51 protein-coding genes and 3 pseudogenes (1 of these 54 only partly in view) are annotated in these 57,354 nt (G+C 65.1%); 34 read left to right on the forward strand and 20 right to left on the reverse strand.

Features of this window, described 5'->3' with window-relative positions; genetic code table 11:
• Positions 1-246 precede the first annotated feature (246 nt).
• Complete coding sequence (locus tag ACK5M9_RS01165; RefSeq protein WP_416891377.1) at positions 247-1,086, forward strand: hypothetical protein; 840 nt, start codon at positions 247-249, stop codon at positions 1,084-1,086.
• 220 nt (positions 1,087-1,306) lie between these two features.
• On the opposite strand, the gene ACK5M9_RS01170 is transcribed toward ACK5M9_RS01165, so the two are convergent.
• Together ACK5M9_RS01170 and kstD are read right to left on the reverse strand one after the other, a co-directional pair.
• Entirely contained in the window at positions 1,307-2,167 is an 861-nt protein-coding gene (locus ACK5M9_RS01170; RefSeq protein ID WP_416891378.1) for a MaoC/PaaZ C-terminal domain-containing protein, read from the reverse strand.
• 1 nt (position 2,168) lies between these two features.
• Entirely contained in the window at positions 2,169-3,863 is a 1,695-nt protein-coding gene (gene kstD / locus ACK5M9_RS01175) for a 3-oxosteroid 1-dehydrogenase (RefSeq protein WP_416891379.1), read from the reverse strand.
• Between the two features lie 72 nt (positions 3,864-3,935).
• Here kstD and ACK5M9_RS01180 point away from each other — a divergent pair, with 72 nt between their 5' ends.
• The 6 genes from ACK5M9_RS01180 to ACK5M9_RS01205 all read left to right on the forward strand — a co-directional run bounded on the left by ACK5M9_RS01180 (position 3,936) and on the right by ACK5M9_RS01205 (position 10,024).
• Entirely contained in the window at positions 3,936-4,721 is a 786-nt protein-coding gene (locus ACK5M9_RS01180) for a 2-keto-4-pentenoate hydratase (protein ID WP_416891380.1), read from the forward strand.
• A 57-nt stretch (positions 4,722-4,778) separates the two neighbouring features.
• A complete protein-coding gene (locus ACK5M9_RS01185; protein ID WP_416891381.1) occupies positions 4,779-5,705 on the forward strand; it encodes an acetaldehyde dehydrogenase (acetylating) in 927 nt (308 codons plus the stop codon).
• The gene (dmpG, locus tag ACK5M9_RS01190; RefSeq protein WP_416891382.1) at positions 5,702-6,745 is read left to right on the forward strand and encodes a 4-hydroxy-2-oxovalerate aldolase; all 1,044 of its coding nucleotides are present in this window, start codon (positions 5,702-5,704) and stop codon (positions 6,743-6,745) included. Before ACK5M9_RS01185 ends, dmpG begins: the two co-directional genes overlap by 4 nt.
• A gap of 141 nt (positions 6,746-6,886) precedes the next feature.
• On the forward strand, positions 6,887-8,026 hold the full coding sequence (locus ACK5M9_RS01195) for a hypothetical protein (protein WP_416891383.1): 1,140 nt from the start codon (positions 6,887-6,889) through the stop codon (positions 8,024-8,026).
• Positions 8,023-8,805, forward strand: coding sequence for an SDR family oxidoreductase (locus tag ACK5M9_RS01200; RefSeq protein WP_416891384.1), 783 nt, complete (start codon positions 8,023-8,025; stop codon positions 8,803-8,805). The genes ACK5M9_RS01195 and ACK5M9_RS01200 overlap by 4 nt, the downstream gene beginning before the upstream one ends.
• 70 nt (positions 8,806-8,875) lie before the next feature.
• A complete protein-coding gene (locus tag ACK5M9_RS01205) occupies positions 8,876-10,024 on the forward strand; it encodes a sulfotransferase family protein (RefSeq protein ID WP_416891385.1) in 1,149 nt (382 codons plus the stop codon).
• A gap of 31 nt (positions 10,025-10,055) precedes the next feature.
• On the opposite strand, the gene ACK5M9_RS01210 is transcribed toward ACK5M9_RS01205, so the two are convergent.
• Together ACK5M9_RS01210 and ACK5M9_RS01215 are read right to left on the reverse strand one after the other, a co-directional pair.
• The gene (locus ACK5M9_RS01210) at positions 10,056-10,502 is read right to left on the reverse strand and encodes a hypothetical protein (RefSeq protein ID WP_416891386.1); all 447 of its coding nucleotides are present in this window, start codon (positions 10,500-10,502) and stop codon (positions 10,056-10,058) included.
• A 5-nt stretch (positions 10,503-10,507) separates the two neighbouring features.
• Positions 10,508-11,677 carry a Rieske 2Fe-2S domain-containing protein gene (locus ACK5M9_RS01215; RefSeq protein ID WP_416891387.1) on the reverse strand — a complete coding sequence of 390 codons (1,170 nt, stop codon included), beginning with the start codon at positions 11,675-11,677 and terminating at the stop codon, positions 10,508-10,510.
• A gap of 109 nt (positions 11,678-11,786) precedes the next feature.
• Between ACK5M9_RS01215 and ACK5M9_RS01220 the strand changes: the two genes are divergently transcribed.
• Complete coding sequence (locus ACK5M9_RS01220; protein ID WP_416891388.1) at positions 11,787-12,314, forward strand: gamma carbonic anhydrase family protein; 528 nt, start codon at positions 11,787-11,789, stop codon at positions 12,312-12,314.
• 25 nt (positions 12,315-12,339) lie between these two features.
• Here ACK5M9_RS01220 and ACK5M9_RS01225 read toward each other — a convergent pair whose 3' ends face one another.
• Genes ACK5M9_RS01225 through ACK5M9_RS01240 form a run of 4 tightly spaced genes read right to left on the reverse strand, consistent with a single transcriptional unit; the run spans position 12,340 to position 16,481 of the window.
• Entirely contained in the window at positions 12,340-13,221 is an 882-nt protein-coding gene (locus tag ACK5M9_RS01225; RefSeq protein WP_416891389.1) for a TIGR03619 family F420-dependent LLM class oxidoreductase, read from the reverse strand.
• A complete protein-coding gene (locus ACK5M9_RS01230) occupies positions 13,218-14,411 on the reverse strand; it encodes a thiolase domain-containing protein (protein ID WP_416891390.1) in 1,194 nt (397 codons plus the stop codon). The genes ACK5M9_RS01225 and ACK5M9_RS01230 overlap by 4 nt, the downstream gene beginning before the upstream one ends.
• The gene (locus ACK5M9_RS01235) at positions 14,411-15,475 is read right to left on the reverse strand and encodes a thiolase domain-containing protein (protein WP_416891391.1); all 1,065 of its coding nucleotides are present in this window, start codon (positions 15,473-15,475) and stop codon (positions 14,411-14,413) included. Before ACK5M9_RS01235 ends, ACK5M9_RS01230 begins: the two co-directional genes overlap by 1 nt.
• 13 nt (positions 15,476-15,488) lie before the next feature.
• Entirely contained in the window at positions 15,489-16,481 is a 993-nt protein-coding gene (locus ACK5M9_RS01240) for a Zn-ribbon domain-containing OB-fold protein (protein WP_416891392.1), read from the reverse strand.
• A 46-nt stretch (positions 16,482-16,527) separates the two neighbouring features.
• Between ACK5M9_RS01240 and ACK5M9_RS01245 the strand changes: the two genes are divergently transcribed.
• Positions 16,528-17,559 (forward strand): LLM class F420-dependent oxidoreductase, encoded by a 1,032-nt coding sequence (locus ACK5M9_RS01245; protein WP_416891393.1) that lies wholly within the window; start codon positions 16,528-16,530, stop codon positions 17,557-17,559.
• A gap of 66 nt (positions 17,560-17,625) precedes the next feature.
• Here ACK5M9_RS01245 and ACK5M9_RS01250 read toward each other — a convergent pair whose 3' ends face one another.
• Positions 17,626-18,345 (reverse strand): acetoacetate decarboxylase family protein, encoded by a 720-nt coding sequence (locus tag ACK5M9_RS01250; RefSeq protein ID WP_416891394.1) that lies wholly within the window; start codon positions 18,343-18,345, stop codon positions 17,626-17,628.
• A 45-nt stretch (positions 18,346-18,390) separates the two neighbouring features.
• On the opposite strand from ACK5M9_RS01250, the gene ACK5M9_RS01255 reads away from it, so the two are divergent.
• A complete protein-coding gene (locus tag ACK5M9_RS01255) occupies positions 18,391-19,611 on the forward strand; it encodes a cytochrome P450 (RefSeq protein WP_416891395.1) in 1,221 nt (406 codons plus the stop codon).
• Between the two features lie 23 nt (positions 19,612-19,634).
• On the opposite strand, the pseudogene ACK5M9_RS01260 reads toward ACK5M9_RS01255, so the two are convergent.
• Both ACK5M9_RS01260 and ACK5M9_RS01265 read right to left on the reverse strand, forming a co-directional pair.
• A pseudogene (locus tag ACK5M9_RS01260) lies at positions 19,635-20,471 on the reverse strand (hypothetical protein); the annotation flags it as partial.
• Between the two features lie 49 nt (positions 20,472-20,520).
• Positions 20,521-21,360, reverse strand: coding sequence for a crotonase/enoyl-CoA hydratase family protein (locus tag ACK5M9_RS01265; RefSeq protein ID WP_416891396.1), 840 nt, complete (start codon positions 21,358-21,360; stop codon positions 20,521-20,523).
• A gap of 34 nt (positions 21,361-21,394) precedes the next feature.
• On the opposite strand from ACK5M9_RS01265, the gene ACK5M9_RS01270 reads away from it, so the two are divergent.
• From ACK5M9_RS01270 to ACK5M9_RS01280, 3 genes are all read left to right on the forward strand, one after another.
• Positions 21,395-23,059, forward strand: coding sequence for an acyl-CoA synthetase (locus ACK5M9_RS01270; protein WP_416891397.1), 1,665 nt, complete (start codon positions 21,395-21,397; stop codon positions 23,057-23,059).
• Between the two features lie 15 nt (positions 23,060-23,074).
• On the forward strand, positions 23,075-23,842 hold the full coding sequence (locus ACK5M9_RS01275) for a fructosamine kinase family protein (protein WP_416891398.1): 768 nt from the start codon (positions 23,075-23,077) through the stop codon (positions 23,840-23,842).
• A gap of 81 nt (positions 23,843-23,923) precedes the next feature.
• Positions 23,924-25,471, forward strand: coding sequence for an acetolactate synthase large subunit (locus tag ACK5M9_RS01280; RefSeq protein ID WP_416891399.1), 1,548 nt, complete (start codon positions 23,924-23,926; stop codon positions 25,469-25,471).
• Here the strand turns inward: ACK5M9_RS01280 and ACK5M9_RS01285 are convergent.
• The 4 genes from ACK5M9_RS01285 to ACK5M9_RS01300 are packed head-to-tail and all read right to left on the reverse strand — an operon-like array spanning position 25,468 to position 30,020.
• Positions 25,468-26,184 carry a hypothetical protein gene (locus ACK5M9_RS01285; RefSeq protein ID WP_416891400.1) on the reverse strand — a complete coding sequence of 239 codons (717 nt, stop codon included), beginning with the start codon at positions 26,182-26,184 and terminating at the stop codon, positions 25,468-25,470. The two genes, ACK5M9_RS01280 and ACK5M9_RS01285, sit on opposite strands and share 4 nt — an antisense overlap.
• Positions 26,181-27,683, reverse strand: a complete 1,503-nt coding sequence (fadD17, locus tag ACK5M9_RS01290) for a long-chain-fatty-acid--CoA ligase FadD17 (protein WP_416891401.1) — start codon at positions 27,681-27,683, stop codon at positions 26,181-26,183. The genes ACK5M9_RS01285 and fadD17 overlap by 4 nt, the downstream gene beginning before the upstream one ends.
• Positions 27,684-27,709: 26 nt before the next feature.
• Positions 27,710-28,816: an acyl-CoA dehydrogenase family protein gene (locus tag ACK5M9_RS01295; RefSeq protein WP_416891402.1), complete on the reverse strand. Its 1,107-nt coding sequence runs from the start codon at positions 28,814-28,816 to the stop codon at positions 27,710-27,712.
• Between the two features lie 22 nt (positions 28,817-28,838).
• Positions 28,839-30,020, reverse strand: coding sequence for an acyl-CoA dehydrogenase (locus ACK5M9_RS01300; RefSeq protein ID WP_416891403.1), 1,182 nt, complete (start codon positions 30,018-30,020; stop codon positions 28,839-28,841).
• A gap of 230 nt (positions 30,021-30,250) precedes the next feature.
• Here ACK5M9_RS01300 and ACK5M9_RS01305 point away from each other — a divergent pair, with 230 nt between their 5' ends.
• The 12 genes from ACK5M9_RS01305 to ACK5M9_RS01360 all read left to right on the forward strand — a co-directional run bounded on the left by ACK5M9_RS01305 (position 30,251) and on the right by ACK5M9_RS01360 (position 42,096).
• Positions 30,251-30,442: a ferredoxin gene (locus ACK5M9_RS01305; RefSeq protein WP_416891404.1), complete on the forward strand. Its 192-nt coding sequence runs from the start codon at positions 30,251-30,253 to the stop codon at positions 30,440-30,442.
• A gap of 35 nt (positions 30,443-30,477) precedes the next feature.
• Entirely contained in the window at positions 30,478-31,398 is a 921-nt protein-coding gene (locus ACK5M9_RS01310) for a 3-oxoacyl-ACP reductase (RefSeq protein WP_416891405.1), read from the forward strand.
• Between the two features lie 200 nt (positions 31,399-31,598).
• Complete coding sequence (locus ACK5M9_RS01315) at positions 31,599-32,363, forward strand: MlaE family ABC transporter permease (protein WP_416891406.1); 765 nt, start codon at positions 31,599-31,601, stop codon at positions 32,361-32,363.
• Positions 32,364-32,397: 34 nt separating this feature from the next.
• Positions 32,398-33,240: an MlaE family ABC transporter permease gene (locus tag ACK5M9_RS01320; protein ID WP_416891407.1), complete on the forward strand. Its 843-nt coding sequence runs from the start codon at positions 32,398-32,400 to the stop codon at positions 33,238-33,240.
• Between the two features lie 5 nt (positions 33,241-33,245).
• Positions 33,246-34,448: an MCE family protein gene (locus ACK5M9_RS01325; protein WP_416891408.1), complete on the forward strand. Its 1,203-nt coding sequence runs from the start codon at positions 33,246-33,248 to the stop codon at positions 34,446-34,448.
• Entirely contained in the window at positions 34,448-35,503 is a 1,056-nt protein-coding gene (locus tag ACK5M9_RS01330; RefSeq protein WP_416891409.1) for an MCE family protein, read from the forward strand. Before ACK5M9_RS01325 ends, ACK5M9_RS01330 begins: the two co-directional genes overlap by 1 nt.
• Positions 35,490-36,563: a virulence factor Mce family protein gene (locus tag ACK5M9_RS01335; protein WP_416891410.1), complete on the forward strand. Its 1,074-nt coding sequence runs from the start codon at positions 35,490-35,492 to the stop codon at positions 36,561-36,563. Before ACK5M9_RS01330 ends, ACK5M9_RS01335 begins: the two co-directional genes overlap by 14 nt.
• 10 nt (positions 36,564-36,573) lie before the next feature.
• Complete coding sequence (locus tag ACK5M9_RS01340) at positions 36,574-37,983, forward strand: virulence factor Mce family protein (protein ID WP_416891411.1); 1,410 nt, start codon at positions 36,574-36,576, stop codon at positions 37,981-37,983.
• Positions 37,980-39,131 carry an MCE family protein gene (locus tag ACK5M9_RS01345; RefSeq protein WP_416891412.1) on the forward strand — a complete coding sequence of 384 codons (1,152 nt, stop codon included), beginning with the start codon at positions 37,980-37,982 and terminating at the stop codon, positions 39,129-39,131. The genes ACK5M9_RS01340 and ACK5M9_RS01345 overlap by 4 nt, the downstream gene beginning before the upstream one ends.
• 10 nt (positions 39,132-39,141) lie before the next feature.
• Positions 39,142-40,824: a virulence factor Mce family protein gene (locus tag ACK5M9_RS01350; protein WP_416891413.1), complete on the forward strand. Its 1,683-nt coding sequence runs from the start codon at positions 39,142-39,144 to the stop codon at positions 40,822-40,824.
• Positions 40,825-40,915: 91 nt separating this feature from the next.
• Positions 40,916-41,605: a mammalian cell entry protein gene (locus tag ACK5M9_RS01355; RefSeq protein ID WP_416891456.1), complete on the forward strand. Its 690-nt coding sequence runs from the start codon at positions 40,916-40,918 to the stop codon at positions 41,603-41,605.
• Positions 41,605-42,096 carry a mammalian cell entry protein gene (locus tag ACK5M9_RS01360; RefSeq protein WP_416891414.1) on the forward strand — a complete coding sequence of 164 codons (492 nt, stop codon included), beginning with the start codon at positions 41,605-41,607 and terminating at the stop codon, positions 42,094-42,096. Before ACK5M9_RS01355 ends, ACK5M9_RS01360 begins: the two co-directional genes overlap by 1 nt.
• Positions 42,097-42,098: 2 nt before the next feature.
• Here the strand turns inward: ACK5M9_RS01360 and ACK5M9_RS01365 are convergent, their stop codons facing one another.
• The 3 genes from ACK5M9_RS01365 to ACK5M9_RS01375 all read right to left on the reverse strand — a co-directional run bounded on the left by ACK5M9_RS01365 (position 42,099) and on the right by ACK5M9_RS01375 (position 44,483).
• Positions 42,099-42,677: a hypothetical protein gene (locus ACK5M9_RS01365; RefSeq protein WP_416891415.1), complete on the reverse strand. Its 579-nt coding sequence runs from the start codon at positions 42,675-42,677 to the stop codon at positions 42,099-42,101.
• A gap of 160 nt (positions 42,678-42,837) precedes the next feature.
• Positions 42,838-44,319, reverse strand: coding sequence for an alpha,alpha-trehalose-phosphate synthase (UDP-forming) (locus ACK5M9_RS01370; protein WP_416891416.1), 1,482 nt, complete (start codon positions 44,317-44,319; stop codon positions 42,838-42,840).
• Complete coding sequence (locus tag ACK5M9_RS01375; RefSeq protein WP_416891417.1) at positions 44,319-44,483, reverse strand: hypothetical protein; 165 nt, start codon at positions 44,481-44,483, stop codon at positions 44,319-44,321. Before ACK5M9_RS01375 ends, ACK5M9_RS01370 begins: the two co-directional genes overlap by 1 nt.
• A gap of 249 nt (positions 44,484-44,732) precedes the next feature.
• Here ACK5M9_RS01375 and ACK5M9_RS01380 point away from each other — a divergent pair, with 249 nt between their 5' ends.
• The 4 genes and pseudogenes from ACK5M9_RS01380 to ACK5M9_RS01395 form a co-directional block, all read left to right on the forward strand.
• Positions 44,733-45,614, forward strand: a complete 882-nt coding sequence (locus ACK5M9_RS01380; RefSeq protein ID WP_416891457.1) for an enoyl-CoA hydratase — start codon at positions 44,733-44,735, stop codon at positions 45,612-45,614.
• Between the two features lie 46 nt (positions 45,615-45,660).
• On the forward strand, positions 45,661-46,494 hold the full coding sequence (locus ACK5M9_RS01385; RefSeq protein ID WP_416891418.1) for an SDR family oxidoreductase: 834 nt from the start codon (positions 45,661-45,663) through the stop codon (positions 46,492-46,494).
• A gap of 497 nt (positions 46,495-46,991) precedes the next feature.
• Positions 46,992-47,936: pseudogene (locus ACK5M9_RS01390) on the forward strand (PE domain-containing protein); the annotation flags it as partial.
• A 177-nt stretch (positions 47,937-48,113) separates the two neighbouring features.
• Positions 48,114-48,674, forward strand: a pseudogene (locus tag ACK5M9_RS01395) (GH12 family glycosyl hydrolase domain-containing protein); the annotation flags it as partial.
• A gap of 371 nt (positions 48,675-49,045) precedes the next feature.
• Here ACK5M9_RS01395 and ACK5M9_RS01400 read toward each other — a convergent pair.
• Positions 49,046-50,692 (reverse strand): LCP family protein, encoded by a 1,647-nt coding sequence (locus ACK5M9_RS01400; RefSeq protein ID WP_416891458.1) that lies wholly within the window; start codon positions 50,690-50,692, stop codon positions 49,046-49,048.
• A 267-nt stretch (positions 50,693-50,959) separates the two neighbouring features.
• On the opposite strand from ACK5M9_RS01400, the gene ACK5M9_RS01405 reads away from it, so the two are divergent.
• The 4 genes from ACK5M9_RS01405 to ACK5M9_RS01420 all read left to right on the forward strand — a co-directional run bounded on the left by ACK5M9_RS01405 (position 50,960) and on the right by ACK5M9_RS01420 (position 55,977).
• A complete protein-coding gene (locus tag ACK5M9_RS01405) occupies positions 50,960-51,649 on the forward strand; it encodes a GAP family protein (RefSeq protein ID WP_416891459.1) in 690 nt (229 codons plus the stop codon).
• Between the two features lie 82 nt (positions 51,650-51,731).
• Positions 51,732-52,604: an alpha/beta fold hydrolase gene (locus tag ACK5M9_RS01410; RefSeq protein WP_416891419.1), complete on the forward strand. Its 873-nt coding sequence runs from the start codon at positions 51,732-51,734 to the stop codon at positions 52,602-52,604.
• Positions 52,605-52,720: 116 nt separating this feature from the next.
• Entirely contained in the window at positions 52,721-54,178 is a 1,458-nt protein-coding gene (locus ACK5M9_RS01415) for a WS/DGAT/MGAT family O-acyltransferase (protein ID WP_416891420.1), read from the forward strand.
• Between the two features lie 104 nt (positions 54,179-54,282).
• A complete protein-coding gene (locus tag ACK5M9_RS01420; RefSeq protein WP_416891421.1) occupies positions 54,283-55,977 on the forward strand; it encodes a PE domain-containing protein in 1,695 nt (564 codons plus the stop codon).
• On the opposite strand, the gene ACK5M9_RS01425 is transcribed toward ACK5M9_RS01420, so the two are convergent.
• The gene (locus tag ACK5M9_RS01425) at positions 55,950-56,186 is read right to left on the reverse strand and encodes an alpha/beta fold hydrolase (protein WP_416891422.1); all 237 of its coding nucleotides are present in this window, start codon (positions 56,184-56,186) and stop codon (positions 55,950-55,952) included. The two genes, ACK5M9_RS01420 and ACK5M9_RS01425, sit on opposite strands and share 28 nt — an antisense overlap.
• 287 nt (positions 56,187-56,473) lie before the next feature.
• Here ACK5M9_RS01425 and ACK5M9_RS01430 point away from each other — a divergent pair, with 287 nt between their 5' ends.
• Positions 56,474-57,354 carry the 5' portion of a Fic family protein gene (locus tag ACK5M9_RS01430; protein ID WP_416891423.1) on the forward strand. 250 nt of this gene lie beyond the right edge of the window, so only the first 881 of its 1,131 coding nucleotides appear in the window; the start codon lies at positions 56,474-56,476; its stop codon lies beyond the right edge, outside the window.

Here is a 57,354-nt window from a genome sequence, read left to right on the forward strand (position 1 = left end):
CCCTGCCCCCTGCCCCACCCCCCCGGCCTCGGCCCCGGCCGCCGCCCGCCGCCCGCCGCCCGCCGCCGAGCGTGAATGTGCAGTCACGCTGCCTGCCGAGGGTACCTGTGGAGTCACGCTCGGCGGGGATGCGGCGGGGTACCGCTCGGCGGGGATGCGGCGGGGTACCGCACGGCGGTGGCCGCGAGCACGAAGGTGCAGTCGTGGTGAAGTGACGTTGCGCGGAAGGCATGGCACCCTGCCGCCATGGAAGAGCCGTTCATAGGTAGTGAGGCAGTTGCGGTGGGAGCGGCATCACATAGCCAATTGCGTCGCCGGTACCGCCGACTGTTCCCTGACGTATACGTCGGCAAGGTTCCCGATGCGACCCCGGAAGACTTGGCGAAAGCGGCCTGGTTGTGGTCGCGCCGCCGCGGTATAGTCGCCGGCTTTTCCGCGTGCGCGCTCCTCGGCAGCAAGTGGGTGGACAGCACGCAGCCCGTTGAACTGCTCTATGGCAACCGTAATCATCCTGCGGGCCTGCATGTTCACGGCGACAGGCTGGAAGACGACGAGGTCCAGATCATCGCCGGAATATTGGTCACCACGCCGGCGAGAACGGCACTTGACCTCGCGTGCTGGTATCCGACGTTGACGGCGGTTCCGGCGATAGACGCCGTGGCAGGAGCTTGCGAGGTGAAAATGCATGAGGTCGAGACGCTCGCGCAACGATGTCGCGGACGCCGCGGCATCAGGCGTGCGCGGACGTCGTTGGATCTTGTCGATCCAGGGGCGCAGTCGCCAAAGGAGAGTTGGCTTCGGGTGATCCTGGTGCGGGCTGGTTTTCCGCGCCCGCAGACACAGATTCCTGTCTGCGATGAATTCGGTGAAGTGTTCGCCTATCTCGACATGGGCTGGGACGACGTGAAACTGGCGGTCGAGTATGACGGTGAACAACATCGTACTGATCGGCGGCAATACAGGTGGGACGTTCGCCGGAAGGAAATGGTCGAGCGTCAGGGCTGGGTGCTAGTCCGAGTGGTTGCCGGCGATGAGCCTGCAGAGATCGTTCGGCGTGTCAGATCGGCCTGGTCCCGCCGAACCTGACTGCCGCGGCCCCTGCCGAGCGTGACTGCACAGTCACGTTCGGCGTCGAGTGTGACTGTGGTGTCACGCTCGGCGGGGTGGGGGGGCTGTGGGGTGGGGGGGCTGTGGGGTGGGGGGCTGGCGAGTGTGACTGTGGTGTCACGTTCGGTGGCGAGTGTGACTGTGGTGTCACGCTCGGCGTGCCGGGCCGGGGTGGGGGGCGACAGCCAACAGCCAACCGTCAGGCCGGGACGAGTTCGACGCCGGCTAGTACCACCGCGTTGCCGCGCGCGGGCGCGACGACCCCCGCCACGAACCGGCCGTCTTCTCGCCACACGTTGACCGTGAGCATTTCCCCGGGGAATGCCACCCCGGCGAAGCGGGCACCGTAGCCGCGCACCGCGCCGGCATCCCCGTCCAGCACCGCGTCGGTGATGGCCTTGCAGGTCATGCCGTAGGTGCATAGCCCGTGCAGGATCGGTCGGGGAAATCCTGCGGCAGCAGCGAATTCCGGGTCGGAGTGCAACGGGTTGCGGTCCCCGCACAAACGGTACAGCAGTGCCTGCTGGGGCAGCAGCGGCATCGAGAGCTCCAGGTTCGGGGCGCGGTCAGGCGCGGAGTCCGAACCCGACGGGCCGCGATCACCCCCGAAGCCGCCCTCGCCGCGGGCGAAAATCGACCGGCGTTGGGTCCACAGCAGGGTCCCGTCGGGCGCGGTCGCGGTGGTCTCGCTCCAGATCACCGCCGCCTTGCCTTTGTCCCAGATGTCGGTGAACCGGGTGACCGCGGTCGCCGAACCCGAAGCAGCCAGTGGCGCAGGCACTTCCACCCGCTCGCTGGCGTGCAGCACCTTGGCCAGCTCGATGTCGATGCCGGGGAACTGCACGGTGGGCGCGTCGGTCATGTGAAATGAGGCCGCGACGTTGCCGAAGGTCGGCAATACCTGAGGGGTGCCGTCGGCAAGATAGCGCAGCTCGCGAGGATTCATGGGATCTGATCCCGCCCCCAGGCCCAAATGGTAGAGCTGGACGTCGGTACTGGTCCAGGAGAATTCGACCGGTTGCAACTCCGCAGCCAGTGCGACGTCGACGTCGATCGGCATGTCAGGCCTCCCCGGCAATATGCAGTGCGGCCAAATACCCGAACGTCATGGCGGGCCCGATGGTGCCGCCGGGTCCCGGATAGGTGTGGCCCATCACCGGGGCGCTGACATTTCCCGCTGCGTACAGGCCCTCGATAATGCTGCCGTCGTCGCGCAGGGCGCGCCCATGGATATCGGTGCGGATGCCGCCCTTGGTGCCCAGATCGCCGGGCACCATCTTGGCGGCGTAGTACGGGGCATGGGTGATCTCGCCCAGATTTGGATTGGGTGTATTGGTCGGGTCGCCATAGTATTTGTCGTAGGCGCTCTCGCCGCGGTGGAAGTCTTCGTCAACACCCGACCGGGCAAATCCGTTGAAACGCGCTACGGTCCTGGCGAATTCCGCGGCCGGTAGGCCGGCTTTGCCGGCCAGCTCGTCAATGGTGTCGGCTTGGATTATTACGCCGGATTCCATCCATTTTCGTGGGATGCGCTGTCCAGCTTGTAATCCCGCGAATATGTATCGGTTGCGGTACTGCTGGTCGAACACCAGCCATGCGGGAATATTCTCCCCGGGACCCGGCCCTTGCCCGAATTGTCCGCCATACATGTGGTGTACCGCCTCCACATACGGCATCGATTCGTTCATGAACCGTTTGCCCGACATATTGACTATGATCGAGCCGGGTGAGTTGCGTTCCGACAGAGCGAACCAGGGTGCACCCTCCAGGGGCACCGTCGGACCCCACCAGGAATCTTCCATCAGATCCAGTGCGGCACCGACGTTTTCACCAGCAGTGATGCCGTCCCCGGTGTTGGCCTTGGCACCCACTGTCCATTCGGTGGTGATGGGGGCCCGCTGATATTTGACGCGCATCTGCTCATTGTGTTCGAACCCGCCCGAGGCCAGGATCACGCCGCGGCGGGCCAGGATCAGGTGTTGTTCGCCGAGGTGTGGGCCATCGACGTCGCGTACGTGGATACCGCGGACCACGCCCTCTTCGACGAACAGGTCGGTCAGCGCGGTGTTGAGGACGACGGGAACTCCCGCTCGCTGCAAGCCGATTCGCAACGGCCCGATCAGTGCACGTCCCATGCCGACCAGATTTTTGCCGGTCGTCTTGGCCCACATGGTGCGGGCGCCGACCTTCAGGCTCCGCAGTACTCCGCGCGGGTGTCTCTTCAACATGTTGAGGCGAACGTAATCCTGTTGCATGACGACTACATTCATGGGGACTTTGCCGTATGCCGGCTCCAGCCCGGCTTCGTGGATACCGAGCTTGCGGGCGTTGAACGGTTTGGGTTCGATGGAACGCCCCCCTGCCCGACCGCCGGGAGCTTCGGGGTAGTAGTCGGAGTAGTCCGGCACCCAGCACATCTTCAGCGGTGTGTGCTCCAGGACGAAGGACAACATCTCGGGTCCGCGCTGCAGGTAGGTGTCAATCCGCTCGGGTTCGACACCGCTGACCGACGAGTCGCCGACGATGCCGTGCAGGTAGGTGCGGGCGGCTTCGGGGGTGTCCTCGACGCCGGCGCGTTCGAGGACCTCGTTGTTGGGGATCCAGACGCCGCCACCGGAGCGCGCGGTCGAACCGCCGTAGTGTGGCGCTTTTTCGATGACTACTGTCGAGAGACCGCGATGTGCGGCGGCCAGGGCTGCGACCATGCCGGCGCCGCCGCTTCCGACGACGACGACGTCGTACTCCTGTGCTGGCATGTAGAACACGTTATAGAATTGCTTGGGTCGGGCGCTACCGGCCCGGTCACAAGCGCGAAGGGAATTCGGTAAATGCTCGCTGGTGCGACCCGTGACGAGCTGGCCGCGAACCTGGCGCACGCCGAACGAAACGGTGTGGCCATGGCACCGCTGACGGCTGCGCATCCCGAGATCGACGTCGTCGACGCCTACCAGATCCAGCTGACCAACATCGGTCGGCGGGTGGCCGGCGGCGCCCGGGTGGTCGGCCACAAGGTGGGCCTGTCGTCGAAGGTGATGCAGCAGATGATGGGGGTCGACGAACCGGACTACGGGCATTTGCTCGACGAGATGGAACTCTTCGAGCAGACACCGGTCAAGACGGCCAGGTACCTGCTGCCGCGGGTCGAGGTCGAGGTGGGTTTCATCCTGGGCGCGGACCTGCCAGGCGCCGGTTGCACCGAAGCCGATGTGCTGGCCGCCACCGAAGCCGTCGCCCCGGCCATCGAGTTGATCGACACCAGGATCGAGGACTGGAAGATCGCGCTGTGCGACACCATCGCCGACAACGCGTCCTCGGCGGGTTACGTGCTGGGCGCTGCACGAGTGGCGCCGGCCGACATCGATATCACGGCAATCGACGCGAAGCTGACCCGCAACGGGGAGGTGATCGCGCAGGGCCGCAGCGATGCGGTGCTGGGCAATCCGGCCACCGCGGTGGCCTGGCTGGCCCGGAAGGTGGATAGCTTCGGAGTGCGGTTGAACAAGGGCGACATCGTGCTGCCGGGTTCGTGCACGGTTGCCGTCGACGCACGTGCGGGCGACGAGTTCGTTGCGGATTTCGCCGGGCTGGGCACGGTCCGCTTGTCTTTTGAATAGCCGAACCCGTGACCGCGAGCGAAGCGGGTCGCGACGAAGGAAGCAGGGAGCGTTCATATGCCGGCCAAGGCGAGTGTTGCCATCGTCGGATCGGGCAATATCAGCACCGATCTGCTCTACAAACTGCTGCGGTCGGACTGGCTCGAACCGCGTTGGATGGTGGGTATCGACCCCGAAAGCGAAGGCCTGGCGCGGGCCCGCAAGCTGGGCTTGGAAACCACTCACGAGGGTGTCGACTGGCTGCTGGCGCAGCCGGAGAAACCGGATCTGGTGTTCGAGGCGACCAGCGCCTACGTGCACCGGGCGGCCGCGCCCAAGTACGAGTCCGCGGGCATCCGCGCGATCGACCTCACCCCGGCCGCGGTGGGGCCGGCGGTGATCCCGCCGGCGAACCTGCATGCCCATCTCGACGCCCCGAACGTCAATATGATCACCTGCGGGGGGCAGGCGACGATCCCGATCGTGTACGCCGTCAGCCGTGCATTGGCCGATCACGGCGGATTGCCCTACGCGGAGATCGTCGCCTCTGTCGCGTCGGTTTCCGCCGGGCCGGGCACCCGGGCGAATATCGACGAGTTCACCAAGACCACCTCGCGCGGCGTGGAGACCATCGGAGGCGCCGAGAGGGGCAAGGCGATCATCATCCTGAATCCGGCCGACCCGCCGATGATCATGCGCGACACCATCTTCTGCGCTATTCCCGAGGATGCAGACCGCGACGCGATCGCCACGTCGATTCGTGATGTGGTGGCGCAGGTCCAGACCTACGTGCCGGGCTACCGGTTGCTCAACGATCCGCAGTTCGACGAACCGTCGGTGGTCAATGGCGGCAACCACGTCGTCACCACCTTCGTCGAGGTCGAGGGGGCCGGCGACTATCTGCCCCCGTACGCCGGCAATCTGGACATCATGACCGCGGCGGCCACCAAAGTGGGCGAGGAGATTGCCAAAGAGGTGCTCGCGGTGACGGGAGGCGCGCGATGACAGGACACATCTTCGAAGGGGTGTGGGACGTCCGGATCACCGACACCTCGCTGCGCGACGGGTCGCACCACAAACGCCACCAGTTCACCAAGGACGAAGTCCGCGCCATCGTGACCGCGTTGGACGCCGCCGGGGTTCCGGTCATCGAGGTGACACACGGCGACGGACTAGGCGGATCGTCGTTCAACTACGGCTTCTCCAAGACTCCGGAGCAGGAACTGATCACCCTTGCCGCCCAGACGGTGACCGACGCCAAGATCGCCTTCCTGATGCTGCCCGGCGTCGGCACCAAGGAGGACATCAAGCAGGCGCAGGACAACGGCGGATCTATTTGCCGCATTGCCACTCACTGCACCGAGGCCGACGTCTCCATCCAGCATTTCGGACTTGCCCGCGACCTCGGCCTGGAGACCGTCGGGTTCCTGATGATGGCCCACACGATTGCGCCGGAGAAGCTGGCGGCCCAGGCTCGGATCATGGCCGACGCCGGATGCCAGTGTGTCTACGTGGTCGACTCCGCTGGTGCGCTGGTGCTCGACGGCGTCGCCGACCGGGTGTCCGCGCTGGTCGCCGAACTCGGTGAGGACGCCCAGGTCGGCTTCCACGGGCATGAGAACCTTGGGCTCGGGGTGGCGAACTCGGTGGAGGCGGTGCGTGCGGGCGCCAAGCAGATCGACGGCAGCGTGCGCCGGTTCGGCGCTGGAGCCGGAAATGCGCCGGTCGAAGCGTTGATCGGAGTCTTCGACAAGATCGGGGTCAAGACCGGCATCGACTTCTTCGACATCGCCGACGCCGCCGAGGACGTGGTGCGCCCCGCCATGCCGGCCGAATGCCTGCTGGACCGCAACGCGCTGATCATGGGGTACTCCGGGGTCTACTCCAGCTTCCTCAAGCACGCTGTCCGCCAGGGCGAGCGCTATGGCGTTCCGGCACACGAGCTGTTGCACCGTGCCGGGCAGCGCAAACTCATCGGCGGGCAGGAAGATCAGTTGATCGACATCGCCCTGGAGATCAAGCGCGAGCAGGAGATGTCATCCTAGGATTTCTCCGTGCATCCACGGGGCGCCCGACTGATTCATGTGGATGGCGGGGTGAGTGGGCTTCGTGCGCCGGCCCAAGACTCCACGGGTGGAATTGTTTGCGTTTGACGGAAAACAGGAACACGTTCTACCGTCGAAGCCGTGGCTGATCCCCCTTGTTCGGAACCCCTGATCGAGGCGATCGCGGAGGCCGAGCGGCTGGTCGCTGCGGCCCCGCACATCGAAACCGAAGCCGATTTGCTCGAAGGCCTGCAGTACCTGGCCGGCTGTGTCGCCGGCTGCATGCACCTGGCGTTCGACTACGAACGTGACCATCCGTTCCTGCAGTCGGGCACCGGGCCGTTCACCAAGATGGGCCTGGACAACCCCGACACCCTCTATTTCGGCACCCGTGTGCAGGCCGACCGGGACTACGTCGTCTCGGGCGTGCGGGGTACCACCACCGACCTGAGTTTCCAGCTCCTCGGCGGCGAGTACACCGACGACAACGTGCCGGTCAGCCAGGTGGCGTTCGACGACCGGGAACTGGACATTGCCGCGGACGGCAGTTTCGCGTGGAGGGCGCGCCCGGCAAGTCCGGGGCAGCTGGTCATTCGCGAGGTGTACGGGGACTGGGCAGCGCGGCGCGGGACGGTGACTATTGCCCGTCTGGACACAGCCGGTACCGCACCGCCGCCATTGACCCGCCCGATGATCGAAAAACGTTATGCCACCGCGGGTAAGCAACTGGTGAATCGTGTCAAGACGTGGCTGCAATTCCCGCAGTGGTTCTATCTGAACATCCCGGTCAACAGCATGGTGGCGCCTCGGCTCACACCCGGAGGGCTGGCCACCCAGTATTCTTCGGCGGGTCACTTCGAGTTGTCGCCGGACCAGGCCCTGGTGATCACGGTACCGGTCAGCGATGCGCCCTACCTCGGATTTCAGCTGGGCAGTATGTGGTACATCTCGCTGGACTACATCAACCATCAAACCTCGTTGAACAACGCTCAGGCACAGCAGGATCCAGATGGAAAGGTTCGCATCGTCGTCAGCGACCAGAACCCGGGCGTGACGAACTGGGTTGAAACCCTGGGGCACCGACGTGGCTTCCTGCAATTCCGCTGGCAGCGGGTGTCCGGGCCGCTGTCGGCCGAAAATCGACCGATTGTCGAACGCGTGGACGTGGAATCGGTACGGGCCGCACTGCCGTATTTCGAACACAACAGGATTTCCGACGACGGCTGGCGAGAGCGGATCGCACTGCGCCAGAACCAAATTGCGGCAAGGATGTTGGGATGACCCGATTGCTGGACGGGAAAGTCGTGGTGATCAGCGGTGTGGGGCCCGGCCTGGGTTCGACCCTGGCGCGGCGCTGCGCCACCGAAGGCGCCAGCCTGGTGCTTGCGGCCCGCAGTGCCGACCGGCTGGAAGCGGTCGCCGAGCAGGTTCGAGATCTGGGGAGCAAGGCGGTGGCAGTGCCCACCGACATCACCGACGACGATCAAGTGGCCAACTTGGTCGACACCGCGCTGCGGGAATATCGCGCGGTCGATGTACTGATCAACAACGCATTTCGGGTGCCATCGATGAAGCCACTGGCTGGCACCACCTTTCAGCACATCCGCGATGCCATCGAACTCAGCGCCCTGGGTGCACTACGTCTCATCCAGGGCTTCACTCCCGCTCTGGCGGAATCGAACGGATCCGTCGTCAACGTCAATTCGATGGTGATTCGGCATTCCCAGGCCAAGTACGGGGCCTACAAAATGGCGAAGTCAGCACTGCTGGCGATGTCGCAGTCGTTGGCGACCGAACTGGGGGAAAAGGGCATCAGAGTCAATTCCGTCGCACCTGGCTATATCTGGGGTGACACGCTGCAGGGCTACTTCGAGCATCAAGCGGGCAAATACGGCACTACGGCCGAACAGATCTATCGGGCGACCGCGGCCACCTCCGACTTGAAGCGACTGCCGACCGAAGACGAAGTGGCATCGGCGATTCTGTTCCTGGCCGGCGATTTGTCCAGCGGTATCACTGGCCAGACGCTGGATGTCAATTGCGGGGAGTACCACGCGTGAGCCGCCCTACGGGTCTTCGCGAAAATGACTATGAGCAAATGAATTTGCTGTGCGATGGGGAGAGGGAACTGTGACCGCTGAACGGACTGATGTCGGAACAGTCGACGACCTGCACGCCTCGGCGACCAAGTTGACCGGGCTCGATGATTTCGGCTCCGACGACGACGATTACCGCGAGGCGCTGGGGGTGCTGCTGGACTCCTACCGGAGCGAGGCTGACCTGACAGTGTTGGGCAGCAAGATGAATCGGTTTTTTCTTCGCGGCGCGCTGGTGGGCAGGCTGCTGTCCGAATCGTCCTGGAAGCGATTCCCGGCTCATTCGGACGTCGCCATCGAACGGCCCATCTTCGTGACCGGACTGGTGCGCACCGGGACGACTGCGCTGCACCGGTTGCTGGGTGCCGACCCGGCGCACCAGGGCCTGCACATGTGGCTGGCCGAGTTTCCGCAACCACGCCCGCCGCGCGACGCCTGGGAATCCAACCCGCTCTACCGGCAACTCGATGCCCAGTTCACCCAGCATCACGCGGACAATCCGGGCTATACCGGGTTGCATTTCATGGCGGCCTACGAACTCGAGGAATGCTGGCAACTGCTGCGGCAGTCGCTGCATTCGGTTTCCTATGAGACGCTGGCCCACCTTCCGGGCTATGCGAAGTGGTTGTCACGGCAGGACTGGACGCCGACCTATCAGCGGCACCGACGGAACCTGCAGTTGATCGGTCTCAACGACACCGACAAGAGGTGGGTGCTGAAGAACCCGAGTCACCTCTTCGCGCTGGATGCGTTGATGGCGACCTATCCCGACGCACTGGTGATTCAGACCCATCGTCCGGTGGAGACGATCATGGCTTCGATGTGCTCCCTGGCACAGCACACCGCACAGGGATGGTCGACCACGTTCGACGGAAAGCGGATCGGCGCCGACTCGAGGGAAACCTGGTCGCGTGGCCTGGAGAGGTTCAACACCGCGCGCGCCCGCTACGATCCGGCGCAGTTCTTCGACGTCGACTACCGGGATCTGATAGCCGACCCGATGGGGACGGTGACCGGCATCTACCGGCACTTCGGATTGACGTTGACCGACCAGGCGCGCCAAGCGATGCAAGCCGGCCACGCCGAGAGCCAGAGCGGTGCGCGGGCTCCGAAACACCGGTATTCACTGGAGGACTACGGGCTGACCGTCGAGGAAGTCAAAGAGCGGTTCGCAGGACTGTGACCACGCGGTGGCCGGCCGGTTCGCCTCGGCTTCAGCCGGCGACGTCTCGCTGGAGGATACCTTCTGCCACCGCGTGCTCGATGCTGTCGGACAGCCGCGGGCAGGTCCTGGTTCGGGCGGTATCGCCGCCGGCCGAGCGGATTTCGGTGAAGTGTGCGCAACCCCGGGATGCAGCGCCGTTCCATTGCACCGCGGTGTAGCCCGGTCCTCCCAGCCTGACCGCGACGGTGACGTGGCAGAACCGGCAGTCGACCGGGTTCAGGCCCGCGGTCAAATAGTGTTCGCGGTCGGCTCGGCTGGCCGCGGCCACGGCTGCGGCCCGTTGCGGGTCATTGGTGAAATCCCGCGACTTGGCCCAGGTTCCGGTGTGCTCTGCGTCTGCCGGCGCCTCGTCGTGATCATGATGTGCACCGTGCAGCATCAACATCGACCGGGCCAGCCGATCCACGTCGGGAACAGCCGGTTGATCGTCGGGCATTGTTCTCAGTGCTGCTCGACGGGGACTTCGCCGGAAACCGCGGTGATTTCGCGGGATTTGAGGTTTTCGGCCACCTCGGCGTTCCAGAACTCGTTCGCCCGGGTGGTGTCCACCTCCATCTCGAAGCGTTCGACCATCTCCGGTTGGACGTCGGCGACGTCGACGTAGAACTGCTGGTACCAGCGGCGCATCTGATACACGGCGCCGTCCTCCTCGACCAGTAGCGGATTGTCGATTCGAGTCTTGTGACGCCAGATTTCGACGTCCTGCAGAAAGCCCTTGCTCACGCCTTCGGTGAACACTCTGGAAAGCTTGTCGCCCATCTTCGGATCCAGGCCCTTGGGCTTTTCGACGATGACGCCCCACTGCAGCATGAATGAGTCCTGGGTGACCGGATAGTGGCAGTTGATCAGGATCGACTCGGACTTGAAGCTGCCGTAGGTGTTGTGCAGCCAGTTGATCATGAACGACGGCCCGAAGTAGGAGGCCTCCGAATCTAGTTGGGCCTCACCGTAGGACGTGCCGAGGTCATCGATGTCGGGCCGCCCCACATTGTGCAGGTACTGGGATGCGATGTGCCCTTCGAAGACGTTCTTGAAGTACGTCGGCAATCCGAAATGGATGTAGAAGAAGTGCGCCATGTCGGTGACGTTGTCGACGATGTCGCGGCAGTTGGAGCCCTCGATGAGCAGGCTGTTCCACCGCCACTCGGTCCATTCGCCGGTATGGACCTCGGGGATGTCGGGGATCCGGACGGCGGGGTCCGGGGGGTTGCCCTCGTGGTCGTGCCAGACGAACAGCAGGCCGCCCCGCACGTCGGTGGTCCAAGCCTTGGTGCGGGCCGTTTTGGGGGTGCGCTTTGCGTAGGGCACCAGTTTGCAGCGGCCGTCCCCGCCCCAGCGCCAGTCGTGGAACGGGCAGGCCACTTCGTCGCCCTTGATCGTGCCCTCCGAGAGGTCACCGCCCATGTGCCGGCAGTAGCCGTCGAGAACCTTGAGGTCGCCGTGGGAGTCGGCGAAGACCACCAGCTTGGTGCCGAAGGCGTGGACCGAATGGGGCTTTCCGTCCCGGAAATCCTTGGCGACGCCCAGACAGTGCCAGCCGCGGGCGTAGCGGGTCGGCAGTGCGCCGGTGTCGATTTCCCGGACGCCGGCCTCGCGTGCTTGAGTGCTCACCCTTTCACCTCCAGATAACGGGTCTCTAACTAGAACACGTTACAGTTTTGGGCCGGGAGAGCGCAACGCTGCCGGTTCCACCCGCATTCTGCTGCGGTATATGTAGACGATGCCGATCTTCTCTTTCGAGGGCCGCTCGCCCAAGGTCGATCCCACCGCATTCGTGGCCCCGACGGCCACCCTGATCGGTGACGTCACCGTCGAGGCGGGGGCCTCCGTCTGGTACAACACCGTGCTACGTGGCGATTATGCGCCGATCGTGGTGCGAGAGGGGGCCAACGTACAGGACGGATCGGTGCTGCACGCCCCGCCGGGCATTCCCGTCGACATCGGTCCGGGGGCCACGGTGGCGCACCTGTGTGTCATCCACGGCGCACATATCGGTTCCGAGGCGCTGATCGCCAACCACGCGAGCGTGCTGGACGGGGCCGTGATCGGGGAGCGATGCCTGGTGGCGGCGGGATCGACGGTCGTCGGCGGGACACAGATTCCGGCGGGAATGCTGGTCACCGGCGCACCGGCAAAGGTCAAGGGGCCCATCGAGGGTACCGGCGCCGAGATGTGGGTCAACGTCAATCCGCAGGCCTACCGGGACCTGGCGCAGCGACACCTGGAAGGGGTGGATTCCGTAGACTGAGCCGCCCGCGACGACGGGTCGCGGGTCAGCCGTTTTGCCAACCCGAGTGGATGTAGGTGTCGGCGAAGCGTTTCAACGAGTCCTGCTTCTTGTCCAGTGGCGCGTCGAATCCCAGCCCGTCGAACACCCAGGGAATGGTGATGTAGTCGGTCACGCCGATCTCGGCGAGCTCCCGGTGGCCGTCGACCCCGAACTTGTCGATACACACCGCCTGAAACTCGAAAGGCACATTCGCGCGGTTGTTTTCGACCAGAAGTCCGTTGATTCGCCCAATTGTCTCCGCCAGTTGCGCGTGGGTCATCATGGCGCTGGTCCAACCGTCGGCGATACGCGCCGCGCGGCGCAACGCCACATCGGTGTGGCCGCCGACGTAGAACGGGACGGGCTTGCTGGGCGCAGGGCTCATTTGTAACCGGTCGAAATCGAAGAACTCTCCGTGAAATTCGACCATACCCCCGGCCAGCACCAATTTCATGACGTCGATCATCTCGTCGACACGCTTTCCCCGACGACTGAATGGAACACCGCACCATTCGAACTCCTCTGGAGCCCAGCCAATTCCAACACCAAATCCGAACCTGTTGTTGGTCAGATTCGCCACCGAACCGACCTGGCGCGCCAGTAGCAGCGGATTCCGAGACCCCAGCTTCATCACGTTGGTGTAGAAGCGCAGCGTGGAGGTGACAGCGCCCATGGCGCCGGCCAGGATCAACGGGTCCACCCAGGGGGTTTCCTCGTCGAACATCCGCTTGCCGTCGGCGGTGTAGGGGTAGTCGACCGACTGTTTCTCGAAATAGAAGATCGAATCCGGCAGCGCGATGGCATCGAACCCGACGTCCTCCGCCGTCCTGGCGAGTTCGGTCAACTGGTCGATCTGACCCATGGCAATACTGAGGGTGTATTTCATCCCACGGCCTTCCTGGGTTTGTCGGATCCGACAACCCACATGGAAAAGTACTGCGCCCCGCCACCGTAGGCGTGGCCCAGGGCCTTTCGTGCGTCGGGTACTTGGTGATCGCCGCCTTTGCCCATCACTTGGATCGCGGCCTCGGCGAAACGGATCAGACCGGAGGCGCCGATCGGGTTCGACGACAGCACCCCGCCAGACGGATTGACCGGCAGCCGCCCACCGATCGCCGTCTCACCGGACTCCGTGAGCTGCCAGCCCTCGCCCTCGGGCGCAAAACCCAGACTCTCCAGCCACATCGGCTCGAACCAGGAGAACGGGACGTAGATCTCCGCGGCGTCGATCTCGTCGATCGGGTTGGTGATTCCGGCGGCCGCCCACAGCGCAGCGGCGGCATCGCGGCTGGCCTGTGGATTGACCTGATCGCGGCCGGCGAATTGCAGCGGTTCGGTGCGCAATGCGGTCGCATGCACCCAGGCAACGGGATGTCCCTGCGTCACACGGGTATCGGCGGACCCCTCGTCCCCGATGACGACGGCGGCGGCACCGTCGGAGGACGGGCAGGTCTCGTCGTAGCGGATGGGATCCCACAGCATCGGGGATTTCATTACCTTCTCGACGGTGATGTCGGGTTGATGCAGGTGCGCCAGCGGGTTACGCGCTCCGTTGAGTCGATCCTTGACCGCAACCAGGGCGCCGATGTGGTCAGGTGCGCCGGAGCGGCGGATGTAGGACCGGATGTGCGGGGCGAAATATCCGCCGGCGCCCGCGCCGACAGGTTTGATGAACGGAATGGGAATCGACAATGCCCACATGGCATTCGACTCCGACTGCGTCTCCCACGCCACCGCCAAGACACGCCGGTACTTGCCGGACTGCACGAGGCTGGCGGCGACCACCGCCGTGGAGCCTCCGACCGAACCGGCGGTGTGCACCCGGATCAGCGGCTTGCCGGTCGCGCCCATCGCATCGGCCATGAACAACTCCGGCATCATGACGCCCTCGAAGAAGTCGGGTGCCTTGCCGACGACGACGGCGTCGATATCGTCGAAGGTGGAACCGGAGTCCACCAGCGCGCGGTCGATGGCCTCGCGTACCAGGCCATTCATCGAGACGTCCTTGCGTTTGGCGACATACTTGGTCTGTCCGGTGCCGAGTACCGCGGCCAGACGTGCTCCCGGGCCGGCCATCAGTTCGTCCCTTCCATGACCGCGACCAGATTCTGTTGCAATGCGGGCCCGCTGGTGGCGTGTGCCAGTACACGACCTGCAGAACCGTCCCAAATATGTTGTGCGGCAAATCCGATACGTTCCAAACCGGCGGCAAACATCGGGTTTGCCGACAGCGCGCCCCCGGACGGATTGATCCTGCTCGCCCCGGGAATCCCCATGGCCTCGACAAGGATCAGGTGTTGATGGGTGAACGGGGCGTGAATTTCGGCGACGTCGATACTGTCGGTGCTGCCGGCCGTGGCGGCTTGGGTGGCGGCGCCGGTCGACGGTGAGGCGGTGAGGTCGCGGGCGCCGAACACGCCGGTCTCGATGCGGTGTTCGATTCCCGTTATCCAGGCGGGGTTTTCGTGTAGTTCGCGAGCGCGGTCACCGCCAGCGAGTACGATCGCCGCGGCTCCGTCGGTGATCGGTGCGATGTCGTGGCGGCGCAGCGGATCGGCGAAGAACGGACGTTGGAGCAGGTCGTCGAGACCGGCCGGAGGTTCGACGGAATCGACCCGAGGTGAATTCGCGAATGCGTCCAATGCCACCTGTGCCATCTGCTCAAAGGTCCAAGTCGACGAATCCAACCCGAGGCGCGCCTGCAAACCCGCTATCGACACCGAGTCCGGCCACAGCGGCGCCACGGTGTAAGGGTCGGTTTGTCGCGACAATATCTGTCGCAGGTTCCCGGCCGAGGACTTGCCGAAACCGTAGACCAGCGCGGTGTCGACCTCGCCGGTGAGGATCTTGATGTAGGCCTCGTAGAGGGCCCAGGCCGCATCCATTTCCACATGCGACTCGTTGATCGGCGGAATCGCCCCGATCGAATCGATCGCCGATATGAAGGAAAATGCCCGTCCGGCAAGGTAATCCGATGACCCCGAGCACCAGAACCCAATGTCGGTGGTGGTGATGCCGAGATTCTCGTAGATCTGAGCGAAGCACGGCATCAGCATCTCGACGCCGTTGGTGGTGCCGTCGGTGCGGCGAACATGCGGGGCGTGGGCAAAGCCGACTACCGCGACATTGCGATCACTCATGTGTGGATGCGTCCTAGAGGTGGTGTTTGTAGGTGTCGTAGTCGGCGTCCGGTTCGCCGGTCGGCCGGAAGTACTCGATGTTGTCGATGCCGAATCCCCACTCCTCGCGGGGTTTCCACACCGCCTCGACTCGCATTCCCATTCGCACGTCGTGTGCGTCGATGTCGGCGACCAGGTGCAGGAAGGGGATGTCGGCGCCGTCCAGGAGGACGTAGGCGGCGACATACGGCGGCTTGATGCGTTGGCCCGGGAACGGAATGTTGATGATCGCGAACGTCGTCACCGTGCCCTTGTCCGGAAGTTCGACGAAATCGGTTGTCGGCAGGCCGGTCGCCGGGTCTGCGCCGTGCGGCGGGAAATACACCTTGCCGGTCTGGCCGGTCTTCGCGCCGATCAGTTTGCCCTCGGCGATGGCGCGCAGGTAGGCGCTCTCCTCATGCGACGCGGTGTGCTGGATGGTCAGTGACACCGGTGTGACGATGAAGGTGATCGGGTCCTGGTCGCCGGCCGGCGCCGGTGCGTCTTCGGCGTCCTCGCCCAGGGCGAAGTAGGCGATGTCGGTGATCGCACCCACCGTTTCTCCGGCCCAGTGCACGTGGACCCGACTGCCGGTCTCGATGGCGTCGGCCGAACCCGCGTCCACCGCGTGGATCAGTGGTGTGTCGGCGCCGTCGAGCTTGATCAGCGCCCAGGCGAACGGACGGTCCAGCGGCTGGCCGATCAGCGGTTCGGGCTGCCAGGTCCAGGACACCACGGTGCCGACGCCGGACACCGGTACCATTTCGCTCAGCGGTTCGTAGGTGACCGGATCGTATTCCGCGGGCGGAACATGCACCCGGCCGTCGGAACCCCGTACCCCCAGCACGCGGCGGTTGCGCAAGGCGGTGAAGAATTCGCCGAGGGTGGGGCCCACCGAACGGGTGTAGTCGAAGGACAACGTCAACGGTGCACAGAGAGGGGAGTCCGGGTGATCGATCTGCGTCGGGCCGCTGGAACTGACTGTCACACCTTCGAGTAGAACAGGTTCTAAGAATCGTTTCAAGGAGGCGGCTATGAAGCTCGGACTGCAACTGGGCTATTGGGGTGCGGAGTGCCCGGAGAACCACGCGGAGCTGGTGGCCGCCGCCGAGGAGGCCGGATTCGATTCGGTGTTCACCGCCGAGGCGTGGGGATCGGACGCCTATACGCCGCTGGCGTGGTGGGGTTCGGCAACGCGGCGGGTGCGGCTGGGCACGTCGGTGGTGCAACTGTCCGCCCGCACTCCGACCGCCTGTGCGATGGCGGCGCTGACGCTGGACCATTTGTCGGGTGGCCGTCACATCCTGGGTCTGGGTGTTTCCGGCCCGCAAGTGGTCGAGGGCTGGTACGGTCAGCGCTTTCCCAAACCGCTGGCGCGCACCCGGGAGTACATCGACATCGTTCGCCAGGTATGGGCCCGGGAGAAGCCGGTGACCAGTGCAGGTCCGCATTATCCGTTGCCGCTGAAGGGGTCTGAGACCACCGGCCTGGGAAAGGCGCTCAAACCGATCACCCATCCGTTGCGGGCCGACATCCCGATCATGCTGGGTGCCGAAGGCCCGAAGAATGTCGCGCTGGCAGCGGAGATCTGCGACGGCTGGCTGCCGATCTTCTACTCGCCGCGGATGGCCACGATGTACAACGAGTGGCTCGACGAGGGTTTTGCCCGGCCCGGCGCGCGGCGCACCCGTGCGGATTTCGAGATCTGCGCGACCGCGCAGATCGTCGTCACCGAGGATCGCACCGCGGCGTTCGAGGGGATCAAACCGTTCCTGGCGCTCTACATGGGCGGTATGGGCGCCGAGGACACCAACTTCCACGCTGAGGTGTACCGCAGGATGGGCTACGCCGAGGTGGTCGACGAGGTCACCAGGTTGTTCCGGTCCGACCGCAAGGACGAGGCCGCCAAGGTGATTCCGGACGAACTCGTCGACGACGCGATGATCGTCGGAGACCTGGACCATGTCCGAAAGCAGGTAGCGGACTGGGAGGCCTCCGGGGTCACCATGATGGTAGTGGCCGCACGTAGCGCTGAGCAGGTCCGCGACCTTGCGGCGTTGATCTGAGCTCCGCCATCGACGATGTTGCGACTGTGTTGGAACACGTTCTAGATTGGCCCAATGGGGATGGACTCAGACGGTGCGCGCGTCGCCGAAAGACATCTCCACATTGGCTGCCGACTGCGTCAGCACCGCCCGTTTGGGCAGGCCCAACGATGCCAGCTCCCGCGCGTAGGGGTGGTCGCCAAGCCGCATTCGCGCACCGCCGAGCCGGGTGCGGACGCCGGAGGTGGTCATCTGCGAGGAAATCTCGCGGGTTACGCCATCCAGATGCGAGTAGGTGGTCAGGTTCTGCGCCCGCTGCGCCGGCTGCGGCAGGCCGGGGCTGAATTCGATCCCGGCAATCAGCCGACCGTCGGCGCTGACGTCGAAGTCGAACTTGCGACCTTCACGAACGTTGAAGTCCGCCATGATCTTCGGGTAGCCCCAGATGGTGCGCCCGGCCTCCAGGGTGAACTCCTGGTCGACGGGCAGGTGATGGATGAAGGTGGCGGCCTCGGAGAGCCCGCGCAGGGCGCGAATGCCGCGGTAGGTCTGGCCGGGCCGGTTCACCAGGAACGCTGTGCCGTATTCGTGGTACCTGCCCAGGTCGCCGTCGATGTAGCGCACCAGCAACTGCATCAGCATGGCGCGGCCGGGGAGGTACTCGATTACCCGCAGGCCGCTGTAGTCGATGAGCCGCTGTGCTGCTTTGGCGGGAACGGAGAACATCGCGGCATGCTGATCGGCTTTCCGGATGCGAACCGGCATCGTCAGCACGGTTCCGGCGACGGTGTGTTGCGATACAGACATGGAGCCCACCGTAATGGGCTCGAAGCGCGAGACTGGAGGCGGTAAATGACTTCGACAATCCCGGACACGATCCTCGACATGGAGCTGACCGACGGCGTTTTCTATGCCGACAGGAAGCGGGCCCGGGAGGCCTATCGCTGGATGCGCGCCAATCAGCCGATCTTCCGGGACCGCAACGGTTTGGCGGGAGCGGCCACCCATCAGGCGATCCTGGACGCCGAGCGAAATCCGGAGCTGTTCTCCAGCGCCGGTGGCATCCGTCCCGATCACCCCGCGATGCCCTACATGATCGACATGGACGATCCCGCACATCTGTTGCGGCGCAAGCTCGTCAACGCCGGCTTCACCCGCAAGCGGGTCAAGGACAAGGAAGCCGCGCTCGATGAATTGTGCGACACGCTCATCGATGCGGTGTGCGAGCGTGGCGAATGCGACTTCGTGCGCGACATCGCGGCGCCCCTGCCGATGGCGGTGATCGGCGACATGCTGGGGGTCCGGCCCGAGGAGCGCGGGACCCTTCTGCAGTGGTCCGACGATCTGGTCTGCGGGCTGAGTTCGAGCATTGACCCGGAATCGGATGAGTTCAAAAGGGTGATGGCAGCCTTCGGCGGGTATTCGGCCTACACCATGGACATGATCGGCAAACGGCGCGCGGAACCGACCGACGACCTGTTCTCCATTCTGATCAACGCCGAAGTCGAAGGCCGGCGGATGTCCGACGATGAGATCGTGATGGAGACGCTGCTCATCCTGATCGGCGGGGACGAGACCACTCGCCACACGCTCAGCGGCGGCACCGAGCAGTTGCTGCGGCACCGCGATCAGTGGTCGGCGCTGGCGAGCGATCCGTCATTGCTGCCGGGCGCCATCGAGGAGATGCTGCGCTGGACGTCACCGGTGAAGAACATGTGCAGGACGCTGACCGCCGACACCGATTTCCACGGTACGTCGCTGCGCGAGGGCGAGAAGATCCTGTTGCTGTTCGAGTCGGCGAATTTCGACGAGTCAGTGTTCGATCAGCCGGAGAACTTCGATATCCGGCGAAACCCGAACAGCCACCTGGCATTTGGATTCGGTACGCATTTCTGCATGGGGAATCAGCTGGCCCGTCTCGAATTGTCGATGATGACGTCACGGGTGCTCAAGCGGCTGCCGGACCTGCGGCTGGCCGATGAGTCGGCGCTGCCGTTGCGGCCGGCGAACTTCGTGTCCGGGCTGGAGTCGATGCCGGTGGTGTTCACGCCGACCGCGCCGGTGCTGAGCTGACGGCTGCCGGCTGACGGCTGCCCTCGCCTGGCCCAGGCTTCGGCCAGTCTGCCCAGGATGCCGCCGAGCGTATCGACGGAGGTGACCCTGATGACGATCCAACCGAGGTCGGCGGTCAGCGTCTCGTAGCGGGCGATGTCCTTGTTGAACACCCTGCGGGTGGTCCGATGGTGGTCGCCCTCGTATTCGAGTGCGAGTTTGAGCTGTTCCCAACCCATGTCGACGATGCCCACCAGTTCGCGGTAGGGGCCGTGGACCCGGATCTGGGTTTGCGGGGGCGGATACCCGGCCGCGACGACGAGCAATCGTAGCCAGGTCTCCCGCGGCGATTCGGCCCCGGCGTCGACGAGGGTGAGGGTATGGCGGGCGCGCCTGATGTTCCGATGCCCTTTGTGGCGATCGGCGACCGCTTGGATGTCGGCGGTGTTCAGCCTGGTGGCGCGGGCGAGGGCGTCGATGGTCGCCACAGCCCTTTCGGCGGGATAGCGGCTGGCGAGATCGAAGGCGGTTCCGGCCGGCGTGGTTACCCGTGCGCCGCGGATCAGTCGGACCTCCTCGGGCAGGACACGATCCGACCAGGTGGTGATATTGGACGGCGGCCGACGGTGGTTGTAGAGCAATTGCGCTGGTTGGCCGGGATCCACCCACTTGGCGCCGTGCAGGGCTGCTGCGGACTGCCCAGCGACAACTCCGCGCCGCTTCGACCACAGCCACGCGGCGTAGGCGCGCCGCGTCGCGGTGAGCTCGGTGCCGACGGGGATGTAGACGTCACGATGGATCGCTTGGTAGCGGCTTCGGAGCTGGTGGTGGGTCAGCGCGCCGGACGCGAGCGCCTCGCTGCCGACGAATGGGTCCGTCATGGGTTGAAGTCTGGCGCGGCGGGGGGTCCGGCGGCCGGGCTGGGCGCGGCTACCGGTTTCGGAACTGGGGCTTGCGCTTCTCGGCGAAGGCGCGCGGGCCCTCCTTGGAGTCCTCGGACAGGAACACCGGGATGCCGTTGGCGGTGTCGGGTTTGAACGCTTCGTTCTCGTGCATCCCCTCGGTTTCGCGGATGGTCTTCAGGATCGCCTGCACGGCCAGCGGCCCGTTGTCGCAGATGATCTCCGCGATCTCGAGTGCCTTGGCCAGCGCTTGACCGTCCTCGACGACGTGCCCGATCAGCCCCATCTCCCTGGCCTCGGCGGCGCTGATGTGTCGTCCGGTCAGCAGCAGGTCACACGCCACGGTGTAGGGAATCTGGCGGACCAGCCGAACCGCCGAGCCGCCCATCGGATACAGGCTCCACTTGGCTTCGGAGATGCCGAACTTGGCACTCTCACCGGCGACCCTGATGTCGGTGCCCTGCAGGATCTCGGTGCCGCCGGCGATCGCGGGTCCTTCGACTGCCGCGATTAGGGGTTTGGTGAGTCGCCGTCCTTTGAGCAGGGCATCGATGCGTGACGGGTCGTAGCTGCCATCCTTGAAGGAGTCGCCGGGGGGCTTGGCGGTCGCGGTTTTGAGGTCCATGCCGGCGCAGAAGTAGCCACCCGCGCCGGTGAGGATGCAGCACCGGATGTCGGGATCGTTGTCGACGCGGTCCCACGCCTCGACCATGATCCGCATCATCTCGGAGCTCAGGGCGTTGCGACGGTGCGGACGGTTCATCGTCACGATCAGCGTGTGGCCGCGCTGCTCGACCAGTGCATCAGGACCGGATTCGTTTGCTGGCGTATCGGTCACCGGCACCGCCTTTCGCGCTACTTCGGGCATCAGCTTGTCAAGAAATGTAACACGTTCTAATTTGGTGGCCGTGGCCTTGAACATTGCTGACCTTGCCGAGCACGCCATCGATGCGGTGCCCGACCGTGTAGCCCTGATCTGCGGTGATGAGCAGATGACCTACGCCCAATTGGAAGACGACGCCAACCGCCTCGCGCACTACCTCATCGACCACGGCGTGCGAAAAGGCGACAAGGTGGGCCTGTACTGCCGCAACCGCATCGAGATCGTGGTTGCGATGCTGGGCATCGTCAAGGCGGGCGCGATCCTGGTCAACGTCAACTTCCGCTATGTCGAGGGCGAACTGCGCTACCTGTTCGAAAACTCCGACATGGTGGCCCTGGTCCATGAGCGGCAGTACTCCGACCGGGTCGCCAACGTGCTGCCGGAGACTCCCGCGGTCAAGACGGTCCTGGTTGTCGAGGACGGCAGCGACAACGACTATCGGCGCTACAGGGGAGTGGAGTTCCGCTCCGCGATCGCCGGCTGCTCGACCGAGCGCGATTTCGGCAACCTCTCCGGAGAACGTAGCCCCGACGACGTGTACCTCCTCTACACCGGGGGCACCACGGGATTCCCGAAAGGTGTGATGTGGCGCCACGAGGACATCTACCGCGTGCTGTTCGGTGGAACCAACTTCGCCACAGGTGAATTCGTCGAGGGCGAGTACGACTTGGCCAAGGCGGCCGCCGAGAATCCGCCGATGGTCCGCTACCCGATCCCGCCGATGATCCACGGCGCCACCCAGTCGGCGACCTGGATGTCGTTGTTCTCGGGTCAAACCACCGTGCTGGCCCCGGAGTTCAATGCCGACGAGGTGTGGCGCTCGATCCACCGGCACAAGGTGAACCTGTTGTTCTTCACCGGAGACGCGATGGCGCGGCCGCTGCTCGATGCGCTGGTGGCCCACCAGTCGGCGGCAGACGACTACGATCTGTCATCGCTGTTCCTCCTCGCCAGCACCGCGGCGCTGTTCTCGCCGAGCCTCAAGGAGAAACTCCTGGAGTTGCTGCCGAACCGGGTCATCACCGACTCGATCGGTTCCTCGGAGACGGGTTTCGGCGGGACCAGCATTGTCGCGAAGGATTCGCCACACAGCGGCGGCCCGCGGGTGAGCATCGACCACCGCACCGTGGTGCTCGACGATGACGGCAACGAGGTCAAGCCCGGCTCCGGGGTGCGCGGCTTCCTCGCCAAGAAGGGCAACATTCCGCTCGGCTACTACAAGGATGAGAAGAAGACCGCCGAAACGTTCAAGACCATCAACGGCGTGCGCTACGCCATCCCCGGGGATTACGCGCTGGTCGAACAGGACGGCACCGTCACCATGCTCGGCCGCGGCTCGGTGTCGATCAACAGCGGCGGCGAAAAGATCTACCCCGAAGAGGTGGAGGCGGCGCTGAAAGGGCACCCCGACGTCTTCGACGCCCTGGTGGTCGGAGTGCCTGACCCGCGTTACGGCCAGCATGTGGCTGCCGTGGTGCAGCCGAGGGCGGGCACCCGCCCGCCGCTGACGGAACTCGACGGCTTCATCCGGTCGGAAATCGCGGGATACAAAGTGCCGCGGAGTCTTTGGTTCGTCGACGAGGTGAAGCGCTCGCCCGCCGGCAAGCCGGATTATCGCTGGGCCAAAGAGCAGACCGAGGCCCGCGCAGCCGACGACGTGCACGCGAGTCACCTGGCACGCTAATGCGCACGTAGCGCCGTGACCGACTTCGTCAAGGCCCACCCCGATGCGCCTATCGGTTACTTCGCATGGGAAGCGGCGGGGTTGCGATGGCTCGATGGTGTCGACGGCGGTGTGCCCTGCGCGCCGGTGATCGCATTCGATGCGACGAGCCTGACCCTGCGGCGTCTTGGATCGGTGTCGCCGAGCCCCGAGGCAGCCAGGGAATTCGGCAGCCGGCTGGCCATCACCCACGGCGTGGGTGCACAGGCGTTCGGCGCCGGGCCCGCCGGATGGGACGAACCGGGCTTCTTCGGACCGCTTTCGCGGCCGCTGCCGATGTCGCTGCGCACCCACTCCCGCTGGGGTTCCTTCTACGCCGAGGAGCGTTTGTCGCCGATGGCGGAGCTGGCCGGGCCCCGACTCGACGGTTCGACCCGCGCCGTCGTCGACGTCGTGGTGGCGCGGTGCTGCGCGGGAGACTTCGACGACGACGATCCGCCGGCCCGGCTGCACGGGGATCGGTGGAGCGGCAACGTGCTGTGGACGCCCGACGGGGTGGTGTTGATCGATCCCGCGGCGCACGGCGGTCACAGAGAGACCGACCTGGCGATGCTGGCGTTGTTCGGCTGCCCGCATTACGAGTCGATTCTCGCCGGCTACCAACGGGTGCGCCCGCTGCAACCCGGCTGGCGTGAGCGCATCGCATTGCACCAGCTCTTCCCGCTGCTGGCGCACGTCGCACTATTCGGTGGCGGGTACGCGCGCTGGACGGATTCGGCCGCCCGTGCGGCGTTGCGGGCGTAGTTGCGCCGGGATGCCGCCGTGGGCCGCGATCGATTCGACCGAGCCATGTCGCCGATCCCCGCTGTCCCATAGGGTGGACCGATGAACGGTGCACAGGCTCTGATCAACACGCTGGTCGGCGGCGGGGTCGACGTTTGCTTTTCCAACCCGGGCACGTCGGAAATGCATTTTGTGGCGGCGCTGGACACCGTCGATCAAATGCGTGGTGTCCTGGTGCTTTTCGAGGGTATTGGCACTGGCGCCGCCGACGGGTACGCGCGTATCGCGGGTAAGCCGGCGGCTGTGTTGCTGCACCTGGGTCCCGGACTGGGCAACGGGATGGCCAATCTGCACAATGCCCGCAGGGCCGGTGTGCCGGTGGTTTTGGTCGTCGGCGATCACGCCACCTATCACAAGAAGTACGACGCCCCACTGGAATCCGACATCGATGCGCTCGCCGGCACCGTCTCCGGGTGGGTGCACCGCACGGGTAGCACCGCGGAAGTCGGCCCCGACACGGCGGCAGCCATCGGCGCGGCAATGGCCGGCAAGCACGTTTCCACGCTCATCCTGCCGGCCGACGTCTCCTGGTCCGAGGGCGCCGAACCCGCTGCCGTTGCCGCGGCACCGGCGGGCAGTCCCGCCGGCGATGTGGCGTCGGTGGCGCAGGTGCTGCGCTCGGGCCAACCCGCCACCATTCTGATCGGTGGCGACGCCACCCGCGGGGCGGGGCTGGCCGCAGCCGCTCGGATTGCCGACGCGAGCGGTGCCCGGTTGCTTTGCGAGACGTTCCCCACACGTCTGGAACGCGGCGCCGGTGTGCCTGCCGTCGAGCGGCTGGGGTACTTCGCCGAGGCTGCGGTGGCGCAACTGGCTGGAGCCAGGAATCTGGTGCTGGCGGGTGCCAAGTCGCCGGTTTCGTTCTTCGCCTACCCCGGCATGGCCAGTGACTTGGTGCCGGAAGGTTGCGACGTCCATGTGCTTGCCGACGCTAACTGTGCCACTGACGCTTTGGTGGCGCTCGCCGACGAAGTGGCGGCCGGCACCGTCGCTCCGGTGGCGCCCGCGTCACGTCCGCAGCTGCCGTCGGGGGCGCTGACGTCGGCGACCGCGGCCGACGTAGTCGGGGCGCTGATGCCGGAACGCGCGATCGTGGTGGACGAGGCCAACACCTCGGGGATACTCCTTCCGCAGGCGACTGCCGGGGCGCCGGCCCATGACCTGCTAACGCTGACCGGGGGTGCGATCGGCTTCGGAATCCCGACCGCGGTCGGAGCCGCGGTTGCCGCACCCGACCGTCCGGTGTTGTGCCTGGAATCCGACGGGTCCGCGATGTACACGATCTCGGGGTTGTGGACGCAGGCGCGCGAGCTGCTGGACGTCACCACCGTGATCTACAACAACGGAGCCTACGACATCCTGCGGTTGGAGCTGCAACGCGTCGGTGTCGAGGCAGGACCGGGCCCCAAGGCCAAGGATCTGCTCGACATTTCCCGTCCCACCATGGATTTCGTCAAGATTGCCGAAGGCATGGGAGTACCGGCGCGCCGGGTCACCACGTGTGAGGAGATGGCGGATGCGCTGCGCTCCGCGTTTGCCGAACCCGGCCCGCACCTGATAGACGCGGTGGTGCCGTCTCTGCTGGGTTAATCACCGCGCAGGTGGGCGCACAGGCACTCGGTCATTGCGTCGAGTACGGCGATACCCGCTTCGAACGTGTCCGCCCGGGCCGCCAGTGCCACGCCCAGCCCCGTCGGGCCATCGGGCACAATCCCCCATTGCCGCACCAGATATCCGTCTCCGGCGTCCGGGCCCCACCCGCCCTTGGCCGCAAATCCTTTGGCGGCCAGCGCCCACCGGTGCTCGGGGATCAGGTTTAGCATCAAATCGATGACCGGGGCCGCCTCGGGGACTGCGCCCAGGTTGGCCGCGAAGATCGCCTGGCGATCCAGTGGCCATACGGTCTGGCCGAATGCGGTGAATCCCGGTCGAACACGCTGGGATTCGACCACGGTGAGGGAGTCTCCGGCCGCGGTGATAACCGACTGGACTGCACGTGCGGCCTTCGCCGGTTCCCCCAGCAGTGCCCACAGTTCCTCCGACGCTGGGTTGTCGGATTCGGTAATCGCCTTGATCGCCAGGGGTTCCGCGCGTCGCCGGTCGGCCCGCAGGGCGGCGATGGCCACCGGCACCTTGATCGTCGACCAGGCAACGCCGGCCGACCATGGACCCAGCGCATGGGCGCTGGAGTGTCGGGGTGCGGCGATCGCGATGCCGATGGCAGCCGGGACCCTCGCGGCCAGCGCGGCGAAGTCGGCAACGAATGCCTCGCCGAGAGGGTGCGGAGCCGACGGGGTGTTCATCGGCGTATCTCGAATACCGGATCGCCACAGTCCAGGCCGTCGGCAGACAGCTGTCGTTTGAGTACCTTGAACGTCACGGTGCGGGGCAGCTGCGCACTGACTCGCACGTACGACGGCCACTGCTTGGGCCCCAGGTCGGCCTGGCCCGCCAGGAATGCACGGAACTCGTCCGCGTCGAAGCGGACACCGGATGCCATGACAAGTGCGGCCATCACCCGGTCGCCCACCACCGGATCGGGCACCGGGTACACCGCGGCCGCAGCGACATCCCGATGGCGCAGCAGCACGCGTTCTATGGGGGCCGTGCCCAGGTTTTCGCCGTCGACCCGCATCCAGTCGCCCAGCCGTCCGGCGAAGTAGGCGTAGCCGGCTTTGTCACGGTAGGCGAGATCACCGGTGTGGTAGACACCGCCGGCCATGCGTTCGTCCTCGGCGCCGGCATCGTTGTAGTAGCCCTCAAAACGTCCCGGTCCCGCGGTATTGACCAGCTCACCGACCACCCCGGGCGGGCACGGCTCGCCGGTTTCCGGGGAGAGGATCGTGACGCCCACGGGCAGCGGACCCAGCGCTGTGCGCGGGGTATCGGGTGTGCGGGCAATCGCCACGCCGCCCTCGGTGGAGCCGAACCCGTCCTGCACTACACAGCCGAACCTGCCGGCGAAGCGTTCGAGGTCGGCGGGAACACCCTCGTTGCCGTATACCGCCCGCAGCGGATTGTCCGCGTCGTCGGGACGCTCGGGGGTGGCGAGCACATAGGACAGCGGCTTTCCCACGTAATTTGCGTAGCTGGCGCCGTAGCGGCGCACATCGGGTAGAAATCCGGACGCGGAGAACTTGCGCCGCAACGCGATCGAGCCGCGACAGGCCACGGCCACCGCCCAGCCCACCATCACGGCGTTCGAGTGGAACAGCGGCATCGACACGTAGCAGACGTCGTCGGGGCCAAGGGCGAAACGTTCGGCCATCCGCGTTCCTGCAACGGCCACCTTGCCGTGGCTGCACTTGACTGCTTTCGGCTCGCCGCTGGTCCCGGAGGTGAAGATCAGCATGAACAGGTCTTCGGGAGAGCAGCGCCGAAATACCGGATCGGTATCGCCATACCCGGCGACCTCCAGCTCCCATACCGGCGAGTCGACGTTGAGATGTTCGATATCGGACAATGGCTCAGCGGATTTCGAATCCGTTAGTACCAGTTGACAGTCGGCATGGGCGATGTCGCGGGCCAGCGCCGCCCCGCGACGCACCGGGTTGAGCCCGACCGGGACGATGCCCGACATCGCCGCGGCGACCAGTATCGCCGAGAAGAACGGGGTGTTCTGCAGCAGGACACCGACGTGTGGTGGCCGCGTAGGGTCCAGCCGGGAGCGCAATGCGCCGGCTACGGCGGCGCCGTGCCGCAGGTGATCGCGCCAGCTGGTGAAGGAATCCTCGAAGAGGACTCCGCGGTCGGTGATGCCGGCCAGCGGGGCAAGAAGTTCGGTGACGGTGGGGTCGGCCAACTCAGACCTGCTCGCGCTGCCGGGTATCAGGCCGGTGTGTCGGCGAGTTCGCGGCCGATCCGGAGCAGCTGCCCGGTGGCGCCGCCGAGTGCGAACTCGGTTTCCTTGGCGGCCAGGAAGTATCGGTGCACCGGGTGATCGGTGTCGACGCCCACGCCGCCGTGCACGTGCACGATGCTGTGCGCCACCCGATGCCCGGCGTCGGCGGCCCAGAACGCCGCGGATGCCACGTCGATATCGGCCGGCAGATCCTCGGAAACCTTCCATGCCGCCTGCGTCACGCTCAGCCGCAACCCCTTGACGTCGATATAACCGTCGGCCAAGCGCTGGCCGACCGCTTGGAAACTACCGATGGGACGGTCGAATTGCTCACGCGTGCGCGCATATTCGGCGGTCATCTGCAACCCACGCTCGAGCACACCGAGTTGGTGGGCGCTGCGGCCCAACGCCACGATGGTGCGCAGCCAGGCGACCACGTCGGCGCCGCCCAGCTTTCGCCCTGCCGGAATCCGGGTGCCGTCCAGGGCGAGGTGTCCGACACTACCGAGTCCGGTGGTGTGCAGCGGTGTCACCGTCACACCGGGGTCGGAGGCGGCGACCAGGAAAACCGCCGTCCCGGAGTCGGTTTCGGCGGGCACCAGGAACGCGTCGGCGACCGCGCAGTAACCGACCTGGGTGCGGGTGCCGGCCAAGACGTACCCGCCGTCGGCCGTGCCGGAGCTGACAGCCCGTACCGGGCCTTCGCCCATCTCGCCGTCGGATGCCACCGTGAGGATCTTCTCGCCGCTCACCGCGGGTGCGCCCCAGGCGCTCCGCAATTCCTCGGAGCCGAAGCGGGCCAGCGCGCCGGCACCCAGCACCACCGACTCCAGATAGGGCACAGCGGCCAAGCCCCGTCCGAGCGCGACCAGGATCGCCACCTGCTCGAGCACCCCGAATCCATCGCCGCCCAGCGCGGTGTCGGCCGCAGCGGTGAGGATGCCGCTGTCGATCAGCTTGCGCCACAGTTCACGGTCGAACCGGTGGTCGAGCGCGTCGAGTTCGCGGTGATGCTCGGGTGAGCACACAGCGTCGACGATGGTGTCCACCAGCCCGCCGAGGTCCCGGGCGGCTTCGGTCACGGTGAAGTCCATGAGTGTTCGTCCTCCAGCAGAATCAGCGGTTGGCTCGGGGGAGTCCCAGCGCGACCATGCCGATGATGTCGCGCTGGACTTCGTTGGTGCCGCCGCCGAAGGTCAGGATCAGGCACGCGCGATGCATCCGCTCGACGCGGCCGCGCAGCAGGGCGCCCGGGGAGTCCTGGCGCACCGTGGCGGCGGTGCCCAGCACCTCCATAAGCAGTCGGTAGGCCTCGGTGGCCAGCTCGGTTCCGTACACCTTGGCGGCTGAGGCGTCCGCAGGCCCCAGCGCCTGGCCTTCCGAGGAGGCCAGTTCCCAGTTGATCAGCTTGAGCACCTCGGCCTTGGCGTGGACGCGTGCGAGGTTCAGCCGCACCCACTCCGAGTCGATCAGCCGTGCGCCCCGAGCGTCCTTGGTGTTCTGTGCCCACTCGCGAATTTCCTTGAGTGCCGTATGTATTGGTGCAGAAGAGACGAGCGCGACCCGCTCGTGGTTGAGCTGATTGGTCACCAGCTTCCAGCCCGCGCTCTCCTCGCCGATCAGGTTGGTCACCGGAACGCGCACGTCGCTGTAGTAGGTGGCGCTGGTGTCCGGACCGGCCATGGTGTGCACGGGTGTCCAGGAGAAGCCGTCGGCCGTCGTCGGCACCACCAACATCGAGATCCCGCGGTGCTTCTTGGCTTCGGGGTTGGTCCGCACGGCCAGCCAGACCCAGTCCGCATAGGCGATCAGGCTGGTCCACATCTTCTGGCCGTTGATCACGTAGTCGTCGCCGTCGCGGACGGCGGTGGTGCGCAGGTTGGCCAGGTCGGTGCCGGCGCCCGGCTCGGAGTAACCAATGGCGAAGTGCAGATCACCGGCGGCGATCCGGGGTAGGAAGTACTTCTTCTGCTCGTCGGTGCCGAAGGCCATGATCGTCGGCGCCACGCTGTTGATCGTCAGGAACGGCACCGGGGCGCCGGCGATGGCGGCCTCGTCGGTGAAAATCAGCGAATCCATCGGGGAACGGTTCTGACCGCCGTACTCCTCGGGCCAGTTCAGGGTGAGCCACCCGTCCTTGCCCATCTGTGCCACCGTCTCGCGATAGACGTTGCCGGTGCCGTATTCACCCTGGACCGAGCTCAGTGCCTCGCGGCGCTCGGGAGTCATCAGTCCGGAGAAGTAGGAACGCAATTCGCGGCGCAGTTCCTCCTGTTCAGGGGTGTAGCTGATGCGCATCCGCGCCGCCTCCGATCACGCGATCCTCCATCCGTGGGCGGTCACCGTTGCCCGAGGGGAGGCCAGCCCATTCGCCTTCTGGTTGTAACACGTTCTAGTCTTGGAATCCAGCGGCCGTTTGTGCGGGCGCTGATACAGGCGTAGGGAAGCTCTATGGTGGTGCTGCGGACGGGTCAGCCGACGGCAGCGGCGCGTCTCGTGATTCCCGGCCCGAGTTCGAGGAGGATGCCGTGCGAGTGACAGTGGACCCTGACCGGTGCGAAGGCAATGCCGTATGCGTGGGCATAGCGCCGGATATCTTCGATTTGGACGATGACGAGTACGCCGTTGTCAAGATCGACCCGATACCCGCCGACGGGGAAGAGCTGGCCGAGCAGGCGATCGCCGAATGTCCGCGAGCCGCGCTGCGCCGGGTCGACTGACACCCCCGGCGACCGAGACTAGAGGTATTCATAAATTGACCAGTAACACGAACGCGACCGATCTGTCCGGAAAGGTCGCGGTGGTGACCGGTGCCGCCGCGGGCCTGGGCCGTGCCGAGGCGATCGGGCTGGCCCGGTTGGGCGCCACCGTCGTCGTCAACGACATCGCCGCCGCGCTGGACGCCTCCGATGTGCTCGACGCGATTGCCGCGGCCGGGTCCAGGGGGATCGTGGTCGGCGGGGACATCAGCGCACGCGAGACTGCCGACGAACTGATCGCTACCGCCGACGGCCTGGGCGGGCTGGACATTGTGGTGAACAACGCCGGCATCACCCGCGACCGGATGCTGTTCAACATGACCGACGAAGACTGGGATCGGGTCATCGCCGTGCATCTGCGCGGCCACTTCCTGCTGACCCGCAACGCGGCGGCCTATTGGCGGGCCAAGGCCAAGACAGCCGACGACGGCCGGGTCTTCGGCCGGATCGTCAACACCGCCTCGGAGGCGGGCCTGACCGGACCGGTCGGGCAGGCCAACTACGGCGCCGCCAAGGCGGGCATCATTTCGCTGACCCTGACCGCCGCCCGAGGCCTGAACCGCTACGGAGTGTGCGCCAACGCCATCGCCCCGCGTGCCCGAACCGCAATGACGGCCGATATTTTCGGTGAGGCACCCGAAGGCGGTCTCGCAGCCGGTGAGGTCGACCCGCTGTCCCCCGATCACGTCGTCACCCTGGTCGGGTTCCTGGCGTCACCGGCTGCCGCCGAGGTCAACGGGCAGGTGTTCATCGTGTACGGCCCGCAGGTGACACTGGTTGCCGCGCCGGTTGCCGAACACCGATTTGATGCCGGGGCACCGGCCTGGGATCCCGCCGAGCTGGGTTCGGCGCTGCGGGGCTACTTCACCGGCCGTGACCCGGAGCGGAACTTTGCCGCGACCGGGTTGATGAAATGACGAGGGTGAATACCAGGAGCGTGGGTCGGTAGCGCTTTGGGTGGGCCGGAGGGCTATTAATTCGGGTATTTGTACCGCGCCATCGACACCAGGAACTTGTTCTAGTTAGTATGAGCGCGCTCACACCTAGCAACGAGTCATCCAGTGGTGTGTTCCACGTCTAGAGCTTACGCCGCGAGCCACAGATTGGAGGGCGCATCTTGTTGCAACGGCTTGCGGTGCCGGCGCGGGCGGTCGGCGGATTCTTCGAAATGTCCGCGGAGACCGCTCGCGCGCTCTTCCGGCGCCCATTTCAGCTCGGGGAATTCCTGGATCAGACATGGATGATCGCGCGGGTCTCGCTGGTTCCGACGCTACTGGTGTCCATCCCGTTCACCGTGCTCGTTGCCTTCACGCTGAACATCCTGCTGCGCGAGATCGGTGCCGCGGACCTCTCCGGCGCCGGAACGGCTTTTGGCACCATCACGCAGCTGGGCCCGGTGGTCACGGTGCTCGTCGTCGCGGGCGCAGGTGCGACTGCCATCTGCGCCGACTTGGGAGCACGCACCATCCGCGAGGAGATCGACGCGATGCGGGTGCTGGGGATCGACCCGATCCAGCGCCTCGTCGTCCCCCGGGTGCTGGCGTCGACCGTGGTGGCCCTGCTGCTCAACGGGCTGGTGTGTGCGATCGGGCTGTCCGGCGGGTACGTATTCTCGGTTTTCCTGCAAGAAGTGAACCCGGGTGCGTTCGTCAACGGCCTGACCGTGCTGACCGGGCTGCGCGAGTTGATGCTCGCCGAAATCAAGGCGCTGCTGTTCGGCGTGATGGCCGGGCTGGTGGGGTGCTACCGCGGGTTGACCACCAAGGGCGGCCCCAAGGGCGTCGGTAACGCGGTCAACGAAACCGTGGTCTATGCGTTCATCTGCCTGTTCGTCATCAACGTGGTCATGACGGCCATCGGCGTGAGGCTCTCGGCGAAATGATGCGCGCTATGGAAGCGACGATGCTGGTAACGCGATGAGCGACAACGCGACTTTCGACATGCGCCGGGTCTTCTCGAGGTTCGTCGAACCGGTCGACAACTTCGGCGAGCAGGCGCTCTTCTGGGGCGACACCATCCGCTACATCCCCAACGCTCTCACCCGGTACCGCAAGGAGACCATCCGCCTGGTTGCCGAAATGACACTGGGAGCGGGCGCCCTGATGATGATCGGCGGCACTGTCGGCGTCGCAGCCTTCCTGACCCTGGCCTCCGGCGGCGTGATCGCGGTCCAGGGATTTTCCTCGCTGGGCAACATCGGTATCGAAGCGTTGACCGGCTTCTTATCGGCCTTTCTCAACGTCCGCGTGGTTGCGCCGGTGATCGCCGGGATCGCATTGGCGGCCACCATCGGTGCCGGGGCGACCGCCCAACTCGGCGCCATGCGCGTCTCCGAGGAGATCGACGCGGTCGAGTGTATGGCGGTCCACTCGGTTTCGTACCTGGTGTCGACACGATTGATCGCCGGGTTGGTCGCGATCATCCCGTTGTATTCGCTCGCCGTGCTGGCGGCGTTCTTCGCCGCTCGGTTCACTACTGTGTTCATCAACGGCCAGTCTTCGGGCCTCTACGACCACTACTTCAACACCTTTCTGATCCCATCCGATTTGCTCTGGTCGTTCCTTCAGGCGATTGTGATGTCGATTGCTGTGATGTTGGTGCACACCTACTACGGGTACAACGCCAGTGGCGGATCCGTGGGGGTGGGTGTGGCCGTGGGACAGGCCGTACGGACCTCGCTGATCGTCGTCGTGGTGGTCACCCTGCTCATCTCACTCGCCGCCTACGGCGCGTCCGGAAACTTCAACCTCTCGGGATAGCGGCCATGTCAGATGTCGGATCACGACGTACCGCGGGGCGGGTGGCCGCGACGGCTCTGGGCGCGTTGATGCTGGCGGCATTTGTATTCACCTACCTGGCCTACACCGAGTTCTTCACGCCGGTCGACACCGTCACTGTGCGGTCGCCGCGGGCCGGGCTCGTCATGGAGTTGGGTGCCGAGGTGAAGTTCCGTGGTGTCGAGGTGGGCAGGGTCCGCAAGATCAGCTACGACGGCGACGACGCACGATTGAAGTTGGCCATCAACCGCGGGCAGCTGCACTTCATCCCGTCCAATGCGATTGTGCGGATTGCCGGAAACACCATCTTCGGGGCCAAGGCGGTGGAGTTTCTGGCCCCCGAGCATCCGTCGCCGGTGTCTCTGCCACCGGGCGCAGTGGTGGATACCAAATCGGTTCAGGTGGAGGTCAACACCCTGTTCCAGTCGTTGATCGACGTGTTGCACCAGATCGACCCGGTGGAGATGAACGGTACGCTCAGCGCTCTCTCGGAAGGCCTTCGTGGCCACGGCGACGACGTCGGATCGCTGCTGACGGGGCTCAGCACGCTTGCGAGCCAGGTGAATCCGAAGCTTCCCGCACTGCAGGAGGATTTTCGCAAGGCGGGAATCGTGACCAACGTCTACGCCGATGCCGCTCCAGGCCTCAACGCGGTGTTCGACAATCTGCCGGCGATCAACAGGACGGTTGTCGATGAGCAGCAGAACCTCAACACCACGTTGCTGGCGGCCATCGGTTTGGCGAACAACGGCTACGAGACGTTGCAGCCGGCTGCGGAGGACCTGACAGCAGCTGTCAACAGATTGCGTGCCCCGCTTAAAGTGGTGGCCGAGTACTCTCCGGAGTTCGGCTGCCTGTTCGCCGGCATTGACCGCGGCATCAAAGAATTCGCCCCGTTGCTGGGGGTGCGCAAGGCAGGCCTGTTCACCTCGTCGAACTTCATCATCGGGGCACCGTCGTACACCTACCCGGAGGGCCTGCCGATAGTCAACGCCAGCGGTGGTCCGAACTGCCGTGGTCTGCCCGACATCCCGACCAAGCAGGCCGGCGGGTCGTTCTACCGGGCACCCTTCCTGGTCACCGACAATGCCCTGATTCCCTATGAGCCGTTCACCGAATTGCAGTTTGACGCACCGTCGACACTGCAGTTCCTTTTCCACGGCGCTTTCGCGGAACGGGACGACTTCTGATGGCAGCCGCAGGAATGCCGTCGCACCGGTCGATGGTGATCAAGGTGAGTGTCTTCGCCGCCGTCATGCTGATGGTGAGCGCTGCGCTGGTGCTGGTATTCGGGGATTTCCGGTTCGGTTCGGAGAACACCTACCACGCGACCTTCCTGAATTCGTCGCGGCTGAAAACAGGCCAGAAGGTGCGGATCGCCGGGGTGCCGGTCGGCGCGGTGTCGGGGGTCAACCTGAACCCGGACAACACCGTGGACGTGGACTTCGGTGTGGATCGGCGGTACACCATCTACTCCTCCACGCGGGCGGTCATTCGATACGAAAACCTGGTGGGCGACCGGTTCCTGGAGATCACCTCGGGTCCCGGTGAGTTGCGCAGGCTACCGGCCGGCGCAACCATTGATTCCGCCCACACCCAGCCCGCCCTGGATCTGGACGCCTTGCTGGGCGGCCTCAAACCTCTGCTGAAAGGCTTGGACGCCGACAAGATCAACACGGTGAGCGGGGCGGTTATCGAACTGCTGCAGGGGCAGGGCGGCGCATTGTCCGACGTGCTCGCCGACACCAGCGCGTTCTCGATGGCATTGGGCAAGCGTGACCGGATGATCGGGGACGTGATCACCAACCTCAACTCCGTGCTGGGCACCGTGGATGCGCGCAGCAGCCAATTCTCGACCAGCGTCGATCAACTGCAGCAGCTGATCGAAGGGCTGGCCAAGAACAAAGATGCGATCGCCGGGGCAATCCCACCCCTGGCGTCGACGACAGCGGATCTGACCGACGTGCTGCAGAATTCGCGTCGACCGCTGCAGGGAATTCTGGAAAACGCGCGGCCCCTGGCCACCGAGATGGACACCCGCAAAGCCGAGATCAACAACGACATCGAGCAACTTGGCGAGGACTACCTGCGGTTGTCCGCTCTGGGTACCTACGGGTCGTTCTTCAACATCTACTTCTGCTCGGTCACCATCAAGATCAACGGGCCGGCGGGCTCGGACATCCGATTGGGTCTTGGCGGGCAGGTCGACGCCAGCAAGGGAAGGTGCGCCTTTGCCAAAGAATAAGCCGGGCAACAAACACGACCAGGATCCGCTGCGCACCGGAATCATCGGGATCGCTATGGTGATCTTTGTCGTCCTCATCTCATTCGGCTATTCAGCGCTGCCGTTCTGGCCGCAGGGCCAGACGTACGAGGCCTACTTCAGCGATGCGGCCGGTGTCAGGCCCGGCGACAACGTTCTGGTGTCGGGGGTCAAGGTCGGGTTGGTTTCCGACGTCGGCCTGGCCGGGGACAGTGCAAAGGTCACGTTCAGTGTCAACCGTCGCGTCGTCCTCGGTGACCAGTCACTGGCCGCCATCCGCACCGAAACCATCCTGGGTGAGCGGGCGATATCGCTGAGCCCCGCCGGCTCAGGGCGCGCAACCTCCATCCCGCTGAGCCGGACAACCACGCCGTATACGCTGGCCGGCGCGCTGGAAGACCTGGGCCAATCGGCGAACGCCTTGGACAAGCCGCAGTTCGAGCGCGCACTGGGGGTGCTGACCGACACCCTGCACGACGCCACTCCGGGGCTGCGCGGGGCGCTGGACGGTTTGACCACGCTGTCGCGCACCATCAACTCCCGCGACGATGCACTGAAAGATCTCCTGACACATGCCAATTCGGTATCATTGGTGTTGTCCAACCGCGCCGGCCAGGTGAAGCAGCTGGTCGATGACGGCGACCACCTGTTCGCAGCCCTCGATGAACGGCGGGCCGCACTCAGCACGTTGATCGAGGGTATCGATGATGTGTCCGAGCAGCTTTCGGGCTTTGTCGACGACAACCGCAAGGAGTTCGGTCCGGCCCTGACCAAGCTCAACCTGGTGCTCGACAATCTCAACGAGCGTCGTGACTACATCACCGAGGCACTTAGGCGGCTACCCCCCTATGCCACCACCCTGGGTGAGGTTGTCGGCTCGGGCCCGGGCTTCAACGTCAACATCTTCGGTGCGATTCCGGCGCCGATGATCGCCACGGTGTTCGACGCGGCCTTCCAACCGGGCAAACTGCCGGACAGTCTTGCCGACTACCTGCGCGGAATGATCCAGGAGCGCTGGACGATTAGGCCGAAGTCACCATGATCGGATCCCTATGACAACCCAGGAGCGTTTCGGCGGCAAGAGGCTGCGTGCCATCATCATCGGCGCGCTGGTCGCGGCGCTTGTTTGCGGCGGCTATGTGCTGTACGCCCGTGGCGGGGGTGGCAAGAAGTTCACCGCTTACTTCACCTCGGCGGTTGGCATCTATCCCGGGGACGAGGTCCGTGTTCTGGGTGTACCGGTCGGGACCATCAAGTCGATCGAGCCGCGGCCATCAGACGTCAAGATCACGATGAAGGTGTCCGCCTCCGTCAAGATCCCCAGCGACGCCAAAGCGCTGATCATCTCGCCGAACCTGGTGGCGGCGAGGTTCATCCAACTCACTCCGGCCTACACCGGCGGTACGGTGCTCAAAGACGGCGCCAGCATCGACTTGAGTCACACCGGGGTGCCGGTGGAATGGGACGAGGTGAAGCTGGGGCTGGCGCAACTGGCCGATACCCTCGGCCCGGCGGCAGACGAGGTGCAGGGACCGCTGGGGATGGCGATCAATCAGGCGGCCGATACCTTGGACGGCAACGGTCACTCCTTCCGCAACACGGTGGTGGAGCTGGCGCAGGTCGCCGGGCGTCTGGGGGATTCGCGCGGCGACCTCTTCGGCACCGTAAAGAATCTGCAGGTCCTCGTAGATGCGCTGTCGAACAGCAACGAACAGATCGTGCAGTTTGCCGGGCACGTGGCGTCGGTGTCGCAGGTGCTGGCCGACAGTTCGCGAAATCTCGATCACACCCTTGGCGCACTCAACCAGGCGCTGTCGGATCTGCGGGGGTTCCTGCACGAGAACAATTCTGCCCTGATCGAAACGGTTGACCAGCTCTCGGCCTTCTCCCAGATCATGAACGACGAGAGTGACAACATCGAGCAGGTGCTGCATGTGGCAGGGCCCGCCATCACGAACTTCTACAACATCTACGACCCCGCGCAGGGCACCTTGAACGGCCTGCTGTCGCTGCCGAACTTCCAGAACCCGGTGCAGTTCCTCTGTGGCGGTTCCTTCGACACTCCGGCGGGTTATTCTGCGCCGGACTACTTCCGCCGCGCCGAGATCTGCCGTGAGCGCCTCGGTCCGGTGCTGCGCAGGCTCACCGCGAATTTCCCGCCGATCATGTTCCACCCGATCAACAACATCACGGCTTACAAGGGGCAGATCATCTACGACACCCCGGCAACCGAGGCCAAGGCGCAGACACCCGTTCCGGAGCTGACATGGATTCCCGCGAAGGGCAATGGGAAGCCGCCCGCGGGGAACACCACAGACTTGCAGAATCTCTTCGTTCCGCAGACGCCTGGATCCGGACCCGCACCGGGCCCCGGCCCGGGACCCGGACCCGTGCCCGCCGATGCCGGAACGCCGTCCGGTCCGGACGCCCCGATGCCTGCAGAGCAGGGAGCCGGGAGATGAGACGAATCGTGTTGCGCGCCAGCGCCCTGATAGCCGGCAGCATGATGCTCGCGGGCTGTTCCTTCGGAGGCCTGAACTCGATCTCGATGCCGGGAACCCAGGGCCACGGGATCGGTTCCTACTCCGTTACCGTCGACTTGCCGAATCTGTCGACAATGCCGCAGAATTCTCCGGTCTTCGTCGATGACGTCACCGTCGGCAGTGTGGCAGGCGTCGCGGCCGAACAGCGGCCGGACGGATCGTTCTATGCCACCGTGAAGCTGGCCCTCAACAAGAACGTGGAGTTGCCGGAGAACACGGTGGCCTCGGTCGCCCAGACCTCACTGCTGGGTTCGATGCACGTCGAATTGAGTTCTCCGCCAGACGAGCAGCCAGTGGGGCACCTGCGTAATGGCGCCAAAATCCAATTGTCGCGCACCAGCCACCTCCCGAACACCGAAGAGGTGTTCTCGGCGCTGGGTGTAGTGGTGAACAAGGGGAATGTGGGGGCGCTGGAAGAGATCACCGATGAGGCCTACGAGGCGCTGGCCGGCAGGCAGGGCCAGCTCGCCGACCTGATGCCCCGGCTCGCGGAACTCACCTCCGGGCTCAACCGTCAGGTCGGCGACATCATCCACGCGGTGGAGGGGCTGGACCGGTTCTCATCGATTCTGGCGCGCGACCAGGACAATCTGGGGCGGACTCTGGACACGCTGCCGGATGCCATCCGGGTACTCAACAACAACCGCGACCACATCGTCGAGGCATTCGGTTCGCTGAACCGCTTGGCGACGGTCACGTCCGATGTGCTGTCCCAGACCAAGGTGGACCTCGCTGCAGACCTGAAGGACGTGTACTCGATCATCAAGCCGCTCAACGACAATCGCAAGAAATTGGTCACCTCGTTGCAGATGATGCTTACCTTCCCGTTCCCGAACTTCGGCATCAAGCAGGCTGTGCGTGGCGACTATCTCAACGTGTTCACCACGTTCGACCTGACGCTGCGCCGCATCGGTGAAACATTCTTCACCACGGCGTATTTCGACCCGAATATGGCGCACATGGATGAGATACTCAACCCGCCGGAATTCCTGATCGGCGAAATGGCCAACCTGTCCGGACAGGCGGCCGATCCGTTCAAGATTCCGCCCGGCACGGCGACACAATAGGGGCGCGCAGATGATCGACAGACGCACCAGAATTCAGCTGATCATTTTTGCGGTCATCACCGTATTCACCTTGGTCGTGATGGCGATCTTCTACCTGCGCCTGCCGGCCACGTTCGGCATCGGCACGTACAGGGGGAGTGCCGATTTCGTTGCCGGCGGGGGTTTGTACAAGAACGCCAACGTCACCTACCGGGGTGTTCAGGTGGGCCGGGTCGAATCGGTCGAGTTGAACCCCAACGGCGTCACCGCCGATATGAGACTCAATAGCGGGACGGCTATTCCCGCCGACGTCACCGCGACTGTGCGGAGTGTTTCGGCGATTGGCGAGCAGTACATCGACCTGGTGCCGCCGGAAACCGAGACGTCGGGATCGCCTCCGGGCAAGTTGCGCAACGGATTCAGGATCGAGCGTGCCCGCACTCACATCGGTCAAGAGGTCGCGGACCTACTTCGAAAAGCAGAGCGGATGGTTAACAGCGTCTCCGACACCCGGCTGCGTGACGTACTGCACGAGGCGTTCCTGGCGACGAACGGGACCGGGCCGGAAATGGCCCGGCTGATCGAGTCGGCGCGACTGCTGGTGGACCAGGCGAACACCGACTATCCGCAGGTGTCGAAGCTGATAGACCAGGTCGGCCCGTTCCTGGAGGCGCAGGTGCGTGCCGGTGCCGATATCAAGTCGATGGCCGATGGGCTGGCCCGGTTCACCTCCGAGGTGCGGGCGGCCGACCCGCAGCTGCGGACTACCCTGGCTACGGCTCCGTATGCGATCGACCAGGCCAACGTGACGATTTCGGGTATCCGGCCGTCGTTCCCGGCGTTGGCGGCCAATATGGCCAATCTCGGTCGGGTCGGGGTCATCTACCACAAGTCTATCGAGCAACTCCTGGTGGTGTTCCCGGCACTGTTTGCCGCGATTATCACAGCTGCCGGCGGTGCACCCCAGGATGAGGGCGCCAAGCTGGACTTCAAGCTGGACCTCAACGATCCTCCGCCATGCAGCGTGGGCTTCATCCCGGCACCGTTGATGCGGACGCCGGCCGACGAGTCTCTGCGGGAGATCCCGCGCGACATGTACTGCAAGGCGGCACAGAACGCGCCGACCGCAGTACGGGGGGCCCGAAACTATCCGTGCCAGGAGTATCCCGGCAAACGGGCTCCGACGGTGCAGCTATGCCGCGACCCGAAGGGCTACGTGCCGCTCGGCAGCAACCCCTGGCGTGGTCCGCCGATTCCCTACGACACACCGGTGACAAACGGACTGAACATCCTGCCGCCCAATCACTTCCCGTTCATTCCTCCGGACGCCGATCCGGACCCGGGTGTTCCGATTGTCGGGCCGCCGCCGCCCGGAGTGACGCCGGGTCCACCCCCGGAACTGCACCAACCGGCTCAGATTCCGCCGCCGCCCAATGACAATGGGCCGCCACCGCCGTTCACATCCTGGCAGCCACCGGGTTACCCGCCGGAAGCCCCGCAGGTTCCCTACCCCAAGTTCATCGAACCACCCCCGCCGCCGGTGGGCACAGGTCCGGGGCCCCAGGCCAGCGGGCCGGCGTTCACCACCTACGATCCGGAGACCGGGCGTTTCGCGGATCCGGCGGGCGGTACTGGTATCTTCGCATCCGGTGGCTCGGGGACGTCCAGCGCCGAGAATTGGGTGGACCTGATGCGTGCGCCCGAACGCCTGTAGAGGGAAACGGGGTAATCCGCCTGGGGTGACAAGGCCTCGGTGACAAGTAAGCGAGCAAGCGAAACCAGTAGTGGCAGAACCAGAGTCGACAATGCAGCGGGTGCGTCGGCGGGCATCGCGCGAAGCGGGCCCGCCGACGGCCGAGCCGAACGGCCACGTTGCCGCCGATACCCGGACCGCAACCGTCGTCTCCGCACCTGTGGACGACAAATCAGCGTCCAAGAAGAACAACCTCCCGAGTACGGTCCGGCCGCCGCGGCGCCGTCAACCGAACAGCCGCCTGGCCGGCCGGCTGGGTGCGGCGGCGGTGGGGTTGGCTATCGCGGTACTGGCCGCGGGTGTGGGTTCACTGGCGGTGCAGCACCGTGCGGCCGAACGCCGGCAGGCCCGCGAACAGCGATTCGTCGACACTGCCGCGCAGACCGTGGTCAACATGTTCACCCACACCCAGGACAACATCGATGAGGCGGTAAACCGGTTCGTCGACGGCACCAGCGGCCCGTTGCGCAGCAAGTTCGGCCCGGAAAACGTTGAGTTTCTCAAGGGGTTGTTCCGCAAGACCGATGCGACATCCGAAGCGGTTATCAACGGCGCGGCTTTGGAGAGTGTCGACCCGGTTAGTGACAATGCCGCGGTCCTGGTCGCGGTCCGCGTGACGGTCGCGGACATCGACGGCGTCAACAAGCCGTCGATGCCGTACCGTTTGCGGGTTATTGTGCATGAAGACGAGTCCGGCACCATGACCGGCTATGACCTGATGTACCCCGACGGGGGAAACTGATGCGGTGGAAGCGATGGCTGGTGGTCGCCGCCGGAATCCTGGCAGTCGTCCTCGTAGTGGGGTTATCGGCCGCGGGGGGCTGGCTGTATTGGGATCGGGTGGCGAGTCGGGGCGCACAGGCGGCGCGGGAGACGCTCCCCGACCTGGCAGCCAAGGAAATCCCACGGTTCTTCGGATACGACTATCAGACTGTTGAGCGCACCATGGCGGATTCCTACCCGCTGTTGACGCCGGATTATCTGGAGGAATTCAAGAGAGGTGTCAACGAACAGATTGTCCCGGAGGCCAAGAAACGCGAGGTTGTGGTTCAGGCAGACGTTGTCGGCGTGGGTGTGATCGAGGCCAACCTGAATTCGGCCACCCTGATGGTGTATATGAATCGCATTGTGACCGACAAGGCTCGGCAACCCCTCTACGACGGCAGCCGACTGCGGGTTGACTTCAGGCGCATCGACGGCAAGTGGTTGATCGCCTACATGAAGCCGATCTGAGCCTAGCTGCACATCGCGATTCCATTGCAGTCCAGCGGGTATCGCTCGACTGGGCGCTCCGTCGGCCCGACCATGGTCAGTGAGAACGGCTCCTTGGACATTTCCGGCTGCAGCCCGCACACCGCATCGTGCAGGGTGGTGTGGGTGCCGGTGAGCGTCTCGTCGCTGAAGGCGTAGGTTTCGTCGGTCGGAGCGTAGCCGCCGTTCGGGCAGGACACGCCTTGGACCTTGGTGACGTGAAAGGTCCACAGCATGCTGCTCATCTGGGCCCGGCTGCTGTAGTTCTGCAGGTGTTCGGCGTGGGTGTTGTTCGCCGGTGTCGTGCTGACTACGTTCAGCACGCAATTCATGGCGAAGACAATCGGGTCCGAATAGTCGTTCATGTTGCGAGTTCCCGATGGTTGGACACACAACGCCGTAAGGTGCCAGGTCACATCGGATGTACCCGCCAGGCTCAGGGCGTAGGCGCCGTCGGTGGGTGGGCCGACCGCGTATGCGGGGCGTTCCGAGTCGAGCGCCAACCCGAGTGTCACGGCCGAAACAACGGCTGCACCAGCGGCCAGTCTCCGGCGGATCTTCACATCGTCCTCCCTGGTTGTCCCGGCCGTTCGGTTCGGGCCGCGAACTGCTGCATCTGATTATCACAGTGAATCATCGGCAATGCCACGGGTTCTCTTCAGATCAGTTCGGAGCCCGTCGACTGCCGTGCCCCGGCCAGACACGTCGCACAGTCCGTTTCTCTCAGCTCGCCGGGTGTGCCTCGGCCAGCGCATCCAGGAACGCGCGCGCCCAGAGATCGACGTCGTGGGTGAGCACCTGCCGTCGCAGCGCGCGCATCCGGCGCCGGCCTTCTTCGTCGGACTGGTTGAGCGCGGCCTCGACCGTGTCTTTGACACCCTCGAGATCGTGTGGATTGACCAGATATGCCTGGTGCAGTTCCGCGGCGGCGCCGGTGAACTCGGAAAGCACCAGCGCACCGCCGAGGTCACCGCGACAGGCGACGTACTCCTTGGCCACCAGGTTCATTCCGTCGCGAAGAGGGGTGACCAGCATGACGTCGCTGGCAACGAAGAAGGCGAGGAGTTCGTCGCGGGGGACCGGCCGATGCAAGTAGTGCACCACCGGATGGGCGACTTCGCCGTACTCGCCGTTGATATGTCCGACGCGGCGTTCGATGTCGTTGCGCAGTATCCGGTAACTCTCTACTCGCTCACGGCTGGGCGTCGCCAGCTGGATCAACACCGTGTCGTCGCGTTTCGCGCGTCCCTCGGCGAGCAGCTCGTTGAACGCCTTGAGTCGTACGTCAATACCTTTGGTGTAGTCGAGGCGGTCGACGCCGAGGAGGACCTTTCGGGGGTTTCCCAGCTCTGCGCGGATCTCCCGGGCCCGCCGCCGAATGCTGCGATCGCGGGCTGCCTGGTCGAGTGCCCCGGAGTCGATCGAGATGGGAAACGCGCCCACCCGGACCCTGCGCGAATTGAGCCGGACCTCGCCGAACCGGGCACGTACGCCGACAGCACCCCGCGACGTCTCGGCTCCTATCAGTCGTCGGGCCAGGATCAGGAAATTCTGAGCGCCGCCGGCAAGATGGAAACCCACCAGGTCGGCCCCGAGCATGCCTTCGATGATTTCGGTGCGCCACGGCAATTGCATGAACAGTTCCACCGGCGGGAACGGGATGTGAAGGAAGAAGCCGATGGTCAGGTCGGGCCGCAATGCGCGCAGCATTTTCGGGACCAGTTGCAGCTGATAGTCCTGCACCCACACGGTGCCACCCTCGGCGGCCGCACGTGAGGTGGCCTCGGCGAACCGGCCGTTGATCTCGACGTAGTGGTCCCACCACTGGCGGTGGTAGATCGGTTTGACGATCACGTCGTGGTAGAGCGGCCACAGCGTGGCGTTGGAAAACCCCTCGTAGTACTGTGCGACGTCCTCTGCGCTGAGCCGCACTGGATGAAGTCGCAAGCCGTCCTGGTCGATCGGTTCTTCGTCGGCGTCGACAACGCCCGGCCAGCCGATCCAGGCGCCCCGGCGTTTACGCAGCAACGGTTCCAGGGCCGTGACCAGGCCTCCCGGACTGCGTTTCCAGGTTGTCGAGCCGTCGGGAAGGCGCTCCAGGTCGACGGGAAGACGGTTTGCGACGACGACGAAATCGGAATCGCCGAAGTCCTGTGGTGCTTCGAGGTCACTCGGCGCCGGCGGTATGCCGCCCTTGGCGGCCATCAGTTGGCGAGATTCTCCGGCCCGATTCCGAGCATGGACAGGAAAATACGGCATTCGTCGGCGTCGTTGGCGTATGCGGCGACAACCCGCCTGGCCTGGCTCGCCGTGGTGTCGGTCAGGGGCTCGACATCGCCGATGTCGCGATGGTCGGTTTTGGTAGGCATCGGTCAACTCTAAGGTACGCGGCGCTGTTCTCGCATTCGCGCGGCCCGCAGCCGCGCTCTTTATGCAGTGCCGCAGTGCAGCGGGCCGACACGACGTCTGGACCGCACAATCCGGTCAAGCCCCGTGGCCGCCCGCTTACCTGCGGACCGTAATCTGTAGCGAGCACACGATGTGACAGGTGAGGTGGGCAAGTGGCTCTTTCCGATCAGCCCAACGCTGCCGCCACCGGTGAGCACCAGGCTCGCGAGATGGTGGCCTATGAGACTCTCGATGAGGGGCGCATCGCCCGGATATGGCTGAATCGGCCCGAGGCGCACAATGCGCAGAACCGAACGCTGCTGGTGCAGCTCGACGATGCATTCAGCCGCGCTGAGGCCGACGACGCCGTTCGCGTGGTGATCCTGGCGGCCCGCGGCCGCAATTTCTCCGCGGGCCACGACCTCGGCTCGGAGGCGGCCATTCTGGAACGCAAGCCGGGGCCGCAGCAGCACCCCACCTTTCGCTCGCACGGAGCCACCGTGGCGCCGGTCGTGGAGAAGACTTATCGGCAGGAATGGCATTTCTTCTTCGAGAACACCCGCCGTTGGCGCGATCTGCGCAAGATCACTATCGCTCAGGTGCAGGGCAACGCTATTTCGGCGGGCCTGATGCTGATCTGGGCCTGCGATCTGATCGTCGCGGCCGACAATGCGCGCTTCAGCGACGTGGTTGCCGTACGTCTCGGTATGCCCGGTGTCGAATATTATGCCCACCCTTGGGAATTCGGTGCCCGCAAAGCCAAAGAACTCCTCTTGACCGGGGATTCGTTGGACGCCGACGAGGCATATCAGCTTGGCATGGTGTCCAAGGTATTTCCGCTCGACGAACTGGCGGAGAAGACACTGGCGTTTGCGCGCCGCATTGCCGAACGGCCGACGATGGCATCGCTGTTGGTCAAGGATTCGGTTAACGCCGCAGCCGACGCGATGGGCTTCACCGAGGCGCTGCGTCATGCGTTCCACATTCACCAGCTGGGGCATGCGCATTGGTCGGCGCACAACGAAAACAAATTCCCGTGCGGCCTGCCGCCCGACGTCGAGGACTGGCGCACCGCCAAGCCGACTGCGCTGGCCCGCCGGGATGCGCCGTAGCGTGGGTGTTCGCACAAGTACTGGTTGATCTAGTCGAGGGGTTCCGATGCGGCTTTCCTTTCAGGACCGGACCTACCTGGTCACCGGTGGCGGTAGCGGGATCGGTAGGGGGGTGGCGACCGGGCTGGTGAGTGGCGGGGCGTCAGTGATGATCATCGGCAGATCCGCCGACCGGCTGGCCGGGGCGGTAAGGGAGATCGAGGACCTGCAACTGCCGGGATCGATCCGCTACCAGCCCGCCGACGTCACCGATGAAGACCAGGTGGTCCGGGCGGTCGATGCGGCGACGGCGTGGAACGGCCGCTTGCACGGGGCAGTGCACAGTGCGGGGGGATCGCTGACAGTGGGACCGCTGACCCACACCGACTCCGAGGCGTGGCGCCGCACGGTCGACCTCAACGTCAACGGAACCATGTACGTGCTCAAGCACGTTGCGCGTGAGCTCGTTCGCGGCGGCGGCGGGTCGTTCGTCGGCATATCTTCGATCGCCGCCAGCAACACCCACCGCTGGTTCGGCCCCTACGGGGTGACCAAGTCGGCCATCGACCACATGATGATGCTGGCCGCAGACGAACTCGGGGCGTCCTGGGTGCGGGTCAACAGTGTCCGGCCGGGCCTGATCCGCACCGATCTGGTGGACGCCAGTGTCATCCAGTCGCCGGAAATCAGTGGTGACTACGCCGTGTGCACGCCGCTGCCGCGGTTCGGCGAGGTCGAGGACGTGGCAAACCTGGCGATGTTCCTGCTCAGCGATGCGGCCGCCTTCATCACCGGCCAATGCATCAATGTCGACGGCGGGCAGATGGTGCGGCGAGGCCCGGACTACACGGCCATGATGGAGCCGATATTCGGTGCCGAGGCCATGCGCGGGGTGCTTTGACCTGAGTTCGGACATTTTGCCCAGTACCCAGCCTCGATTTTTCGCGCCGGTGGGGTTCAGGGGCTGTGAGTCGTTCGCGAGCGTAACGTGGCTGCGATTTCGCGCCCCGGATTTCGCCCTGGCGTTACGCTCGCGAGCAAGCGGGCTGAATCTCGAAGACCGTGGCCAAAGTCGGGTTTGAGGTTTCGGCGGGGTCGGCGAGATCTGGTTGCCGTAGCCCGTAGCCCGTAGCCCGTAGCCCGTAGCCCGTAGCCCGTAGCCCCAATGCCGGATGGCCTGGAATGGACAACGTGGGATGTCAAATTTCATTTATGGACCGAATTTTCAACTTGTAAAATGACTTGACAATGGGCGTATTTAATATTTCTCTGAAATTTACGATTGACGGTGCTTGAGACCGATAACTCGGTGGTACTGTCGCTATCGTCCGGGTCTCCGCACATTCGATACTACTTCGAAATGGCGCCTTATTTGGCGTGCGATCCAAGGAATAATATATGGCGTATGTGATCGTTGATCCGTCGAATGTGGCAGCGGCGGCGGCCGAGGTTACCGAGATCGGAACGGCATTGCAGGAGGCTAACGTCGCGGCTGCGGTGCCGACGACGGGAATCGCAGCCGCTGCTGCCGACGAAGTGTCGGCGGCCATTGCCGAATTGCTCAATCGGTATGCTGCTGAGTACCAGACCATCAGCGCGCGGATATCCGATTTTCAATCGTTGTTCGGCCAGACGTTGGCCTCGGGATCGCGGTGGTATTCGGATGCTGAAGTCACCGTCACATCCTCCCTGCGGCAATTCGAAAGCCAGGTGCAGAGTCAGCTCCAGGGTGTCGTCAGCCTGCTGACCGGGGGCCCGAGCACCCCGACGGAGCCGACGACCCCGACTAACCCGACGGAGCCGACCAACCCGACGGAGCCGACGACCCCGACTAACCCGACGGAGCCGACGACTCCGACCACCCCGACGGAGCCGACTAACCCGACCAACCCGACGGAGCCGACTAACCCGACCACCCCGACCACTCCGACCAACCCGACGGAGCCGACGACCCCGACCAACCCGACGGAGCCGACTAACCCGACCACCCCGACAACTCCGACCACCCCGACCGATCCTGGCCCGCCGGCAGGAGCGACGACTCCGGACGGCTTGTCGGCGACCTATGCGACGACGGCGCAGTGGGATGGTGGCTACACCGCGAACTACACGATCACCAATGCGGGTGCAGCCCCGGTTGCCGATTGGCAATTGCGGTTCGACATGCCCACGGGTTCGATGATCACCAATGCATGGGATGCCGTCCTCTCACCGCCGGCAGGATCCCAGCAGTACACGCTGAGCCCTGAGAGCTACAACACGACGATCGCGCCGGGGGATTCTGTCAGCGCCGGTTTCCAGGTTGCTCTGACCGGCGCTTATTCACCACCGACGAATCTGCTGCTCGAGGGCAGCCCCGTCGCCACCAACCCGACCACGCCCACCAACCCGACCGCGCCTACGGTGCCGACCGGCGGAACCGTCATCTCCACCCAGTACGGGACGACAACCCTCCCCGGCGGCTACGTGGTGCAGAACAATGCGTGGAACAACCCCGGCGGCCAAGCCGTCACCGTCGCGAGCAACGGGTTCACCATCACCGCCGAAAACGGATCCGCCCCGACCAACGGGGCGCCGCTGGGGTATCCGTCGATCTATTCGGGCTGGCACTACGGCAACGCATCGACCGGCACGACAATGCCGATCCAGCTCGGTCAAATTGAAACCGCCACCAGCAGCATCGATTACAACTACGTCACCGGCGGTACCTGGAATGCCTCGTATGACATCTGGCTGGATCCGACGCCGAAGACCACCGGTGTCAATCAGCAGGAGATCATGATTTGGTTCAACCACCAGGGCCCCATTCAGCCGGTCGGCGCGCCCGTCGGGAACACCACCATCGATGGGAAGAGTTTCGTCGTCTGGGACGGCAGCAACGGACAGAACAATGTGATGTCCTATGTCTCCTCGGCCCCGATCGAAGTGTGGGATTTCGACGTGTTGGACTTCGTCGACCACACCCGCACCATGGAAGCCATCGACGACTCCTGGTACCTGACCAGCATCCAAGCAGGCTTCGAACCGTGGAACGGTGGCGTGGGACTCGGGGTCGACTCGTTCTCGACCACCGTCGACTGACCACCGTCGACTGACCACCGTCGAGGGGCCTAGCGTCGACCGATCGGCGCCGGCTGACCCCGTCGGCATCAATTGATGCAGGGTACTCCTGCGCCGTCGATCGGCTTGCCCTCCTGACTTCGGAAACGGTCTCCGAGATTCAGCCCGCTTGCTCGCGAGCGTAACGCCATGGCGAAATCCGGAGCTCGAAATCGCAGCCACGTTACGCTCGCGAACGACTCGCACTCACGCCTAGGTACCAGGCAGAATGTCCGAACTCAGGGGGAACGGTGGCGTGGGACTCGGGGTCGACTCGTTCTCGACCACCGTCGACTGACCACCGTCGAGGGATCGTCGCGTCGACCGATCGTCGCCGGTTGACCCCGTCGGCATCAATTGACGCAGGGCACTCCTGCGCCGTCGATCGGGTTGCCCTCATCGGGTGTGGGATACGTCGTGAAATAGCCGTCGTAGTAGTAGCCGCTCTGCATTGGCAGCGTCGACGTGGACGTGGACGTGGACGTGGACGTGGACGTGGATGAGGGGCTTGGCGTGGCTGTCGTCGTCGCGGGGGTGGTCGCAGTCGTCGTCGGTGTTGTAGTTGTGGCGACCTCGTCCGCGGCCGGCAGTGAGAAGTTGGTGTCCACGGTCACCCGAATGTGCCCGGGAGCGATCCCGGGATCGGACTCTTTGGGGGCGTTGACGTCGATCGCGGCGCCCAGCGCACGCGCGTCGCCCTCCGCGCCCGTTCCATAGTGGATCGCAGTGGAGGTTGGCTCGCCTTCTTCGCGGTCGCGGACCTCGCCGGGGGTGTATCCGCGCTGCGTCAGGGCGTTCGAGAGCCGGCCGGCCATGCCTTTGACGCTGCCCGCGTTGACCACGTCTACAACCGTCGACGGGTTCGGCTTCGCCGAGGTGGTGGCGGTCGTCGACGGGCTGACCGCATTCCCGAACGCGGCGGCGATCTCGGCTTTGATTGCCGCCCGGTCGATGATATTGACGTCCTGGCCGTCGATATTGTCGTAGCGCACCACCGGCAGGGTGCGGAATTCGACATCCCCGCCGGCCAATTCGCCCAACCGGCGGAACAGGTTTTCGTCCCAGCCCCCTGACAAAACGACGTTCTTCCGGGCGACGGCCATCAGGTCGTCGAGCCGATCGAGGTTGCTGAAAGTGCCAGAACCCTGCAGGGCGTGCATGATCGAAGAGAGGAAGGCCTGCTGCCGGTGGGTCCGGTCGAGATCGCCGTTTTCCAGCCCGTGCCGCTGCCGGACGAACGCCAAGGCTTCACCCGCGTCGAGTCGCTGGCGTCCGGCCGGGAAATCGGCTCCGGAGTAGGAGTCGTAGGCGGGGTGCTTCAAGCACACCTCGACGCCGCCCAGGGCCTGGGCGAGGTCGTAGAAGCCGGCGAGGTTGACCTCGGCGAAATAGTCGACGGGCACACCGGTCAGGCTGCGGACCGCCCGCAGTGTGGCGGCCCGGCCTGCTTCACGGCCGCGGGCCTCGAGTTGGCGCTGGGACGTGACACCCTGCTCAGCGAGTTGATCGGTGACGTAGCCCTTGGTCAGCCCGTAGGCCTCCTTGATCTTGATGTGGTCGGGTCCGGGCACTCCGCTGAACGGTACCCAGTCGTCGCGAGGAATGGAGAAAGCGACCACTTTGCCGTCGCCGCCGACGTGCACGAGGATCAGCGTGTTGGTGTTGTAGCCGCCCTGGTCCGAATCGCCGGCATGCAGGTGCTTCAAGACCGACCAGGGTAGGTCGTTTCCGTCCTGGTCTTTGCGCGAGTCCAACCCGATGAGCAGGATATTGATGCCGTCGCCGCTGGATCGCGGATCGTCGGCGGTCAGGGCTTGCGAGATGGTGATGTCGCCGAGCGCGCCGTGGGCGGCCCAGTACCCGGCTCCGGTCATCCCTACGGCGACCATGGAAGCCAAGGCCATGAGGGTGCGCGCCAGCCGTCGGAACATACTCGACCGCCGCCGGGTGGGGCGTTGATTCAGTCGGAGGCGGTGAGCCCCCCCGGAACCTGCCATCAGCGCACCCGGCCCGGCACCGGCGCACCGGCCGGTGCGCGGCCGGTGATGTGCGGTGTCGTCGTTCTAGGCATGCCGTCCAGTATGCGGCAGACGGCCGCGGATCCCCCAGCTCCGTTCCCGCACTGTGCGCAGACTCACCGGCGCCACCAGGGCCGTCCGCGGTCTCAGTGGGCGGGGCCACCCCGTCCCGGACGGGCGGGGCGGATTCCAATCATCGTCGCCATGACACGGCCATTCCCCGGGCGGTGCGGCGCGGCCAGGCGCGCAATGGGAAGATTGCTGGTCGTGACAGGAAATTGGGGTTCGCTGATTACCAAGCTCGTTCCCCTGGCCCTGGTTATCGCGGTCTCACCATTGACGGTTATCCCGGCGGTGCTGGTCTTGCACACGCCGCGACCGCGTGTGACAAGCCTGGCGTTTCTCGGTGGCTGGGCGTCGGGGCTTGCCGGGGTGACCGGATTGTTCGTGGCCGGCGCCGCTATGTTCACCGGCCTGAAAGGGTCACCACCGGCCTGGGCTTCCTGGCTACGCGTGGTGCTGGGTTCGGCGCTGATCCTGTTCGGCGTCTACCGCTGGTGCAGCCGGCACGGTCACACCGAGGCGCCGCGGTGGATGCGGGCCTTCCACTCCCTTACCCCGGTACGGGCCGGCCTCATCGGGATGGTCCTGACTGTGGTGCGACTGGAGGTGTTGCTGATATGCCTGGCGGGCGGTGTGGCCATTGGTACCACCGGCCTGGATCCAACCGGCAAGTGGTTCTTCGGTGCGGTGTTCGTCGTCCTGGCGGCGTCGACGGTAGCCATCCCCATTCTCGGTTACGCGGGCGCCGGGGATCGCCTCGACGATCAGCTGAATCGACTCAAGGCGTGGATGGAGCAGAACCATGCGGGAATGCTCGCTGCAGTCCTCGTCCTGATCGGTTTGATGGTGTTTTACAACGGAATCCGTGCACTGTAGGGAATCCGGGCCCCGACCCGGCTGTTTCCGAGTGCAGCGGGGTGCCCGCATCCCAATTAGGACGTCTTAGTATTTTCTGACGATGACGGCAGCCGATTCGTTTGTCACCCGCACGTCCGACGGCGTGCGCATCGTGTGCGATCGCCGAGGCGATCCTGCGGCCCGCGCCGTGGTTTTCCTGCACGGCGGAGGGCAAACTCGGCGCTCCTGGGGCCGCGCGGCCGCCGCGGTTGCCGACCGTGGATTTCAGGCGGTGACCGTCGACCTGCGCGGTCATGGCGAGTCGGAATGGTCCGATGCGGGTGACTACCGGGTGACCAGGTTCGCTGCCGACGTCGGGGCGGTATTGGGTGGGTTGCCGCCACGGCCGGTGCTGGTCGGTGCCTCACTCGGCGGACTCACCGCAATGCTGCTGGCCGGCGAACTGGAACCCGGTATCGCCGGCGCGATCGTCCTGGTCGACATCGTGCCCAACATGGAGCAATCCGGTGCCGACCGGGTGCGCGCCTTTATGGCCGACCGGATGGATTCCGGGTTCGGCTCACTCGAAGAGGTGGCCGACGCGATCGCCAGGTACAACCCTTTGCGGCCCCGCCCCACCGATCTGCAGGGCCTGCGCGCCAACCTGCGCCGCCGGGACGACCGCTGGTACTGGCACTGGGACCCGCAGTTCATCAACGGCACCGCCGAATTCCCGCCGCTGGAAGTCGTCGACACCGATCGTATGCACACCGCGGTGGCGGCGATCCTGCGAAGCGGGCTGCCCATGCTGCTCATTCGGGGCCAGATGAGCGACCTTGTCAGCCAGGAGAGTGCCGACGAATTCCTCGCGCGGTTCCCGGAGGTCGAATTCGCGGATGTTCGCGGCGCGGGCCACATGGTCGCCGGGGATCGCAACGACGTCTTTGCCGAGGCAGTACTGGATTTTCTGGATAGAAACGCCGACGTGAGCTGATCGGCGCCCGACAGGTCGAAACAGTTGGGGCCCAGGGGTGCGGGCAACGGGCAAGTGGTGGAAAGATCGCTGTCGACGCCTTTCCCGATGGACTGATGCGAATTTAAGGAGCAGTGATGGCCAAAACCGCCAGACGGCTGGGACCGCAGGACATGATGTTCCTCTATGCCGAGTCACCGGCCACCATGATGCACGTGGGCGCGCTTATGCCATTCACGCCGCCGCCGGATGCACCCGCGGACTTCCTGCGTCAACTCGTCGACGAGAGCAGCGAAAACGAGGTCGTCGATCCGTGGAACCTGAAGCTCAGCAGTCCGGACATGCTGACGAACCCGCTCCAGGCGTGGGTTTATGACGACAAGTTCGACCTCGACTACCACGTGCGGCGCTCGGCGCTCGCCAGCCCGGGGGATGAGCGGGAACTTGGCGTCCTGGTGTCCCGTCTGCACGGCAACGCGCTGGATCTGCGGCGGCCGCCGTGGGAACTGCATTTCATCGAAGGCCTCGAGGGTGGCCGGTTCGCGATCTACGTCAAGATGCATCACGCGCTGGTGGATGGGTACAGCGGGCAGAGGATGCTCGCGCGCAGCATGTCGACCGATCCGCACGACACCACACACCCGCTGTTCTTCAACATTCCCACTCCGGGCCGGGTAGTCCCCGACGCGGGAGAATCCGGCGGTATCGTCGGCAGTCTGCTCAGTGGCGTGAGCGGCGTGGTGAGTGGTGTGGGGGGCATTGCCAGTGGCGTCGGCGGCCTCGTTGGTTCGGTCGCCGGTGCGGGACGATCCACGCTGGACTTCGCCAGGTCGATGGTCAACACCCAAGTGCGCAGTGACAAGGAGTACGGCGACCTCGTCGGCTCGATACAGGCGCCCCACTCCATCCTCAACGGCCGGATCAGCAGGAACCGCCGGTTCGCGACACAGCAGTATCAGCTGGCGCGCCTGAAAGCCATCGGGGCCGCCAACGAAGCGACACTCAACGATGTCTCGTTGGCGATCGTGGGCGGCGGATTGCGGCGGTTTCTCGACGAACTCGGGGAACTGCCCGACAAGTCGCTGATTGCGATGCTGCCGGTCAACGTGCGGCCCAAGGACGATGAGGGCGGCGGCAATGCCGTCGCCGCGATTCTGGCGACGGTGGGCTCCGACGTCGCCGACCCGGTTGAGCGGCTGCGCGTGGTGACAGCCTCGACTCGCATGGCCAAGGCGGAGCTGGCCACGATGAGCAGGGACGCGATCATGGCATACACCGGGGCGCTGCTGTTGCCGTTCGGGATGCAGCTGGCCAGCACGCTGACCGGGGTGAAGACACCGTTGCCCTACGCGTTCAACCTCACCGTCAGCAACGTGCCCGGCCCCCGGGATCCGCTCTACCTTCGGGGTTCCCGAATGGAGGCCTCCTATCCGGTCTCGATCGCTGTGCACAGCCAGGCGCTCAACGTCACCCTGCAGAGTTACGCCGACACGTTGAACTTCGGTTTCGTCGGCTGCCGCGACACCCTGCCGCACCTGCAGCGACTTGCTGTTTATACCGGCGAGGCACTCGACGAGTTGGAGAGCGCCCTCTGAGCGGCCGCGACCAGAGGCGCCGACGCGAACTCCGTCGATAGTTGTGTCCAGCCGCCGGTTTCGCGGCATGATGGCCCACAAGTGATAGCAGTGAAGGGTTGACGATGGCGTTCCTGCGCGTGACGCCGGACATCCTGGACGGGGCTGGGACCGAGCTGGCGCAATTGGGTATTGCGCTGCGTGCGGGCGATGCGGCGGCGGCCATTCCGACAACTCAACTGGCCGCTGCCGCCGCCGACGAAGTTTCGGCCGCAGTCGCGACCCTGTTCGCCGAGCATGCCGGCGACTACCAGGTGGTGGCAGCGCGGGCCGCGGAATACCACCGGCAGTTCGTGCTAACCCTGACCGCGGCCGCGGCATCGTACGGGGGTGTGGACGCGGCGGCTGCGCTGCCGTTGCAGGCGGCCGTCGCGAGCGGCTTTCAGTCGCTGGTGTACGAGCCGGTGCATGCGGCCGGTCAATCCTGGATCGGCAGTCCGATCGGTCAGGCGGTGGACCCGGTGGTCAACGCGCCCACCAACGCACTTCTCGGGCGCGCGCTGATCGGCAACGGCGCCCCCGGAACGGCGGCCAGCCCCACCGGTGGTCCCGGCGGAATCCTGTTCGGCGACGGTGGCGCTGGCTACGACGCGATGATTGGGACGACACCGGGCGGAGCCGGCGGCGACGCCGGCCTGATCGGCACCGGCGGCGCCGGTGGAACCGGGTTCGGTGGCGCGGCCGGCGGTCTCGGCGGTGCTGGCGGCTGGCTCATGGGCAACGGCGGTACCGGTGGCGCAGGCTGGGCGGGCGGTATCGGGGGAGCTGGCGGCGAGGCATTTTTCCTCGGCAATGGCGGCACGGGCGGGGCCGGTGCCCCGGACGGCGCGGGCGGTCAGGGCGGGTTGTTCGTCGGAGTGCCCGGAGCCGGAACCAGCCCCCCGGCGGGCCCCGCGACACCCATCCAGATCGACTTCGTGCGGCACGGACAGACATCGGCCAATGCCGACGGCTGGATCGACACCGCGGTGCCCGGCGTAGACCTCACCGCGCTCGGCCAGCAACAGGCGCAGAACGTCGCGGGCTTCCTCGATCCGCAGGGACCGTTTGCCGGCATCGTCGATTCGCAGCTGACCAGGACGCAGCAAACCGCGGCGCCACTGCTCTCCATGACCGGGCTGAGCGCGCAGGAACTGCCCGGGCTCAACGAAATCAACGCGGGCATCCTCGACGGACTGCCGCTGGTGCCCTTCGGTGCCCCCTACGTGATCGGCCCGGCTGCCTGGGTGTTCGGCTTGCCGCTGTTCCCGATGCTGGCCCCGCTGTCCACCGACATCAACGGGGCCGTTTTCAACGGCAACTTCACCGGCGCGGTCCAGACGATCTACGACACGGCGATGGCCAACCCGGTGGTGGCTGCCGACGGCAACATCACCGCCGTGGCGTACTCGAGTGCGTTCACCATCGAGGTCGGGACGCTGATGACCGTCGACAACCCCGATCCCCTACTGATGCTGACCCACTCGCTGGACAACACCGACGTCGTGGTGGTGAAGGGCAGCCCTCGGGACGGCTGGACGATGACCAGCTGGGCCGGGGTGCCCGTCGGGCCACCTTCGCTGCCGACTCAGCTGTTCGTCGACGTGCGGAATCTGATCACGGCGCCCCAGTACGCCGCGTGGGACATCTTTACGTCGCTGTCCAGCGGCGATCCGACGACGGTGGTGGGCGCGCTTCGCGACGGGATGGAGGAGGTCGGCTCGGCCGTCGTGAGCTTCCCCCTCGAGGTGGCTCAGGATGTGGCAGGCGCGCTGGTCTGAGTTGCATCCCCATGGCCGCTGATGGCTCCGGCGTGACCGAGCGGATCGAGCACGATCACGCGAACCTTCCTGGACAACGCCGGAATGATCGCGCGCCGATTACTCGAACTGCCGCCGCCGCCGTGGATCAGCAGCGGCACCTCGCCAGCGCCTTCGTCGCGATACGCGACGCGATCGCCGTGCAAATCGATTGTTCGAAGGTCGCGCATTGTGTTCTGCCAGGTCGGTGTGTAGCAGACCCGACTACTCCCCGGCCTGTTCCGAGGTGATCGGCCACTGGGGGTCGTGAAGCCCACTCGGCTGCCTCAGGATTGGGATGGCGCGGTGTTCATCGATCTGCAAGATCCCGGCCGCAGCACGATGTGACCCCGCACCCGGACCGCATCCCCCAACGCTGATTGCGGGTATACCACCAGCCTAAAACTCAACTGCAGTTTTGTTATGGGTTCGGAGGGTGGACCCAACAAGATTTGTAGCGCCTGATTGGGGCCGAGCGGTGTCAACCGGTGGCTCGGCTGCCTACCACGCGTTTGTTCCAGCGCCCGCGCCAAAAGAGCTGGTCCTGGACCCAGGGACGATCATGCTCCTGTCCGAAGCCGACGCCGCGCTGGGGCGATTGGCAGGCTCGGGGAGACTTCTTCTCGATCCGCACCTGCTGGTCAATGCCTACATCACCTGGGAGGCCGTTGCGAGTTCGCGCATCGAGGGCACACAAGCATCGGTGACCGAGGTCTTCGATGCGGAAATCACCGGGAAGGCAGCGCGCGCAGACATCCAAGAAGTCCGCAACTACATCCGCGCGCTAACTCACGGCTTGAAGCGACTGAAGGAGGACAATTTCCCAATCTCTCTTCGGCTGATAAAAGAGATGCACGAGCTGCTGCTAACCGATGTGCGCGGGCAGGAAAGGACTCCCGGCGAGTTCCGCAAGAGCCAAAATTGGATTTCCTCGCCTGACAATCGCCCGGCGACAGCACGTTTCGTGCCGCCGACAGTCGAGGAGATGTGGAATGCGCTCCACGACTGGGAGAAGTACCTGCATGACGACCAACCGAAGCTGCCATTGCTTATCCGTTGCGCACTATTGCATTATCAATTCGAGACGATCCATCCATTCCTCGACGGGAATGGCCGGCTCGGCCGACTCTTCATCATCTTGTATTTGCTGGATAAGGGGAGGTTGCCTGCTCCACTGCTCTACATCTCAAGCTACTTCGACCTGAGGAAGGGCGAATACTACGACCGACTGCAGTTCGTGCGGGAGCGAGGCGAGATACGCGAATGGCTGGACTTCTTCCTGACCGGCGTCGCCCTCCAGGCCGCGGATGCGGTGCACCGAGCCGAGATGCTGTCGGATCTCCGCGAGGGTTATCGGCT

The organism is Mycobacterium sp., assembly GCF_047975165.1.
GTDB lineage: Bacteria > Actinomycetota > Actinomycetes > Mycobacteriales > Mycobacteriaceae > Mycobacterium.

Bases quoted from the DNA above. Each gene is read 5' to 3' on its own strand.
- ACK5M9_RS01420 (WP_416891421.1), top strand. From the start codon at position 54,283: ATGGCGTTCCTGCGCGTGACGCCGGACATCCTGGACGGGGCTGGGACC.
- ACK5M9_RS01230 (WP_416891390.1), bottom strand. From the start codon at position 14,411: ATGGCCGGCCCGGGAGCACGTCTGGCCGCGGTACTCGGCACCGGACAG.
- ACK5M9_RS01350 (WP_416891413.1), top strand. From the start codon at position 39,142: ATGATCGACAGACGCACCAGAATTCAGCTGATCATTTTTGCGGTCATC.
- ACK5M9_RS01385 (WP_416891418.1), top strand. From the start codon at position 45,661: ATGCGGCTTTCCTTTCAGGACCGGACCTACCTGGTCACCGGTGGCGGT.
- ACK5M9_RS01300 (WP_416891403.1), bottom strand. From the start codon at position 30,020: ATGCGCATCAGCTACACCCCTGAACAGGAGGAACTGCGCCGCGAATTG.
- ACK5M9_RS01370 (WP_416891416.1), bottom strand. From the start codon at position 44,319: ATGGCCGCCAAGGGCGGCATACCGCCGGCGCCGAGTGACCTCGAAGCA.
- ACK5M9_RS01415 (WP_416891420.1), top strand. From the start codon at position 52,721: ATGGCCAAAACCGCCAGACGGCTGGGACCGCAGGACATGATGTTCCTC.
- ACK5M9_RS01165 (WP_416891377.1), top strand. From the start codon at position 247: ATGGAAGAGCCGTTCATAGGTAGTGAGGCAGTTGCGGTGGGAGCGGCA.
- ACK5M9_RS01185 (WP_416891381.1), top strand. From the start codon at position 4,779: ATGCCGGCCAAGGCGAGTGTTGCCATCGTCGGATCGGGCAATATCAGC.
- ACK5M9_RS01360 (WP_416891414.1), top strand. From the start codon at position 41,605: ATGCGGTGGAAGCGATGGCTGGTGGTCGCCGCCGGAATCCTGGCAGTC.
- ACK5M9_RS01375 (WP_416891417.1), bottom strand. From the start codon at position 44,483: ATGCCTACCAAAACCGACCATCGCGACATCGGCGATGTCGAGCCCCTG.
- ACK5M9_RS01180 (WP_416891380.1), top strand. From the start codon at position 3,936: ATGCTCGCTGGTGCGACCCGTGACGAGCTGGCCGCGAACCTGGCGCAC.
- ACK5M9_RS01220 (WP_416891388.1), top strand. From the start codon at position 11,787: ATGCCGATCTTCTCTTTCGAGGGCCGCTCGCCCAAGGTCGATCCCACC.
- ACK5M9_RS01355 (WP_416891456.1), top strand. From the start codon at position 40,916: ATGCAGCGGGTGCGTCGGCGGGCATCGCGCGAAGCGGGCCCGCCGACG.
- ACK5M9_RS01280 (WP_416891399.1), top strand. From the start codon at position 23,924: ATGAACGGTGCACAGGCTCTGATCAACACGCTGGTCGGCGGCGGGGTC.
- ACK5M9_RS01170 (WP_416891378.1), bottom strand. From the start codon at position 2,167: ATGCCGATCGACGTCGACGTCGCACTGGCTGCGGAGTTGCAACCGGTC.
- ACK5M9_RS01285 (WP_416891400.1), bottom strand. From the start codon at position 26,184: ATGAACACCCCGTCGGCTCCGCACCCTCTCGGCGAGGCATTCGTTGCC.
- ACK5M9_RS01210 (WP_416891386.1), bottom strand. From the start codon at position 10,502: ATGCCCGACGATCAACCGGCTGTTCCCGACGTGGATCGGCTGGCCCGG.
- ACK5M9_RS01325 (WP_416891408.1), top strand. From the start codon at position 33,246: ATGTCAGATGTCGGATCACGACGTACCGCGGGGCGGGTGGCCGCGACG.
- dmpG (WP_416891382.1), top strand. From the start codon at position 5,702: ATGACAGGACACATCTTCGAAGGGGTGTGGGACGTCCGGATCACCGAC.
- ACK5M9_RS01250 (WP_416891394.1), bottom strand. From the start codon at position 18,345: ATGTCTGTATCGCAACACACCGTCGCCGGAACCGTGCTGACGATGCCG.
- ACK5M9_RS01320 (WP_416891407.1), top strand. From the start codon at position 32,398: ATGAGCGACAACGCGACTTTCGACATGCGCCGGGTCTTCTCGAGGTTC.
- kstD (WP_416891379.1), bottom strand. From the start codon at position 3,863: ATGCCAGCACAGGAGTACGACGTCGTCGTCGTCGGAAGCGGCGGCGCC.
- ACK5M9_RS01245 (WP_416891393.1), top strand. From the start codon at position 16,528: ATGAAGCTCGGACTGCAACTGGGCTATTGGGGTGCGGAGTGCCCGGAG.
- ACK5M9_RS01295 (WP_416891402.1), bottom strand. From the start codon at position 28,816: ATGGACTTCACCGTGACCGAAGCCGCCCGGGACCTCGGCGGGCTGGTG.
- ACK5M9_RS01330 (WP_416891409.1), top strand. From the start codon at position 34,448: ATGGCAGCCGCAGGAATGCCGTCGCACCGGTCGATGGTGATCAAGGTG.
- ACK5M9_RS01340 (WP_416891411.1), top strand. From the start codon at position 36,574: ATGACAACCCAGGAGCGTTTCGGCGGCAAGAGGCTGCGTGCCATCATC.
- ACK5M9_RS01410 (WP_416891419.1), top strand. From the start codon at position 51,732: ATGACGGCAGCCGATTCGTTTGTCACCCGCACGTCCGACGGCGTGCGC.
- ACK5M9_RS01265 (WP_416891396.1), bottom strand. From the start codon at position 21,360: ATGCCCGAAGTAGCGCGAAAGGCGGTGCCGGTGACCGATACGCCAGCA.
- ACK5M9_RS01200 (WP_416891384.1), top strand. From the start codon at position 8,023: ATGACCCGATTGCTGGACGGGAAAGTCGTGGTGATCAGCGGTGTGGGG.
- ACK5M9_RS01235 (WP_416891391.1), bottom strand. From the start codon at position 15,475: ATGAGTGATCGCAATGTCGCGGTAGTCGGCTTTGCCCACGCCCCGCAT.
- ACK5M9_RS01255 (WP_416891395.1), top strand. From the start codon at position 18,391: ATGACTTCGACAATCCCGGACACGATCCTCGACATGGAGCTGACCGAC.
- ACK5M9_RS01425 (WP_416891422.1), bottom strand. From the start codon at position 56,186: ATGCGCGACCTTCGAACAATCGATTTGCACGGCGATCGCGTCGCGTAT.
- ACK5M9_RS01380 (WP_416891457.1), top strand. From the start codon at position 44,733: ATGGTGGCCTATGAGACTCTCGATGAGGGGCGCATCGCCCGGATATGG.
- ACK5M9_RS01345 (WP_416891412.1), top strand. From the start codon at position 37,980: ATGAGACGAATCGTGTTGCGCGCCAGCGCCCTGATAGCCGGCAGCATG.
- ACK5M9_RS01225 (WP_416891389.1), bottom strand. From the start codon at position 13,221: ATGAAATACACCCTCAGTATTGCCATGGGTCAGATCGACCAGTTGACC.
- ACK5M9_RS01405 (WP_416891459.1), top strand. From the start codon at position 50,960: ATGGGAAGATTGCTGGTCGTGACAGGAAATTGGGGTTCGCTGATTACC.